The 56,035-nt window shown below is 61.7% G+C and carries 52 protein-coding genes, 4 tRNA genes and 2 pseudogenes (1 of these 58 only partly in view); 34 read left to right on the top strand and 24 right to left on the bottom strand.

Annotated elements, in window-relative coordinates; translation table 11 throughout:
* Positions 1–1,428 carry the 3' portion of an ATP-binding protein gene (locus tag LVS58_RS14450; RefSeq protein ID WP_233691646.1) on the top strand. 180 nt of this gene lie to the left of the window's left edge, so 1,428 of the gene's 1,608 nt are visible here — the last part of the coding sequence; the start codon falls outside the window, past its left edge; it ends in the stop codon at positions 1,426–1,428.
* A gap of 3 nt (positions 1,429–1,431) precedes the next feature.
* On the opposite strand, the gene LVS58_RS14445 is transcribed toward LVS58_RS14450, so the two are convergent.
* Together LVS58_RS14445 and LVS58_RS14440 are read right to left on the bottom strand one after the other, a co-directional pair.
* Positions 1,432–2,133: a 4'-phosphopantetheinyl transferase family protein gene (locus tag LVS58_RS14445; protein ID WP_233691645.1), complete on the bottom strand. Its 702-nt coding sequence runs from the start codon at positions 2,131–2,133 to the stop codon at positions 1,432–1,434.
* A gap of 93 nt (positions 2,134–2,226) precedes the next feature.
* Positions 2,227–3,018, bottom strand: a complete 792-nt coding sequence (locus LVS58_RS14440) for a dienelactone hydrolase family protein (protein WP_233691644.1) — start codon at positions 3,016–3,018, stop codon at positions 2,227–2,229.
* 129 nt (positions 3,019–3,147) lie between these two features.
* Between LVS58_RS14440 and LVS58_RS14435 the strand changes: the two genes are divergently transcribed.
* The 4 genes from LVS58_RS14435 (at position 3,148) to LVS58_RS14420 (ending at position 7,534) form a co-directional block, all read left to right on the top strand.
* On the top strand, positions 3,148–3,753 hold the full coding sequence (locus LVS58_RS14435) for an outer membrane beta-barrel protein (protein ID WP_233691643.1): 606 nt from the start codon (positions 3,148–3,150) through the stop codon (positions 3,751–3,753).
* A gap of 87 nt (positions 3,754–3,840) precedes the next feature.
* Positions 3,841–4,518: a response regulator gene (locus tag LVS58_RS14430; RefSeq protein WP_233691642.1), complete on the top strand. Its 678-nt coding sequence runs from the start codon at positions 3,841–3,843 to the stop codon at positions 4,516–4,518.
* Complete coding sequence (locus tag LVS58_RS14425; RefSeq protein WP_233691641.1) at positions 4,515–5,861, top strand: ATP-binding protein; 1,347 nt, start codon at positions 4,515–4,517, stop codon at positions 5,859–5,861. The genes LVS58_RS14430 and LVS58_RS14425 overlap by 4 nt, the downstream gene beginning before the upstream one ends.
* A gap of 350 nt (positions 5,862–6,211) precedes the next feature.
* On the top strand, positions 6,212–7,534 hold the full coding sequence (locus tag LVS58_RS14420; RefSeq protein ID WP_201207850.1) for a dicarboxylate/amino acid:cation symporter: 1,323 nt from the start codon (positions 6,212–6,214) through the stop codon (positions 7,532–7,534).
* Positions 7,535–7,686: 152 nt separating this feature from the next.
* On the opposite strand, the gene tsaA is transcribed toward LVS58_RS14420, so the two are convergent.
* The 4 genes from tsaA to LVS58_RS14400 form a co-directional block, all read right to left on the bottom strand.
* Entirely contained in the window at positions 7,687–8,379 is a 693-nt protein-coding gene (gene tsaA, locus LVS58_RS14415; protein WP_233691640.1) for a tRNA (N6-threonylcarbamoyladenosine(37)-N6)-methyltransferase TrmO, read from the bottom strand.
* A 6-nt stretch (positions 8,380–8,385) separates the two neighbouring features.
* On the bottom strand, positions 8,386–8,847 hold the full coding sequence (locus LVS58_RS14410; protein WP_233691639.1) for a DUF1456 family protein: 462 nt from the start codon (positions 8,845–8,847) through the stop codon (positions 8,386–8,388).
* A gap of 49 nt (positions 8,848–8,896) precedes the next feature.
* On the bottom strand, positions 8,897–9,607 hold the full coding sequence (locus LVS58_RS14405; protein WP_233691638.1) for an rRNA pseudouridine synthase: 711 nt from the start codon (positions 9,605–9,607) through the stop codon (positions 8,897–8,899).
* Positions 9,608–9,726: 119 nt separating this feature from the next.
* Positions 9,727–10,182, bottom strand: a complete 456-nt coding sequence (locus tag LVS58_RS14400) for a GNAT family N-acetyltransferase (RefSeq protein WP_233691637.1) — start codon at positions 10,180–10,182, stop codon at positions 9,727–9,729.
* Positions 10,183–10,477: 295 nt separating this feature from the next.
* Between LVS58_RS14400 and LVS58_RS14390 the strand changes: the two genes are divergently transcribed.
* The 4 genes from LVS58_RS14390 (at position 10,478) to LVS58_RS14375 (ending at position 14,603) form a co-directional block, all read left to right on the top strand.
* Positions 10,478–11,002, top strand: a complete 525-nt coding sequence (locus LVS58_RS14390; protein ID WP_325175983.1) for a hypothetical protein — start codon at positions 10,478–10,480, stop codon at positions 11,000–11,002.
* Between the two features lie 191 nt (positions 11,003–11,193).
* Positions 11,194–12,039, top strand: coding sequence for a DUF6502 family protein (locus LVS58_RS14385; RefSeq protein WP_233691636.1), 846 nt, complete (start codon positions 11,194–11,196; stop codon positions 12,037–12,039).
* On the top strand, positions 12,036–13,799 hold the full coding sequence (locus tag LVS58_RS14380) for a DUF5666 domain-containing protein (protein ID WP_233691635.1): 1,764 nt from the start codon (positions 12,036–12,038) through the stop codon (positions 13,797–13,799). The genes LVS58_RS14385 and LVS58_RS14380 overlap by 4 nt, the downstream gene beginning before the upstream one ends.
* A gap of 54 nt (positions 13,800–13,853) precedes the next feature.
* Entirely contained in the window at positions 13,854–14,603 is a 750-nt protein-coding gene (locus tag LVS58_RS14375; protein ID WP_233691634.1) for a hypothetical protein, read from the top strand.
* 69 nt (positions 14,604–14,672) lie between these two features.
* Here the strand turns inward: LVS58_RS14375 and rimO are convergent, their stop codons facing one another.
* Positions 14,673–16,004: a 30S ribosomal protein S12 methylthiotransferase RimO gene (gene rimO, locus LVS58_RS14370; protein WP_233691633.1), complete on the bottom strand. Its 1,332-nt coding sequence runs from the start codon at positions 16,002–16,004 to the stop codon at positions 14,673–14,675.
* Positions 16,005–16,239: 235 nt separating this feature from the next.
* Between rimO and LVS58_RS14365 the strand changes: the two genes are divergently transcribed.
* The gene (locus LVS58_RS14365) at positions 16,240–18,150 is read left to right on the top strand and encodes a potassium transporter Kup (RefSeq protein WP_233691632.1); all 1,911 of its coding nucleotides are present in this window, start codon (positions 16,240–16,242) and stop codon (positions 18,148–18,150) included.
* Between the two features lie 48 nt (positions 18,151–18,198).
* On the opposite strand, the gene LVS58_RS14360 is transcribed toward LVS58_RS14365, so the two are convergent.
* The 5 genes from LVS58_RS14360 to LVS58_RS14340 form a co-directional block, all read right to left on the bottom strand.
* Positions 18,199–19,491, bottom strand: coding sequence for a virulence factor family protein (locus LVS58_RS14360; RefSeq protein ID WP_233691631.1), 1,293 nt, complete (start codon positions 19,489–19,491; stop codon positions 18,199–18,201).
* Positions 19,491–22,133, bottom strand: a complete 2,643-nt coding sequence (gene mprF / locus LVS58_RS14355) for a bifunctional lysylphosphatidylglycerol flippase/synthetase MprF (RefSeq protein WP_233691630.1) — start codon at positions 22,131–22,133, stop codon at positions 19,491–19,493. Before mprF ends, LVS58_RS14360 begins: the two co-directional genes overlap by 1 nt.
* Before the next feature lie 261 nt (positions 22,134–22,394).
* Positions 22,395–22,471 (bottom strand) — tRNA-Met (locus LVS58_RS14350).
* 134 nt (positions 22,472–22,605) lie between these two features.
* Positions 22,606–22,682, bottom strand: a tRNA-Met gene (locus LVS58_RS14345).
* 134 nt (positions 22,683–22,816) lie between these two features.
* Positions 22,817–22,893 (bottom strand) — tRNA-Met (locus tag LVS58_RS14340).
* A 221-nt stretch (positions 22,894–23,114) separates the two neighbouring features.
* On the opposite strand from LVS58_RS14340, the gene dinB reads away from it, so the two are divergent.
* Positions 23,115–24,173 carry a DNA polymerase IV gene (gene dinB, locus LVS58_RS14335; protein WP_233691669.1) on the top strand — a complete coding sequence of 353 codons (1,059 nt, stop codon included), beginning with the start codon at positions 23,115–23,117 and terminating at the stop codon, positions 24,171–24,173.
* A 26-nt stretch (positions 24,174–24,199) separates the two neighbouring features.
* Here dinB and LVS58_RS14330 read toward each other — a convergent pair whose 3' ends face one another.
* The 3 genes from LVS58_RS14330 to LVS58_RS14320 all read right to left on the bottom strand — a co-directional run bounded on the left by LVS58_RS14330 (position 24,200) and on the right by LVS58_RS14320 (position 28,315).
* Positions 24,200–25,153 (bottom strand): hypothetical protein, encoded by a 954-nt coding sequence (locus tag LVS58_RS14330; protein WP_233691629.1) that lies wholly within the window; start codon positions 25,151–25,153, stop codon positions 24,200–24,202.
* A gap of 20 nt (positions 25,154–25,173) precedes the next feature.
* Positions 25,174–26,889, bottom strand: coding sequence for a proline--tRNA ligase (locus tag LVS58_RS14325; RefSeq protein ID WP_233691628.1), 1,716 nt, complete (start codon positions 26,887–26,889; stop codon positions 25,174–25,176).
* A 160-nt stretch (positions 26,890–27,049) separates the two neighbouring features.
* A complete protein-coding gene (locus LVS58_RS14320) occupies positions 27,050–28,315 on the bottom strand; it encodes an OprD family porin (protein ID WP_233691627.1) in 1,266 nt (421 codons plus the stop codon).
* Positions 28,316–29,005: 690 nt separating this feature from the next.
* On the opposite strand from LVS58_RS14320, the gene LVS58_RS14315 reads away from it, so the two are divergent.
* Positions 29,006–29,425, top strand: a complete 420-nt coding sequence (locus LVS58_RS14315) for an HIT family protein (RefSeq protein ID WP_233691626.1) — start codon at positions 29,006–29,008, stop codon at positions 29,423–29,425.
* Between the two features lies 1 nt (position 29,426).
* Complete coding sequence (locus LVS58_RS14310; RefSeq protein ID WP_233691625.1) at positions 29,427–29,633, top strand: SlyX family protein; 207 nt, start codon at positions 29,427–29,429, stop codon at positions 29,631–29,633.
* A gap of 122 nt (positions 29,634–29,755) precedes the next feature.
* On the opposite strand, the gene LVS58_RS25125 is transcribed toward LVS58_RS14310, so the two are convergent.
* Entirely contained in the window at positions 29,756–30,352 is a 597-nt protein-coding gene (locus tag LVS58_RS25125) for a cold-shock protein (protein WP_325175982.1), read from the bottom strand.
* 255 nt (positions 30,353–30,607) lie between these two features.
* Positions 30,608–30,705, bottom strand: a pseudogene (locus LVS58_RS14300) (DNA starvation/stationary phase protection protein); the annotation flags it as partial.
* A gap of 129 nt (positions 30,706–30,834) precedes the next feature.
* Between LVS58_RS14300 and LVS58_RS14295 the strand changes: the two are divergent.
* The 17 genes from LVS58_RS14295 (at position 30,835) to LVS58_RS14215 (ending at position 43,860) form a co-directional block, all read left to right on the top strand.
* Positions 30,835–31,164: a ribbon-helix-helix domain-containing protein gene (locus LVS58_RS14295; protein ID WP_233691624.1), complete on the top strand. Its 330-nt coding sequence runs from the start codon at positions 30,835–30,837 to the stop codon at positions 31,162–31,164.
* A 94-nt stretch (positions 31,165–31,258) separates the two neighbouring features.
* Positions 31,259–31,480 carry an FmdB family zinc ribbon protein gene (locus LVS58_RS14290; protein WP_003254776.1) on the top strand — a complete coding sequence of 74 codons (222 nt, stop codon included), beginning with the start codon at positions 31,259–31,261 and terminating at the stop codon, positions 31,478–31,480.
* A 93-nt stretch (positions 31,481–31,573) separates the two neighbouring features.
* Positions 31,574–33,349 (top strand): aspartate--tRNA ligase, encoded by a 1,776-nt coding sequence (gene aspS / locus LVS58_RS14285; protein ID WP_004575741.1) that lies wholly within the window; start codon positions 31,574–31,576, stop codon positions 33,347–33,349.
* A 114-nt stretch (positions 33,350–33,463) separates the two neighbouring features.
* Positions 33,464–34,210, top strand: coding sequence for a YebC/PmpR family DNA-binding transcriptional regulator (locus tag LVS58_RS14280; protein WP_003254770.1), 747 nt, complete (start codon positions 33,464–33,466; stop codon positions 34,208–34,210).
* A 184-nt stretch (positions 34,211–34,394) separates the two neighbouring features.
* Positions 34,395–34,919, top strand: a complete 525-nt coding sequence (gene ruvC, locus LVS58_RS14275; protein ID WP_010952366.1) for a crossover junction endodeoxyribonuclease RuvC — start codon at positions 34,395–34,397, stop codon at positions 34,917–34,919.
* Positions 34,920–35,028: 109 nt separating this feature from the next.
* Positions 35,029–35,646 (top strand): Holliday junction branch migration protein RuvA, encoded by a 618-nt coding sequence (ruvA, locus tag LVS58_RS14270; protein WP_003254768.1) that lies wholly within the window; start codon positions 35,029–35,031, stop codon positions 35,644–35,646.
* Positions 35,643–36,689 carry a Holliday junction branch migration DNA helicase RuvB gene (gene ruvB / locus LVS58_RS14265; RefSeq protein ID WP_233691623.1) on the top strand — a complete coding sequence of 349 codons (1,047 nt, stop codon included), beginning with the start codon at positions 35,643–35,645 and terminating at the stop codon, positions 36,687–36,689. Before ruvA ends, ruvB begins: the two co-directional genes overlap by 4 nt.
* 125 nt (positions 36,690–36,814) lie before the next feature.
* The gene (ybgC, locus tag LVS58_RS14260; RefSeq protein WP_003254764.1) at positions 36,815–37,267 is read left to right on the top strand and encodes a tol-pal system-associated acyl-CoA thioesterase; all 453 of its coding nucleotides are present in this window, start codon (positions 36,815–36,817) and stop codon (positions 37,265–37,267) included.
* Between the two features lie 2 nt (positions 37,268–37,269).
* Entirely contained in the window at positions 37,270–37,965 is a 696-nt protein-coding gene (gene tolQ, locus LVS58_RS14255; protein WP_010952367.1) for a protein TolQ, read from the top strand.
* A 14-nt stretch (positions 37,966–37,979) separates the two neighbouring features.
* Entirely contained in the window at positions 37,980–38,432 is a 453-nt protein-coding gene (tolR, locus tag LVS58_RS14250) for a protein TolR (RefSeq protein ID WP_003254760.1), read from the top strand.
* The gene (gene tolA, locus LVS58_RS14245; protein WP_012051476.1) at positions 38,432–39,550 is read left to right on the top strand and encodes a cell envelope integrity protein TolA; all 1,119 of its coding nucleotides are present in this window, start codon (positions 38,432–38,434) and stop codon (positions 39,548–39,550) included. The genes tolR and tolA overlap by 1 nt, the downstream gene beginning before the upstream one ends.
* Positions 39,551–39,576: 26 nt before the next feature.
* On the top strand, positions 39,577–40,848 hold the full coding sequence (gene tolB, locus LVS58_RS14240) for a Tol-Pal system beta propeller repeat protein TolB (protein WP_012051477.1): 1,272 nt from the start codon (positions 39,577–39,579) through the stop codon (positions 40,846–40,848).
* Positions 40,849–40,902: 54 nt separating this feature from the next.
* The gene (pal, locus tag LVS58_RS14235) at positions 40,903–41,403 is read left to right on the top strand and encodes a peptidoglycan-associated lipoprotein Pal (protein WP_003254755.1); all 501 of its coding nucleotides are present in this window, start codon (positions 40,903–40,905) and stop codon (positions 41,401–41,403) included.
* Positions 41,404–41,409: 6 nt separating this feature from the next.
* Positions 41,410–42,216: a tol-pal system protein YbgF gene (gene ybgF / locus LVS58_RS14230; protein ID WP_003254754.1), complete on the top strand. Its 807-nt coding sequence runs from the start codon at positions 41,410–41,412 to the stop codon at positions 42,214–42,216.
* A 168-nt stretch (positions 42,217–42,384) separates the two neighbouring features.
* Positions 42,385–43,032: a 7-carboxy-7-deazaguanine synthase QueE gene (gene queE / locus LVS58_RS14225; RefSeq protein WP_003254753.1), complete on the top strand. Its 648-nt coding sequence runs from the start codon at positions 42,385–42,387 to the stop codon at positions 43,030–43,032.
* Positions 43,032–43,724, top strand: coding sequence for a 7-cyano-7-deazaguanine synthase QueC (gene queC, locus LVS58_RS14220; RefSeq protein ID WP_325175984.1), 693 nt, complete (start codon positions 43,032–43,034; stop codon positions 43,722–43,724). The genes queE and queC overlap by 1 nt, the downstream gene beginning before the upstream one ends.
* 60 nt (positions 43,725–43,784) lie before the next feature.
* Positions 43,785–43,860: transfer RNA gene (locus LVS58_RS14215), tRNA-Lys, on the top strand.
* Between the two features lie 95 nt (positions 43,861–43,955).
* On the opposite strand, the gene LVS58_RS14210 is transcribed toward LVS58_RS14215, so the two are convergent.
* The 4 genes and pseudogenes from LVS58_RS14210 to LVS58_RS14200 form a co-directional block, all read right to left on the bottom strand.
* Positions 43,956–44,915, bottom strand: a complete 960-nt coding sequence (locus tag LVS58_RS14210) for a cation diffusion facilitator family transporter (RefSeq protein ID WP_233691621.1) — start codon at positions 44,913–44,915, stop codon at positions 43,956–43,958.
* Positions 44,916–45,063: 148 nt separating this feature from the next.
* Positions 45,064–45,819 (bottom strand): methyl-accepting chemotaxis protein, encoded by a 756-nt coding sequence (locus LVS58_RS25305; RefSeq protein WP_442796463.1) that lies wholly within the window; start codon positions 45,817–45,819, stop codon positions 45,064–45,066.
* A 102-nt stretch (positions 45,820–45,921) separates the two neighbouring features.
* Positions 45,922–46,911, bottom strand: a pseudogene (locus LVS58_RS25300) (PDC sensor domain-containing protein); the annotation flags it as partial.
* Between the two features lie 285 nt (positions 46,912–47,196).
* Positions 47,197–48,549: an APC family permease gene (locus LVS58_RS14200; RefSeq protein ID WP_233691619.1), complete on the bottom strand. Its 1,353-nt coding sequence runs from the start codon at positions 48,547–48,549 to the stop codon at positions 47,197–47,199.
* Positions 48,550–48,994: 445 nt separating this feature from the next.
* Here LVS58_RS14200 and LVS58_RS14195 point away from each other — a divergent pair, with 445 nt between their 5' ends.
* Positions 48,995–50,503 (top strand): YdgA family protein, encoded by a 1,509-nt coding sequence (locus LVS58_RS14195; protein WP_233691618.1) that lies wholly within the window; start codon positions 48,995–48,997, stop codon positions 50,501–50,503.
* Between the two features lie 260 nt (positions 50,504–50,763).
* The gene (gene nadA / locus LVS58_RS14190) at positions 50,764–51,822 is read left to right on the top strand and encodes a quinolinate synthase NadA (protein ID WP_112254224.1); all 1,059 of its coding nucleotides are present in this window, start codon (positions 50,764–50,766) and stop codon (positions 51,820–51,822) included.
* A 110-nt stretch (positions 51,823–51,932) separates the two neighbouring features.
* Here the strand turns inward: nadA and LVS58_RS14185 are convergent, their stop codons facing one another.
* Positions 51,933–53,369, bottom strand: a complete 1,437-nt coding sequence (locus LVS58_RS14185) for a M48 family metalloprotease (protein ID WP_014590004.1) — start codon at positions 53,367–53,369, stop codon at positions 51,933–51,935.
* Between the two features lie 122 nt (positions 53,370–53,491).
* Here LVS58_RS14185 and LVS58_RS14180 point away from each other — a divergent pair, with 122 nt between their 5' ends.
* Both LVS58_RS14180 and LVS58_RS14175 read left to right on the top strand, forming a co-directional pair.
* Entirely contained in the window at positions 53,492–53,731 is a 240-nt protein-coding gene (locus LVS58_RS14180; protein ID WP_233691617.1) for a sulfurtransferase TusA family protein, read from the top strand.
* A gap of 20 nt (positions 53,732–53,751) precedes the next feature.
* Positions 53,752–54,822 carry an AI-2E family transporter gene (locus tag LVS58_RS14175; protein ID WP_003254744.1) on the top strand — a complete coding sequence of 357 codons (1,071 nt, stop codon included), beginning with the start codon at positions 53,752–53,754 and terminating at the stop codon, positions 54,820–54,822.
* Between the two features lie 35 nt (positions 54,823–54,857).
* On the opposite strand, the gene LVS58_RS14170 is transcribed toward LVS58_RS14175, so the two are convergent.
* Both LVS58_RS14170 and LVS58_RS14165 read right to left on the bottom strand, forming a co-directional pair.
* A complete protein-coding gene (locus LVS58_RS14170) occupies positions 54,858–55,331 on the bottom strand; it encodes a peroxiredoxin (RefSeq protein ID WP_003254742.1) in 474 nt (157 codons plus the stop codon).
* Positions 55,332–55,342: 11 nt separating this feature from the next.
* Positions 55,343–55,903: a glycine cleavage system protein R gene (locus tag LVS58_RS14165; protein ID WP_003254741.1), complete on the bottom strand. Its 561-nt coding sequence runs from the start codon at positions 55,901–55,903 to the stop codon at positions 55,343–55,345.
* Between the last annotated feature and the right edge of the window lie 132 nt (positions 55,904–56,035).

The following is a 56,035-nucleotide window of genomic DNA, read 5'->3' as shown; positions in this document are numbered from 1 at the left end:
ACCCAACGCAAGCGTTCGCTGCTGATCTGGGAACGCCTGCTTGGCGTGCCGTTGGCGCTACAGCCGATGAGCGCACGCAGCCTTGACGGTGGCCAGCGGGCGCGCCTGTACCGTGGCCTGGTGGTGGTCGAGAAAATTGGCCCGCATGCGGCGCAAGTGCTACGCAAGGTGGGCCAGGAAGACCTGATGCTGGTCGCGCAGATCAAACAGATCAGCGAGCAGTTGGCGCGGGCCACCCTCTATCTATTGGCCGACGAACTGGTGCGCTACCCGGTGACCGAACAGCAGCAGCGCCTGGCACAGATCAAGCAGGAAAAGGGCTTCGGCTTTGGCGTTGCCTTGCAACGTATCGAGCGGGTCAGCCTGGACGATGACCAGCGGCGCCGCGTGGAGGAGGGCGACACGGTGATGGCGCTGGGCAAGGATGGTGACTCGATCCGGGTGTTCGCCGGGCTGACGGGCTCGCCATGGGTACTGGAAATCGGCCCACTGTACCAGCTCAACCCTTACCCGCCGCAGTTGCTGATCCTGATCGCCTTCCTTGGTCTGTGCCTGATCGGCCTGGTGGTCTACCTGCTGGTGCGCCAGCTGGAGCGTCGTGTGTCGGGCCTGGAGATTGCTGCCACGCGCATCGCCCAGGGCAGCCTGGATACCCGCGTGCCGGCCGGCGACGCCGACTCGGTAGGACGCCTGGCTGCAGCCTTCAATGGCATGGCCGAGCACCTGCAGCGTTCGCTGACCATGCAGCGCGAGCTGGTGCGAGCGGTGTCCCACGAGCTGCGCACGCCGGTGGCGCGCCTGCGCTTTGGCCTGGAGATGATTGAAAGCGCCACGACTGAACAGATGCGGGCAAAGCACCTGGCGGGCATGGACGGGGATATCCAGGACCTCGACAAGCTGGTCGACGAGATGCTGACCTACGCCCGCCTGGAGCAGGGCGCACCGGCCTTGAAGTTCCAGCGGGTCGATCTGGATGCCTTGCTCGATCGGGTGATCGAAGAGCTGGCACCTTTGCGTGCCGAGGTGCGGGTGGTGCGTGGCGACTGCCAGGGTGCCGATGCTGAAGGCGCCTGGGTCGAGGCCGAGGCGCGCTACTTGCACCGGGCTTTGCAGAACCTGGTCGGCAATGCCATGCGTCATGCCGAGGGCGAAGTGCGCCTGAGCTATCAGCTGGGCCAGCAACGTTGCCGCATCGATGTGGAGGATGACGGCCCGGGGATCCCCGAGGGCTACTGGGACCGCATCTTCACGCCCTTCACCCGCCTTGACGACAGCCGCACCCGCGCTTCGGGCGGGCATGGCCTGGGCTTGTCGATCGTGCGGCGGATCATCTACTGGCACGCGGGCCGGGCCACGGTGGGCCGCAGCGAGGTGTTGGGTGGCGCTTGCTTCAGCCTGAACTGGCCACGGCAGCAGGCACCGCTGTAAAAATCAGACGCTGACCAGGCTGAGCAAGTGGCCGTCCTGCAGGCAGAACTGGCCTTGCAGCTCTGCGCCTTGCTGCCACTGCGGTGACAGGTCGGTGAGCAGGCGCAGGCGCGCCAGCCCTTGCGCGGACCAGTCGAGCACTTCTGCGTGTTCGAAGTAGAAGCGTTGGCGAGTCAGCGGGTAGAGGGTCTTGAACAAGCTTTCCTTCAGCGAGAACGTCAGGGTGACCGTAAGCCCGAGCTGGCGGCGGTCCAGGCGTTCGAGCTCTGCCGGAACAAGGATTTCGCCCATCAGCCGCTCGGCGCGTTCGTCATCCAGCAAGGCTTCCTGATCCAGGCCCAGGCCTTGGCAGCTACCCTCGGCGGCGACCACCGCGGCGGCCCAGCCCTTGCCGTGTGTGATCGAGCCATGAATACCGGCGGGCCAGATGGGCGAGCGGTCTTCGTGGGTGCCGGGCACGTAGTCGCGGCCGTCCAGGCGCTGAAGGGCGGCACGGGCACATACGCGACCGGCCAGGTACTCGGCCTGGCGCTTGGCCACCGAGCGCAGCAGGCTGGCGCTGGGCACGATACCGGCGCGCTGGAAGTCGTCGGTTGCCAGGTGGGCAGGGTCGAAGGCGCAACTGGCCAGCACCGCGCCCGGCAATGGGCGGGGCAGGGGCCAGTGGTGCCGGAGTGGAGCGCAGCAGGCGGGCAGAGTATTCATGGGGGCTATTGTGCCAGCTGTACAGGCGCTGTTACATCCCAGAGCGGTGGATGGCACGGGCTTCGCCCGTTTCCACATTGGGCTCGGTAACCCTTATTTGAACACCTTCTTGAAGAACGCCTGCATATCCGCCCAGGAACGCTCGTCCGCTGTCTTGTTATAGCCAATGTCCGGCCCCCCGTGTTCACCGTGGCTCAGCCGATCGGCATCGGGGTTGGTGAACCCGTGCTTGGCCCCTTCAATACTGACGAACTGGTAGTTGACCTTGGCCGCATCCATCTCGGCCTTGAACGCCTCCACCTGCTGTGGGGTGACCATGCTGTCCGCCGTACCATGCTCGACCAGGATATCGGCCCGTACCACGCCAGGTTTTGCCGGGGTCTGGGTGGCCAGTGCGCCATGGAAGCTCACCACGCCATCGAGCTTTTCTCCCCGGCGCGCAGCATCGAGCACCACCTTGCCGCCAAAGCAGTAGCCGACAGCGCCCAGTTGATGCTTGTTCACATTCGGCTGCTTTTTCAACAATTCCAGGCCCGCATCGAAGCGCGCTGCTGCCGCGGCCGGGTCCTTCATCGCCTCGGCCATGAATGCCTGGGCATCCTGCGGATGCTCGGTGTGCTTGCCATCGCCGTACATGTCGATGGCCAGTGCCTTGTAACCCAGGGCAGCGAGATCTCTCGCACGGCGCTTGGCGTAGTCGTTCAGGCCCCACCATTCATGTACCACAACGATGCCTGGGCGTTTGCCGTCCAGCGCATCATCGTAGGCGTAGTAGCCGACGAGGCGGTTGCCATCGTTGTCCTGATAAGGAATCTCACGGGTCACTACCGCCGCTTGGGCGAGGGCGGCGCTGCACATCAGGGTCAGGGCCAGCAGGGCTCGCATGTTCACTACTCCTTGTTTTGCCATCGGTTCGTTCAGCCGGGGTTCAGCCAGGGTTCAGTCGCGGTTCAGGGTGCCCTGATTACTCTAGCTTCCAGACCGAAACAGCGCACCCAACTGGAGTACCCAGCCATGAAAACCTTCAATACCCTGCTTGCCGCCATGGCCGTCTGTGCCGCTGGCATTACCACCGCCCAGGCCGCGGACGACAACTTCGCCAGCCTCACCTACGGCCAGACCAGCGACAAAGTCCGCAAGTCCGGCCTGCTGCAACGCAACACCGACCACCTCAATGCCGACGGTATCATCGGCAAGGACGATACCTGGGGCGTGCGTCTGGGCAAGATCAACGACCAGGGCCGCTACTACATGACCTATGACAATGTCTCTGGCGACCACAGTGGCCTGAAGTTGCGCCAGGAAAACCTGCTTGGCAGCTACGACCTGTTCCTGCCGGTGGGCGATACCACCAAGCTGTTCGGTGGTGGCAGCCTGGGTGTGACCAAGCTTACCCAGGACTCGCCAGGCGCCAGCCGGGACACTGACTACGGGTATGCCTACGGCTTGCAGGCCGGTGTGATCCAGGACATCACCGACAAGGCCTCGGTCGAACTGGGCTACCGTTACCTGCGCACCAATGCCGCGACCGAGGTGGGCGCACAGGGCGGGCCGAAGGACGGTACCCTGCGCCTGACCAGCAGCGCGCAGACCTATCTGGCAGCAAGTTACAAGTTCTGACGAACGCGCCGCGTTATCCTGTACCGGGTTCTTCGCGTGCGTGCCCGCGAAGAACCCGGTACAGGCAATACACATAAGGAGCTGCACATGAAACTGCTGGTGGTCGAGGACGAAGCCTTGCTTCGCCATCACCTCTACACCCGCCTGGGCGAAAGCGGCCATGTGGTCGAGGCGGTCGCTGATGCCGAAGAGGCGTTGTACCAGGCTGAGCAGTACCACTTCGACCTTGCCATCATCGACCTGGGCCTGCCCGGTATCAGCGGCCTGGAGCTGATCACGCGCCTGCGCAGCCAGGACAGGACCTTCCCCATTCTCATCCTCACAGCCCGTGGCAACTGGCAAGACAAGGTCGAGGGCCTGGCTGCCGGTGCCGACGACTACCTGGTCAAGCCGTTCCAGTTCGAGGAACTTGAAGCTCGGCTCAATGCCCTGTTGCGCCGCTCCAGTGGTTTCACCCAGTCGACCATCACCGCTGGCCCCTTGGTGCTTGACCTCAACCGCAAGCAGGCCACCCTCGACGAGCAAGCCTTGGCCCTGACTGCCTACGAATACCGCATCCTCGAATACCTCATGCGCCATCACCAGCAGGTGGTGGCCAAGGATCGCCTGATGGAGCAGTTGTACCCAGGTGACGAAGAGCGCGACCCCAATGTCATCGAAGTGCTGGTTGGCCGCCTGCGCCGTAAGCTTGAAGGCGAGCGCGGCTTCAAACCCATCGACACGGTGCGTGGCCTGGGCTACCTGTTCACCGAGCGCTGCCGATGATCCGCTCGCTGCGGGTGCGCCTGATGCTGGCCGCCGCAGTGTTGGCGCTGCTGTTCATGCTGGCGCTGTTGCCGGCCTTGCAGAAGGCCTTCAGCCTGGCTCTGCAGGAATCGATCGAGCAGCGTCTGGCCTCTGATGTGACCACGCTGATTTCCGCTGCGCGTATCGAGCATGGCCAGCTGCAGATGCCGACACTGCTGCCGGACGAGCGCTACAACCTGCCCTACACAGGCCTGCTCGGCTATATCTTTGACCGCGACGGCAAACTGGTCTGGCAGTCGCGTGCCACCGCCGACCGGCACATCAACTACCAGCCTCGCTATGACGGGCGCGGCAACGAGTTCGACCGCATTCACCAGTCCGATGGTGAAGAGTTCTTCGTGTACGACGTCGAGATAAAGCTGCTGGGCGGGCAAAGCGCCGCCTACAGCATTGTCGCTCTGCAGCCCGTGAGCGAGTACAAGGCCACGCTCAATGGCCTGCGCGAAAAGCTCTACCTGGGGTTCGGCGCTGCATTGCTGGCGCTCATGGTGTTGTTGTGGGCAGGCCTGACCTGGGGGCTGCGCTCGTTGCGACGTCTGAGCCACGAACTGGATGAAGTGGAATCAGGTGCGCGTGACGGCCTGAGCGGCGAGCACCCACGCGAGTTGCTGCGCCTGACCCGCTCGCTCAACCGTCTGCTGCGCAGTGAGCGTGAGCAGCGTACGCGCTACCGTGATTCGCTGGACGACCTGGCGCACAGCCTGAAGACGCCGCTGGCGGTGCTGCAGGGTGTGGGTGAAAGCTTGCAGCAGCGCAGCGGCGAGCGCGAGCAGGCGCGGGTGCTGCAAAGCCAGATCGAGCGCATGAGCCAGCAGATCGACTACCAGCTGCAACGCGCGAGCCTGCGCAAGAGTGGCCTGGTACGCCACAGCGTATTGCTGCGGCCGTTGCTCGACAGCCTGTGCAGCACCTTGGCCAAGGTTTACCGGGAAAAACACGTGGACGTGGTGCTGGAGTTGCCGGACGCGGCGCAGGTACCGATGGAGCAGGGCGCGTTGCTGGAAATGCTTGGCAACCTGCTGGAGAACGCCTACCGGCTGAGCCTGGGCCAAGTGCGGGTGAGCCTGATGAAGGCGCCGGGGTATCTGACCTTGTGCATCGAGGACGATGGGCCGGGCGTGCCCGCCGACCAGCGTGAACGCATTCTGGAGCGTGGGGAGCGGCTGGACAGCCAGCACCCGGGGCAGGGCATAGGCTTGGCAGTGGTCAAGGATATCGTAGACAGCTATGACGCCGAGCTGAGCCTTGGCGATTCGCCGCTGGGGGGCGCTGCGTTCAGGATCACCTTCAACCTGGATTGATTCATAGCCTGTGCCAGCCCGTTCGCAGGTCAATCCGCGAATGGGCCGGCACAGCCAATCCACAAAGGGCGGTTTTCCGCCATTGCTCCTTGTACAAATTCCGCCATCGGGCGGAAATCCGCCAATCCGCCCCCGGGATATCGCCCTGTCGTTGGGCATTTATCCCTAGCGAATAAAGGCTTTGCACCCTTCATGGGCATTTTGGCACCACCCTTGCTATTGATCCTCGCAGAGGCCTGCCCAGGCAGCTCGAACACAACGACAAATCCCTCCAAGTGCAGGAGGGTTAGCGATTCAGGTGCCCCATCACCCTGGGAAGGGTGAACCGGCACACTTGAGGATAATTAGCCATGACGACACGTCAGCCGCTGTACAAATCCCTGTATGTCCAGGTGTTGGTCGCCATCACCATCGGCATCCTGCTCGGCCACTTCTACCCGGAAACGGGCGTTGCCCTCAAACCCCTGGGTGACGGCTTCGTCAAACTGATCAAGATGGTCATCGCCCCGATCATCTTCTGTACCGTGGTCAGCGGCATTGCCGGCATGCAGAGCATGAAGTCGGTCGGTAAAACCGGCGGCTACGCGTTGCTGTACTTTGAAATCGTCTCCACCATCGCCCTGATCATCGGCCTCGTCGTCGTCAACGTGGTCAAGCCAGGCGCTGGCATGCACATCGACGTCAGCACCCTGAACGCCAGCAGCGTGGCTGCCTACGCCGCTGCCGGCGCGCAGCAGACTACCGTCGGCTTCCTGCTTAACGTCATCCCCAATACGGTCGTCGGCGCCTTCGCCAACGGCGACATCCTGCAAGTGCTGATGTTCTCGGTGCTGTTCGGCTTTGCCCTGCACCGCCTGGGCAGCTACGGCAAGCCGGTACTGGACATGATCGACCGCTTCGCCCACGTCATGTTCAACATCATCAACATGATCATGAAGCTGGCCCCGATCGGCGCTTTCGGCGCCATGGCATTCACTATCGGCCAGTACGGTGTTGGCTCGCTGGTGCAGTTGGGCTACCTGATGGCCTGCTTCTACATCACCTGCCTGTTGTTCGTGCTGGTGGTGCTGGGTGGTATCTGCCGTGCCCACGGCTTCAGCGTGATCAAGCTGATCCGCTACATCCGTGAAGAACTGCTGATCGTGCTGGGTACTTCGTCCTCGGAATCGGCCCTGCCACGCATGCTGGCCAAGATGGAGCGCCTGGGTGCCAAGAAATCGGTCGTGGGCCTGGTTATCCCGACTGGCTACTCGTTCAACCTGGACGGTACCTCGATCTACCTGACGATGGCTGCTGTGTTCATCGCTCAGGCCACTGACACCACCATGGACATCACTCACCAGATCACCCTGCTGCTGGTGCTGCTGGTGGCTTCCAAGGGTGCTGCTGGCGTTACCGGGTCGGGCTTCATCGTGCTGGCCGCGACCCTCTCGGCTGTTGGCCACCTCCCGGTTGCCGGCCTGGCGCTGATCCTAGGCATCGACCGCTTCATGTCCGAAGCCCGCGCCCTGACCAACCTGGTGGGCAACGCCGTTGCTACCGTGGTAGTGGCCAAGTGGGTCAAGGAAATGGACAACGACAAGCTGGCTTCGGAACTGGCCTCCGGGGGTGCGCCGCTGGTCGATACCCGCCCGACGGACGACCTGGGTGTGGCTGAAGGCCCGGCTCGTTGATAGCTGGCTGAAATGAAAAAGGCGACCAAAGGTCGCCTTTTTCGTGTTTGCGCGGTCCCTTGTGGAAGCGGCCTTGCGTCGCGAATGGGCTGCGCAGCAGCCCCAAGATTTCAGCCATCCAATGTCGCCCCCACAGGGCGGTGCGGTGGCCCTCAGCCCAGTACCACCTCCAACACCCGGATGACGTCCGGCTGTGGGTAATGCCACCTTACTTGCACATCCCAGAACTTCACCCCATACACCCGTTCGGCCGGTGGTATCTGGTAGGCCGGCCGTGGGTCCTGCGCCAGGCATTGCTCAATCAGTTGCACCAGCGGCTCATTCAGACGCAGCGCATGCTCGCGGGCCTGGAGCAGGGCGGTGTCCGCCCACTGCACGGCAATGGCCACGGGCGCTGCGTTGGCCATCTGGTTGCTGGCGCCAGCGATGCTGTCGGCATAGGGCACATACGGCTTGATGTCCAGCACCGGCGTGCCGTCGAGCAGGTCGATCCCGGACAGCAGCAGGCGCCCGGGCTCCACGCCCTCCAGGCGTACCACCGACTGGCCGATGCCGTTGGGCCGGTGGGTGGCACGGGTGGCGAACACCCCCATGCTCTTGTTGCCGCCCAGGCGCGGAGGCCGCACTTTCAGGCGTGGTTTTTCCTCCAGTGCCTGGTGGAACAGGAATAGCAGCCACACATGGCTGACCTGCTCCAGGCCTTCGACCGCCTCACCTTGATCGAACGGCGGCAACAGTTCGAGTACGCCCCGGGCGGCAGGCGCCAGCTGCGGCTGGCGCGGAATGGCGAACTTTTCCTTGAAACAGGAGTGGACGATGCCGACCGGTACAACCGTATGCTGCATGGCCACTCAGCCGCGCACGCGCAGGGTCAGGCCCTTGAGGAAGTTGCGCAGCAACTGGTCGCCACACGGGCGGTAGTTGTCGTGGCCAGCCTTGCGGAACAGTGCGCTGAGCTCAGGTTTGCTGACCGGGAAGTTGACCGACTTGAGAATCGCGTGCAGGTCGTCTTCCTTGAGCTCAAAGGCCACACGCAGCTTCTTGAGGATCAGGTTGTTGGTTACCGGCAGCTCGATCGGTTGTTGCGGGCGGCTATCGTCTTTGCCTCGGCGGTAGACCACCAGGCCATCAAGGAAGTGCGCCATCACCCGTTCCGGGCAGCGCACAAAGCCTTCCTCTTCTTCTTTTTTCAGATAGGTGGCCAGCACCAGAGGATGCACTTCGAGACCAGAAAGCCCAATGATCTCGGCCATCTTGGCGTCGTTCACCTTGAGCATGTAGCGCAGGCTGCGCAGGACGTCGTTGTGGTTCATTGCAGCAGAATCCTGTTCAGGTGCCGCGCGTTCCGGCGCGGCGCATTGCTTAGAAACGTTCGGAGGTAGCCACGTAGCGCCATTGGCCCAAGGGCAGCTTGCCCATCGACACACCACCCAGGCGAATGCGTCGCATGCCTAACAGCTCCAGGCGCAGGTAGGCGCATAGCTCGGAAATCTGCCCTGGTTGTGGGTTTTTCAACACCATGCGCAGGTGGGTCTCGTTCTGCCAGCTGGCCTTGGCCTTAGGCAACTCGCGGTCATTGCGCATGGCCCCACGCGCCAGGCGCTCCAGCGCCTGAGGGGTGGTTTCGCCGCGCACTTCGATGATGAACTCCTGCTCCAGGCGACGCAGGTCGGCCTCGATCTTGCGGGATACCCGCCAGTCCTGGGTAAACACCTGCAGGCCGCTGGCGCCACGCTCCAGCGGTGCCACGCAGGCCTGCCGGGCAAAATGCCCGTGCAGGGCGCGCACGCCTTCGCGGTGAGCTTCGCTGAGGCTGCCCATGTTCATGCTGGCGCGGGCGTCTTCACTGTCCATGCCGGCTGGCTGGTTCAGCAGCAGGGTCACCGGCTCCAGTGTTTCGGCACGGGCGCCCGGCAGCAACTCGACGCGCTGTTGCTCAACCTTGAACTGCGGCTGCTCGACCACCACGCCATCGACCGTTACCCAGCCTCCTTCAATGTACTGCTCGGCCTCGCGGCGGGAGCAGCCGAGCTGCTCGATGAGGCGTTTGGACAGGCGGACGGGTTCGGACATGGGGTAATTCGCAAGGCAGGGAAAGTCCTCCATTGTACCTGCCTGTAAGCGGTAGATGATGGGAATCTGTGTCAGATGCGCCATTTTGGACACACAGCGCGGCACATTCAGGCGCCGCCTCAAGGTAGTGTGCGCATTAGCCTCATGTGCAGCAGAGGATAGGGCTGGCCCAGGCCGTCGGTTTCCGAACGGCCGATGACCTCGAAACCTTCATGCAGGTAGAAGCCCAACGCTTTCGGGTTCTGTTCGTTGACGTCAAGGTACTCGGCATTCAGTTCGCTGATGGCATAGCGCAGCAGGCGCTTGCCTACCCCTTGGCCACGGTAGCCAGGTGCGACGAACAGCATGTCCACCCGCCCGTTGGCGACACCGGCGAAACCACAGATGCGCTGGCGGTCCTTGCAGCAGATCAGCATCACTGCGTCGAGGTAGCGGCGCAGCACATGTTCACGCAGTAGCAGGATATAGCCCTCTGGCAGAAAATCGTGGGTGGCGCGTACTGAATCCTCCCACACTTGTACCAGCTCGCTGTAGTCGCACACGCGCGGGGTTTGCAGCGTCAGTAGCGCGGGCATGCCGGCGTTCCTCTGGGGGCGATAGGGAAAACATAGCAGGCCAACCACCGGTCGGCTTGTTCGCTTAGCGCTTGAGACCTGGGGAGTGACGGTCTATTAATTAAGCGTGGGAAAAAATCCCACGTAAAAATAAGTTCTATCTGAAACAAGCCTACTGACTGATTTGGCGTTCTCGTGGCGAAGACCTGGAGACGGACTATGCAAATCCACCTGCTGTACAAGAAGGCGTTACTCGCGGCTGCTGTAGCTGGCGTGCTGTCGATGTCCATTGCCTTGATCCCTGACTCGATTTCTCATGACTCCAGCGCCTACGCGAAAGATGGTGGCGGTGGCGGTGGCGGCGGCCATGGTGGCGGTGGAAGTGGCGGCGGCGGTGGCCATGGTGGCGGTGGAAGTGGCGGCGGCGGTGGCCATGGTGGCGGTGGAAGTGGCGGCGGCGGTGGCCACGGTGGTGGTGGAAGTGGTGGTGGCGGTGGCCATGGTGGCGGCGGAAGCGGAAGTGGTGGCCACGGCAGCGGCGGTGAGGGTGGTGGCCATGCCGGCAACAGTGGCAGTGGCCACGACGGTAATTCAAACGCTGGGCGCAGCAGCAACCATGCAGAAGCGGGTGACGATCATGGCAATCACGTGGGGGGGGAACCCGGGGATGATCATGGTAATCATGTCGGCGGTGAGCCTGGCGATGATCACGGCAATCATGTTGGTGGTGAACCGGGGGATGATCACGGCAACCATGTGGGTGGCGAACCGGGGGATGACCACGGAGTTCATGCCGGCGGCGAGGCCGGGGATGACAACAGCAGAAGCTGATTGGCGCTAACCCGAAGTGGCCCATACAAAACCCAGCGGAGGGGTTTTGTATGAGCAGGTTCTGGCCTGTCTTGCCTTTGTCACGTCATTTCCAATGAGTGCTGAAAGCTTTTTCCTCGTCCATGCCGGGATATGATTGCGGTTTACGTGGGATTTATTCCCGCGTCTTATACTGGGTGCCTCTGTCAAGGAAAGCCCTCGATGCAATCGCCTGTCTTACCCCCGTCGATGCTAAGTGCGCTGCGGCGTGTGATGCGCCCGTTGGTGCGCCTGATGCTGCGCAAGGGGGTCACCTACACGATGTTCACCGACCTGCTCAAGGAGGTGTTCGTCGATGTGGCCCATCGCGAGTTTCGCCTGAACGACACCGCGCCAACCGATAGCCGCATCAGCCTGCTTACCGGGGTCCATCGTAAAGATGTCCGGCGGCTGCGTAATGAGGGTGACGCTGCAGTTGCGGCCCTGCCGGATAACATCACGCTAGGTGCACAACTGGTCAATGTATGGACCAACACCCCCCCATTCTGCTCGGCACCCGGCCAGGCGAGGGCGCTTGCGCGACTAGCCAGTGTGGGGGGCGATTGCTCCTTCGACGCCCTGGTCGCCAAGGTCAGCACCGATATCCGCGGCCGGGTGGTGCTGGACGAATGGTTGCGCCTGGGCGTCGTGCGGCTCGATGAGCAGGATTGCGTGCACTTGGAAGCCCATGCATTCGTGCCACAGAAGGGCTTTGATGAAAAGGCTGCGTACTTCGGCCATAACCTGCATGACCATGCCTGCGCGGCGGTACACAACCTCAGCGGCGAAGGCCAGCCATTTTTTGAGCGTAGCGTGCACTACGATGCCTTGAGCCCGGCCAGCGTCGAGCATTTGCGCGAGGTGGTAGCCAAGGATGGCATGCAGACACTACTTGCCTTCAGCCGGCTTGCAGCAGCGTTGGAGAGCGCTGATGAGCCCGCTCGCGAACAACGTCAGCGCATCACTGTCGGGCTTTATTTCTACACTGAAGCTACCGATTCCGATCCGTCGAAGACACCCAGCCCATGACACTTCCTGTGCGCTACCTCAGTGCTGTCATGTTTGCCCTGGTTTTCGGGTGGAACCTGATGGCCCCGGCCGAGGTGTCCGCAGCGCCGGTATGTGTCAGCCGTGACGAGATGGGTATGGCCGGTGCCGCAGGCCTGCAGTTTCCCGGCGGCATGGGCGGCACCGGTGTGCGCACTGAAAACGGCGGCGTCGGTGGCACCGGTGCCCCAGTCCGGCAACGCCCTGGTGGTACAGGCGGCACAGGCGCGGTGGCGGACGGTGTGGACGGCACCTACTTTGATCAGCGCCACGGGGGTGTAAAGGGTAGCGGTACGCCGACCCTGCGCCCGGGTGGTACTGGGGGGACGGGCATCGTCGGTACCATAACCGGATTCGCCTCGATCTGCGTCAATGGCATGGAAGTGCACTACGGCAAGGACGTACCGGTGAGTGAGAACGGTGCGCCTGCCAGCAGTGGTCACCTGGCGATCGGGCAGGTGGTGGCGGTGGAGGCATTCGCCACCCAGCGCGGCCTGCAAGCGGGGCGCATTTCGATCCTCAACGTCTTCGAAGGGCCGTTGACGGCGCTGCCCAATGCTTCGGCTCCCCTGCGGGTCATGGGCCAACCTGTGCGGCTGGCCGCTGGTGCGCGGGTAGCTGAAGGGTTGCGCCCAGGTGAGCCTGTGAGGGTCAGTGGCCTGCGCGATGCCCGGGGAGAAGTCGTGGCGACCCGTATCGAACGGGCACCGGGGTTGAGGGAGGCCAGCGCCATCGGCGCGGTTGATCGCACTGGCAGCCTTCAGGGGTTGAAGTTGGGTACCCGTGTGGCGCCTGCACGCGAAGTGCTGGTGCGCGGGCAGTGGACCGGGCGCCAGCTTGAAGTGGCGCAAACCCGTCCAGACCCGAGCCTGCCTTTTGCAGGTCGTGTCCAGCAGGCGGTGGTTGAAGGGCTGGTACAGCGCACACAAGCTCGGCAATTGGTGGTCGCAGGTCTCAATGTGACATTGGGGCAGGGCACCGTAATTGTCGGGCAGCAGCCAGCGGCGTTGGCGCTTGATCAACGTGTGCGCGTGAGCGGCGTGCTCAAGGGTACTCACGAGCTGCGGGCAACCCGCGTGGAACTCCAGGACGACCGTGTCGACAATCCTGACAGAAGCCAGTCGGGGCACGGTGGTGAGCGTGACAGCAGCAGCTCCGGCGGCTCCAGCAGCGGTCATGGCGCAAGCGATGGGACCAACGACCGCGATGAAAACAGCGATGATCACAGTGGGCGCAGTGCTGTTGACGGCGCCAGTGACCATGGCAGCGATGACAAGTCGGGAAGGTCGGCACACCTCGACGCATTGGAGCAATCGGAGCGCAGCAATAGCGGAGGCTCCGATCGTGTTGAGAAGGTCGAGGTCGAAAAAACCGGAAAGGTCGAAAAGGTAGAGAAGGTCGAAAAACCCGAGAAGGTCGAGAAGGTCGAGAAGCCCGAGAAGCCCGAGAAGCCCGAGAAGCCCGAGAAGATCGAGAAGGTCGAAAAAGTCGAAAAAGTCGAAAAAGTCGAAAAAGTCGAAAAAGTCGAAAAAGTCGAAAAAGTCGAAAAGCCTGAACGGGTCGAAAAGGTCGAAAAGGTCGAAAAGGTCGAAAAGGTCGAAAAGGTCGAAAAGGTCGAGAAGGTCGAGAAGGTCGAGAGAGTCGATAAGGTGGAGTTACCAGAGAAAGTCGAAAAGGTAGAGAGGCCGGAAAAGGCAGAGACGGTGGAAAAAGTCGAGCATCCAGAGCGATCCGGGCGTTAGCAAACTAGGCTGGGTAAGTCTGACCATGCTTCCCGAAAGAGTACTGAGTTGCAAATGAGACCCACGCTCCCTCTTTTCGCCTGTTTGCTCTCGTGCACCTGCGTGTCGGCATTGGCCGATACCTTCAGTGCCGCCATTGGCATGGACTATTCAAGTGGCGACTATGGTACCGGCACCACTTCGGAAATCTGGTATTTGCCGGTGGTCGGCAAGTTTGAGAGCGGCCCCATGACCTACAAGGTTACCGTGCCTTGGTTGCGTATCACCAACCCCGAAGTCGGCCCCAACGGTGACCCCTTGCCCGGTGGTTGCCGAGACGTGGAAAGCGGGTTGGGGGACACGGTTGCCAGCGCCGCCTATGCACTGCTCGATGGCCGTGACGGCGGCCTGATGCTGGACCTGATCGGCAAGGTCAAATTCCCTACCGCCGATGAAGACCAGTGTCTGGGCACCGGCCAGTACGACTACACCACCCAGGTCGACATAACCAAGGGCTTTGGCCCGGTCACCGGTTTCGCGACACTGGGTTGGAAGAAGTTCGGAGACCCGCCCGATAGCGACTTCGACGACCCGATGTTTGCCAGTCTCGGTTTTGCCCTGCCGGTGGCGGTCGGTACTTCGGCCGGCGCCTCTTACGATTGGCGGCAGAAAGTGGTCTCGACCGGGGCGCAGATCAAGGAGCTCACCCTGTTCCTCACCCACAAGCTCAACCAGCAGTGGAAAGTCCAACTCTATGCAGTCAAAGGCTTCTCGGATGCCAGCCCGGATGCCGAGGGCGGCCTGATGTTGTTTCACACGTTCTGACAAAAAGCCCCTGCGCCGGTCATTCCCATGGAGAACGCCGGGGCAGGGGCTTTGCAGGCTTCAGCTGTTTTAGACGGGTTCAGCCCACAGATCGTATTCGTCGGCATCCACCACACGGCAACGCACTTTGTCGCCTGGCTTGAAACCATGGTCGCCATCGATGAACACGCTGCCGTCGATTTCCGGTGCATCGAAGAAGCTGCGGCCAACCGAACCTTGTTCCTCGACTTCGTCGATCAGCACGTCGATTTCCTTGCCGATGCGCAATTGCAGGCGGGCCGCACTGATGGCCTGCTGGTGGGCCATGAAGCGGTCCCAGCGCTCTTGCTTGACGTCGTCCGGGACTTCTTCCAGGCCCAGGTCGTTGGCCGGGGCGCCTTCTACCGGCGAGTACTGGAAGCAGCCCACGCGGTCGAGCTGGGCTTCGGTCAGCCAGTCCAGCAGGTACTGGAAGTCTTCCTCGGTCTCGCCCGGGAAGCCGACGATGAAGGTGGAGCGGATCACCAGCTCAGGGCATTGCTCGCGCCAGTTCTTGATGCGTGCCAGGGTGCGGTCTTCGAAGGCAGGGCGCTTCATCGACTTGAGCACTTTCGGGCTGGCGTGCTGGAACGGGATGTCCAGGTACGGCAGGATCTTGCCGGCAGCCATCAGCGGGATCACGTCGTCAACGTTCGGGTAAGGGTACACATAGTGCAGGCGCACCCAGGCGCCCAGGCTGCTCAGTGCTTCGCACAGCTCAAGCATGCGGGTCTTGACCGGGCGGCCGTTCCAGAAGTCGGTCTTGTACTTGACGTCGACGCCGTAGGCGCTGGTGTCCTGGGAAATCACCAGGATTTCCTTGACCCCGGCCTTGACCAGGCGCTCGGCCTCACTCAGCACTTCACCCACCGGGCGGCTGACCAGCTTGCCGCGCATCGACGGAATGATGCAGAAGCTGCAGCTGTGGTTGCAGCCTTCGGAGATCTTCAGGTAGGCATAATGGCGCGGGGTCAGCTTGACGCCCTGTGGCGGCACCAGGTCGATCAGCGGGTTGTGGTCCTGACGCGGCGGGACCACTTCGTGAACGGCGTTGACGACCTGCTCGTACTGCTGCGGGCCAGTGACCGACAGCACGCTTGGGTGCACGTCACGGATGCTGCCTTCTTCGACGCCCATGCAGCCGGTGACGATCACCTTGCCGTTTTCCTTGATCGCTTCGCCGATCACTTCCAGCGATTCGGCCTTGGCGCTGTCGATGAAGCCGCAGGTGTTGACCACCACCACGTCGGCGTCCTCGTAGGTGGGCACGACTTCATAACCCTCCATGCGCAGCTGGGTCAGGATGCGCTCGGAGTCGACCAGGGCTTTCGGGCAACCCAGGCTTACGAAACCTACCTTGGGGGTGGCGGGCGTGGTGGACATGACTAACCTCGGTATTGAATACAGGTCGCCCGGCCGGAATCGGGGGCGAACTTGACGGGCGCTTTTGGCGCCTCTGATCAAAAAGTGCGCAATTCTAGCGAGCGCAAGGGCGCTTGACCAGCAGAAATACGACGAACGCTGCGCTATGCTTCGCGCCGTTGTGCCGCGGTACCTTCAAGGGCCTGGTGGCAGAGTGATTACCAAGGGCCGTAATGGCCGTTTGCGGGAGTGGTCGATGGTTCAGGCAAGTAGTCACGCTGAGGGCGGGCACGAGGGGAAGCAGGGGGTGTCACGGTCGGTGGGCCTGCTCGTGGCGGCGGTCGGGGTGGTTTATGGCGATATCGGCACCAGCCCGTTGTATACCCTCAAGGAAGTCTTTACCGGCGGTTACGGGGTGTCGGTCAACCATGATGGCGTGCTGGGGATCCTGTCGCTGATCCTTTGGTCGCTGCTGTGGGTGGTGTCGTTCAAGTACGTGATGTTCATCTTGCGTGCCGATAACCAGGGGGAGGGCGGCACCATGGCGCTGACCGCACTGGCGCGGCGGGCCACGGCGGCGTACCCGCGGCTGCGCACGCTGATGGTGATCTGTGGCTTGATCGGCGCTTCGCTATTCTATGGTGACAGTATGATCACACCGGCGGTGTCGGTGCTGTCGGCGGTGGAGGGCATGGGCCTGGCCTTCGACGGCATCGACCACTGGGTGGTGCCAATTTCGCTGGTGGTGCTGGTGGCGCTGTTCCTGGTGCAGAAACACGGCACTGAGAAGATCGGCAAGCTGTTTGGTCCGATCATGGTGACCTGGTTCGTGGTGCTGGGCGCGCTGGGTGTGCATGGCATCTCGCAGAGCCCGGAAGTACTCAAGGCTTTCAACCCAGGCTGGGCAGTCAACTTCTTCGTGGTGCACCCCGGTATTGGCGTGGCCATTCTCGGGGCGGTAGTACTCGCGCTGACCGGTGCCGAGGCGCTGTACGCCGACATGGGGCACTTTGGCCGCAAGCCGATTGCACGGGCCTGGTTCATCCTGGTGCTCCCGGCGCTGGTGCTCAATTATTTTGGCCAGGGTGCACTGCTGCTGCAAAACCCGGAGGCCGCGCGCAACCCGTTCTACCTGCTGGCGCCGGGCTGGGCGCTGCTGCCCTTGGTCGGGCTGGCCACCATGGCCACGGTTATCGCCTCGCAGGCGGTGATTTCCGGGGCCTTCTCCCTGACACGTCAGGCCATCCAGCTGGGCTATATCCCACGTATGCAGATTCAGCACACCTCAAGCGACGAGCAGGGGCAGATCTACATTGGTGCAGTGAACTGGACGCTGATGGTGGGCGTGGTGCTGTTGGTGATCGGTTTCGGATCCTCGGGCGCTCTGGCGGCAGCCTACGGGGTGGCGGTCACCGGTACCATGCTGATGACCACCATCCTGGTGTCCGCGGTGATGCTGCTGCTGTGGAAGTGGCCGCCGCTGCTTGCAGTGCCGATTCTGGTCGGCTTCCTGTTTGTCGACGGGCTGTTCTTCGCCGCCAATGTACCGAAAATCGTCCAGGGTGGTGCCTTCCCCGTGTTGGCCGGTGGTGTGCTGTTCCTGTTGATGAGCACCTGGAAGCGCGGCAAGCAGATTCTGGTTGAGCGCATCGATGAAGGGGCGCTGCCATTGCCATTGTTCATCAGCAGCATCCGCATTCAGCCACCGCACCGGGTCGAGGGGACGGCAGTGTTTCTGACTGCGCGCTCCGATGCCGTGCCGCATGCGCTGTTGCACAACATGTTGCACAACCAGGTGTTGCACAGCCAGGTGGTGCTGCTGACTGTGGTCAGCGAAGACCGGCCCCGGGTGCCAGAACAAGAGCGTTTCGAGGTGGAAGCCTATGGCGACGGATTCTTCCGTGTGTTGCTGCACTTTGGGTTCATGGATGAGCCGGACGTGCCTGCCGCGTTGAAGTTGTGTCATCTGGATGACCTGGACTTCACGCCAATGCGCACCACCTACTTCCTCAGCCGCGAGACGGTGATCGCGTCACGGCTGGAGGGGATGTCGCGCTGGCGGGGCAACCTGTTCGCGTTCTTGCTGAAAAATGCCAACGGCAACCTGCGCTTCTTCAACCTGCCGTTGAACCGGGTGATCGAGCTGGGGACGCAGGTCGAGATCTGAATCGGTTTATACAACAGGGTCAGGGCCGCATAGTGGCCCTGACCCTTGTCAGTTCTGCTCAGCTACGCTGGACTTGCCTTGGCGCGTCTCGATCTCGCCAATCAACCGCTTGGCGAGTGCCGGGTAGTTCTCGTCGAAGTGGTGACCACCCGGCAGTTTCAGGCGCTCACCCACTGCCGTCTTTTCCGTGCAACCGCTCTCGTCGGTTTCCTCGACGCCATATACGCACACGACCTTGGACGCTGGCAGCTTGGCCATTTCCGGCCCGGTTGGCGCTTCCTGGCCTTCCTTGCCCAGCCAACCCTCGACTTCGATCTCGAAGCTGCCACTGCGTGCAAAGGCCAGCAGCACCACCGCGTCGATACGCTGCTGGTCCTCGACTGGCAGGCGGTTGTAGATCGCCGGCAGCACGTCGGCGCCGAACGAATAACCGGTCAATACGAAGCGCTTGGTACCCCACTTCTGCCGGTAGTGATGCATCAGCTCGGAAAGGTCGGCGGCGCTTTGTTCCGGGGTTTTGTGCTGCCAGTAGTAGCGTAGCGTATCGATGCCCACCACCGGGTAACCCAGCTTGGCCATTTCCCCGGCCACGTCGCGGTCCAGGTCGCGCCAGCCGCCATCACCAGAGAGGAACAAGGTAACCGTGTCTGTGGTTTGCCCGGCCGGCACTTCGACCACCGGGATGGCCAGTGCGTTACCTTCACGGCCTACCAGGGCTTGGGTCAGTTGCGCCTTGAGCACTTGTGGCAAGTGAATGTCGTAGTCGCTGATGCTGGTTTCGGCGTTGGCCTGGTCGCGCACGAAGGCGGCGCTGGCGTCATCCGGGTTGTCGTTCCAGGCGACGTTCCAGTGGCCATGGGCTGCCGATTTGGGCAGCGGTGCCTGGCAGTCAGGCTGTTCCAGGGTGAAACCCACGGAAATGGCCCGCGCCTTGTCATCGTTCTGGCTGGCCAGCCAGCGCCAGGCCTGGGCGGCACCGGGGCCGATGCCGGCGACCAAGGTCGGTTTTTCCTGCAGTTGGGTCAGCGCCTGGTCCATGGCCTGTTGCTGCTTGCTGCAGTCGCCAGGCGGCAGAATCACCTGCACCAGTTGGGCTTCACCGGCCTGGCTCAAGTCGAGCAGTTGTTTGCCCGTCAGTGCCTGGTCTTGTGGCACGCCGATGGCAACCCGTGCCTTGGGGTGCACGCCAGGGGTAACACGGGTGATGCTGGTGTCATTGATGCTGATTTGCTCCAGGCGCGCCTCGGGGGCCGGGCGCGTCCACAGCCAGAAGGCCAGCGCACCACCCAGGGCGGCCAGCAGCAGGGGAACCAGCAGGTACAGCCAAAAGCGTCGGGTCATCAGCGTTTCACCAATCCAGTCAGGCCGCCTGCAATCAGGGCGGCGGTGTCGGCCAGTGCGACCAGCGGGTCGAGCCCGGCTGGCACGGCCATGTAGCGGGGTTCCCAGTCCGGCTGGAACTTGTCCTTGAAGCGTCGAAGCCCCTGGAAGTTGTAAAGCTGTTCACCACGGCGGAACACCAGCGAACCCAAGCGCTGGGTCAAGGGGGCGCCGCGCCTGGGTTGCAGGCCGGACAGCGGCACCATGCCCAGGCTGAAACGCCCGTAGTCATGGCTTTTGTAATGCAGGATCAAGCCGATCATCATGAACTCCATGGTCAGCTTTGGCGCTTCGGGGTGCGCACGCATCAGGTCGAGGCTGGCCAGCTCGTTCCCGTGGGTCTCCAGCAAGTTGGCGAAGGCTACCGGGCGGCCCTGGAAGCGAATCAGGGCTATGCGGAAGTGCTGCAGGTAGTCTGGGCTGAAGCGCCCCAGCGAGAAGCCTTTCTCGCGCACGTTCTTGCCGCCGAGCCAGGCGTCGGAAATTTCCTTCAGCTCAGCCAGCGGGGCATGGCCGGGTTCATGGATCTCCAGGCTCAGGCCATCGCGTCCGCCGCGGTTCCAGGTGTAGCGCAGGTCTTTCATCTCCTTGCCTTTGGCTTCAAGGTCGAAGCGGCGCAAGTCGACCCGGGCTTCTTCACCGAGCTTCAACGCGGTCAGGCCAATGTCCATGTAGAACGGCAGGTTCTCTGCGCGCACCTGGTAGAACACCGGGCGTGCGTGGTGCAAGTCGCACAGGTCGCGGAACTGCCAGATCATCTCGGCGCGTTCCTGGGCCGGGCCTATCGGGTCGTACAACGCCACGAGGCTGCGGCCGCGCCGGGCGTACATGAGGAACGCGTTGCCACGCGGGTGGAACAGCAACGCCTTGTCCCCCGTCAGCGCCAAGCCGCCGTCTGGCTGGTCGGAGGCCTGCAGGATACGGTTGGCGCGTTGCAGCTCTTCTTCATCGGGCAGGTGGATCACTGGCGGCGCTGTGCGCAGCAGCCACGTCAGTGCCACGGCAGCCAGCAGCAAGGCACTGCCCATGGCGGCGCGCAGGCCTCGTGGCGCATCGGCATCGAGGGTGAATTGCCACCACAGCTGATGGCTGTAAGGCACATCCTGGTAGGCGAACAGCAGAAGCCACACTGATGCGCCCACCGTACAGGCGCTGGCCACCAGGAAAACCGGCGAGAAGGGCAGCTCCAGCAGTCGGCTGGGGCGATAGAACGAGCGGCGGAACAGCGCGAGCAGGGCGGCGGTAAAGGTCAGCAGGCAAGCCTCTTCCCAGTCAAAACCCTTCAACAGCGACAGCAGGGCGCCGACCAGCAACAGCACGGTGGTCAGTAGCCAGGCGGCGGACAGGCGCCGACGCAGGCCTTGGGCCAGCAGCAGGCATAGCACACCGATCAGGCTGGCGCCGAAATGAGAAGCATCGATCAGACGGTGTGGCACCAGGAAGCCCATATGCTCCAGGCGCGTATCTATCTCGGGCGTGGCACCGGAAAAAAGCAGCACTACGCCGGACAGGAACACCAGAATCGACAGGATCGGTGCGGCCAGACCCGAAGCGGCCTTGATGGCCTGTTGCGCAAACAGCAGACGTCGGGCTTCGTTGGCCAGCAGCAACACGCAGGCCAGCAGCAGTGGCAGTACCACGTAGATCAGCCGGTACAGCAGCAAGGCAGCCGCCAGCGGTGCGGCACCGAGCTGGTCGGCAAAGGCTGCCAGCAGGATCGCTTCGAACACCCCGACGCCGCCCGGTACGTGGCTGAGCACGCCCGCAGCCAAGGCCAGCAGGTACACCAGCACGAACGCGCCGAAAGGAGGGGCTTGGGGCAACAACAGGTAGAGCACGGTGGCGGCCGCCGCCACATCCAGCGCGGTAATCAGCAATTGCAGGGCCGCCAGGCGTGCATCCGGCAGGCGAAGTGTGCGCCGCCCCAGTTGAACGAGCAGGTTGTTGGCCGCCGGTTGCTCGGCCAGGCGGCGGCGGTACAAGCCAATTACCAGTAAGGCAGACACCACCAGCACGGCGCTGGCAACAGCTGCCAGCAGGCTGGGCGCCAAGCCGAGCGCTGTCGAGGCCGCCGGCAGGTTGCTCAATGTCGCCAAGGCGGCCAGGGGCGGCAGCGCGCAGCCCAGTGACAGGCTGGCAAACACAGTCATGCGTGCGACTTCGCCAGCACCAAGCCCTTGCCGTGCGTACAGGCGATAGCGAACCGAGCCGCCAGAGAGCATCGACAGGCCGATGGCGTTGCCGATGGCAAAGGCGCTGAAACCGCCCAGTGCCAAGCTGCCTGCTGGCAGTTTCACGCCCGCATAGCGGCTGGCCGACCACTCGTAGCCCAGCAGGATCACAAAGCCGATCACCGTTGCCAGCAAGGCGCCCAGCAATGACGGGGCCGGCACGCTGAGCATGGCATCGTGCAAGGCATAGATGTCCAGCTCGCTCAGCAGGTGGCGGCAGGCAATCAAGGCCATGGTGAACAGTAACAGGGTCACCATCAGGCCTATGGGCTGGCGGTAGCGGCTCAGGCGTTCGAGTAGGGGCAGGCGCTGCACAGCACCGGGTAGCGCCGTAGCGAGTGGCACCGGAGGTTCGGGATTGTGCGAAGTCATGAGTTGCCCCGGGCATGCAGCGCGAGGTGAAGGAAAGGTGCGGCCAAGTGAAAGTCCCTTAGAAAAACGTATCCAATGTTACTCCGGCCTCAGGCGTTTGCAGCGGCTTGGCCGGGTTAAAGATAGTTCATCCTGGGCACGACATCTCAAGCCTGCGGGTTGGCATGAGGAGCGGGGAAATCGAGACGACAAAAATCAGGGAGATATAAAGCAACAAACCCCGCGCTGCTTTTACACAGGCGGGGTTTGTTCTGACGAATATGGTTGCGGGAGCCGGATTTGAACCGACGACCTTCGGGTTATGAGCCCGACGAGCTACCAGGCTGCTCCATCCCGCGTCAGTGGGGCGGATTCTACAGCGTGTGGTGTGCATGTCAAGTGCTAGGCTTTGATTTTTCGATGTTTTTTCGAAAGCGCTTATCAGCAGGCAAAGAAAAAGGCCACTGTGTTAACAGTGGCCTTTTCTTGAATCTGGTTGCGGGAGCCGGATTTGAACCGACGACCTTCGGGTTATGAGCCCGACGAGCTACCAGGCTGCTCCATCCCGCGTCAGTGGGGCGGATTCTACAGCGTGTAGTTTGTATGTCAAGCGCTAGGCGTTGATTTTTCGATATTTTTTCGAAGGCGCTTATCAGCAGGCAAAGAAAAAGGCCACTGCGTTAACAGTGGCCTTTTCTCGAATCTGGTTGCGGGAGCCGGATTTGAACCGACGACCTTCGGGTTATGAGCCCGACGAGCTACCAGGCTGCTCCATCCCGCGCCTGTGAGATCGAATTCTACGGATTTACGCTCCGATGTCAAGCAATTGTTTTGGAAAAACCTTTTTTGTTCAAACCCTTAGCGCTTCATAACAGTGTACAGCTCAGCCACGGCGGGGCTTTCAGGCCGATTATCGTGTAGCAAGGCGGGTGAGCTGTTTCAGAGCAGGGCGCATGCGATACTATCTGTATGAATTTACAGTGCTGACGGTCGTCCATGTCCTTGCGCAAGATCATCCACGTCGACTGCGATTGTTTTTACGCTGCGATCGAGATGCGTGACGACCCGCGCCTGGCCGGTCGCCCCATGGCGGTGGGGGGCTCGCCCGACCATCGCGGGGTAATCGCCACCTGCAACTATGAAGCGCGTGCCTATGGTGTGCGCTCGGCCATGTCATCCCGGCATGCGCTGAAGCTCTGCCCGGATCTGTTGATCGTCAAGCCGCGCTTCGAGGCCTACCGGGAGGCCTCGCGGGAAATCCACACGATCTTTCGCGACTACACGGAGCTCATCGAGCCTTTGTCCCTGGACGAGGCCTATCTGGATGTAAGCGACAGCCAGTGGTATTCGGGCAGCGCCACGCGCATCGCCGAGGATATTCGCCGGCGTGTTGCCCGCACCTTGCATATCACCGTGTCGGCTGGTGTGGCGCCTAACAAGTTTCTGGCCAAGATCGCCAGTGACTGGCGCAAACCCAATGGGCTGTTCGTGATTACCCCAACTGAAGTGGAAACGTTCGTTGCAGCCTTGCCGGTGGCCAGGTTGCATGGGGTGGGTAAGGTGACGGCCGACAAACTGACGCGGCTGGGGATAGAAACCTGCCTGCATTTGCGTGAGTGGTCACGGCTGGCATTGGTGCGCGAGTTTGGCAGTTTTGGCGAGCGGTTGTGGGGGCTGGCGCGGGGGATCGATGAGCGTGCGGTGCATAACGACAGCCGACGCCAGTCGGTTAGCGTGGAAAACACCTACGACACCGACCTGCCAGACCTGGCCAGTTGCCTGGCGCGGCTGCCAGAGCTGCTGGATAGCCTGAACGAACGCATCGCCCGAATGGACAGCAGTTACCGGCCAGACAAACCGTTCGTCAAGGTCAAGTTCCATGACTTCAGCCAGACCACAATGGAACAGGCCGGGGCGGGTCGGGACCTGGAGAGTTATCGGCAATTGCTGGGGCAGGCGTTCGCCCGTGGCGGCAAGCCGGTACGCTTGCTAGGGGTAGGGGTGAGGTTGCGTGACTTGCGGGGCGCGCATGAACAGCTGGAGCTGTTCCCGCCGAAATGAAAGGGGCTGCAATGCAGCCCCTTCTGTTAATGCACGCCTGGATCAGCCACCAATCGGCCAGTGGCCTTGGTCAGCGACTGCAAGAACTCCTGCTGCAGCTCCGGATCGTTGCGGGTCAGCTCGATCAGGCTCTGTTCCATTTCACTGGCTTCCTCTTCAAGGCCCAGCTCGGACAGGCGCTTGACGCGGTGCACCCACTGGCCGACATCATCATCTTCGAGGTCATCGAAGATCAGTTCATGGGCTTCGAGCAGCTTATTGCGCAGGGTAGCGCTGACCAACAGGCTGGCATCGCCTCGTACCGCATTGTCCTCGTCAAGTACTTGCAGGTGCAAAGTGCCGACGTGGTTGAGGTTCTGCTCGGAGAACGGGCTGTCGAGCAGGTTCAGGCGCAGCACGCCGTTGCGGTCGGTGGTCAGCTCGTGGGTCATCTTGCCGGCCCTGACCTCGACCAGGCGCTCGCTCCAGGGCAGGCTGGTGGATTCCTCCCGCTTGCCTTTCTGCACTTCGCTGATCCCGGCCAGGTTCTGCTGGGCGCGGCCGTTGGATGGCACGTTCATGAACGGGTTGAGCCCATCCACGCCATAACTGAGCCAGTCGTGGGTGATACTTTGCGGCAGGTTACCCAGAGCGAAGACGTTGACCACATTGGCGCCGACACCCGCCACCACGGCCACTGCACCCAGCGGGATCTCGTAGATCTCCCGCCAGGGTTGGTAAGGCGTGTAGCGGTCATAGCGACGGGTCACTTCGAATTCGGTGACTTCGAAGCGCTTTTGCTCATGCACGCGCACACGTCGCTGCGGAAGCTCCATCACCTTCGGCTCGCCGACATCGATCTGCAGGGTATGCTCGAGCAATTTGCGCTCGACACGCTCCTCATGGTCGCTGCGCTGGGACATCTGGTTGGCGCAGCCGCTGACGAGCAGGGTGCCGCACAGTGCGGCACTCCCCAGGGTAAAGGTACTTCGCTTGAACATGATCACTCGTGCATTGGTTATCAGCGGCGAACGCGGGCCTGCAGGAAGGTCAGCACTTCATTGAGCGGCAACGCCTGGGCGTCCTGCTCGGTGCGGTGCTTGTACTCCAGGTTGCCTTCGGCCAGGCCGCGATCGCTGACGACGATGCGGTGTGGGATGCCGATCAGCTCCATGTCGGCAAACTTGATGCCTGGGCTGGTTTTCTTGTCGCGGTCGTCCAGCAGCACTTCATAGCCGGCGGCCGTCAGTTCGGCATACAGCTTGTCGGTTGCTTCGCGGACCACGTCGGTTTCGTAGCGCAGCGGTACCAGGGCAATCTGGAATGGCGCCAGGGCGTCGTTCCAGATGATGCCCTTGTCGTCATAGCTCTGCTCGATGGCAGCTGCAACCACGCGGGATACGCCAATGCCGTAGCAACCCATCGACAGCACGACCGGCTTGCCGTTTTCGCCCAGCACCTGGCACTTCAGCGCCTCGCTGTACTTGGTACCCAGCTGGAAGATGTGGCCCACTTCGATGCCGCGCTTGATCACCAGGGTGCCCTTGCCGTCCGGGCTTGGGTCGCCTTCGACCACGTTACGCAGGTCGGCAACCTGTGGCACTGGCAGGTCGCGTTCCCAGTTGACGCCGAAGTAGTGCTTGTCGTCGATGTTGGCGCCAATGCCGAAGTCGCTCATCAGGGCAACCGAGCGGTCGATGATGATTTCCAGTGGCAGATTGAGCGGGCCGAGCGAGCCGGCGCCGGCGCCAATGGCGTCGCGCAGTTCGGCTTCGGTCGCCATGACCAGCGGGTCGGCAACCTGTTCCAGCTTGGTGGCCTTGATTTCGTTCAGTTCGTGGTCGCCACGGACGATCAGGGCAATCAGCTTGCCCTCTTCGGCACCGCGCACGATCAGGGTCTTGACGGTCTTTTCGATCGGCAGGCCGTGGTTTTCCACCAACTGGGCGATGGTCTTGGCGTTCGGGGTGTCGACCAGGCGCAGCTCCTCGGTAGGGGCAGGGCGCACGGTTTCACGCGGGATAGCCTCGGCTTTCTCGATGTTGGCGGCATAGTCGGAGCTGTCGCTGAAGATCACGTCGTCTTCGCCAGACTCGGCCAGCACGTGGAACTCGTGCGAGTAGCTGCCGCCGATCGAGCCGGTATCGGCCTGCACTGGGCGGAAGTCCAGACCCAGCCGGGTGAACACATTGCTGTACGCCTGGTGCATGCGATCATAGGTTTCCTGCAGGGAAGCCTGGTCGGCATGGAACGAGTAGGCGTCCTTCATGATGAACTCGCGGCCACGCATCAGGCCGAAGCGCGGGCGGATCTCGTCACGGAATTTGGTCTGGATCTGGTACAGATTGAGCGGCAGCTGCTTATAGCTGGACAGCTCGTTACGGGCCAGGTCGGTGATCACTTCTTCATGGGTAGGGCCCACGCAGAAGTCGCGCTGGTGGCGGTCTTTCAGGCGCAGCAGCTCAGGGCCGTACTGCTCCCAGCGACCGGACTCCTGCCACAGCTCGGCGGGCTGAATGCTCGGCATCAGCACCTCCAGGGCGCCGGCGGCGTTCATTTCCTCACGCACCACGGCTTCGACCTTGCGCATTACCCGCAAGCCCATCGGCAGCCAGGTGTACAGGCCGGAGGCCAGTTTGCGGATCATGCCGGCACGCAGCATGAGCTGATGGCTGATGACCACTGCGTCGGCAGGGGTTTCTTTCTGGGTGGCGAGCAAATATTGACTGGTGCGCATGGTTAGCCGTGTCGATTGCCTAAGACGTTGAAATAGCCCCGCATTGTACGGGGGGGAAACGAAGGCGTACAGGATGCCCCAGGGCGTGACACTTGTCAGCCAAGAAAAAGCCCGGCGAGTTTGCCGGGCTTTTTCAGGTGCGGGGCACTGCAAGCCAGGCTTACAGGATGCTCAGCGGGTACTCCACGATCAGGCGCAGTTCGTCGATCGATGGGGAATCGTAGTAGACACCATCGGAAGAACGGTAGGTGGCCTGACGCACGCGGAAGCTCAGGTCTTTCGCCGGACCTTCCTGCAGCACGTACTTGATGTCGACGTCGCGTTCCCATTCTTTGCCGTTGGTGGTGCCGGCGACGTTGGCGTCGGAACCGCGTACATAACGGGTCATGAAGGTCAGGCCTGGAATGCCGTATTCGGCAAAGTTCAGGTCGTAGCGAGCCTGCCAGGATTTCTCGTCTTCGGCGTTGAAGTCGGAACGGGCCACGGAGTTGGCCAGGAAGATGGTGCCGCCACCGTCGATACCATAACCATAGTCGCCGTCTCCGGTGACTTTCTGGTAGGCCAGGGTGAAGGTGTGAGCGCCGATGTTGTAGGCGCCCGACAGGCTGAACGCGCGGTTGTCCAGCTTCTCGCCATCGAAGGCGCGGTACTCGGCAGAGCCTTCGCTCTTGGTGTCATAGATGTTGAAGTCGAACACCAGGCCTTGATTGTCGGAGATTGGCAGCGCCCAGTTGACGTTGGCGTAGTATTTGCGCCAGTAGTCTTCAACCTTCGAGTAGTACAGGCTGGTGCTGAGGTTGTCGGTGAAGGCGTAGGTACCACCGACCACGTTGGCTTCCTTCAGGCCGAAGCTGTCGCGGTTGGTTTGTTCCTGGGCAGTCAGGCTGGTGAAATGGCCAGCGTGCAGGGTCAGCCCGTCGATCTCGTTGCTGGTGATCAGGGTGCCCTGGGCGATTTCTGGCAACAGGCGGCTGTCATCGGTGGCGAAGACAGGCAGCGCGGTGAACTGGTCACCCACTTTCAGCACGGTGTTGGAGATGCGGAATTTGACCGCGCCGCCGCCCTTGGAGTAGTCATCCTGCGAACGGCCGTCGGAACCGGTCGGGAACAGGCCGGTACCGGCACGGCCCTTGCCGCTGTCCAGTTTCAGGCCGAGCATGCCGATGGCGTCGACACCCACACCCACGGTGCCTTGGGTGAAGCCGGACTCGAAGGTGCCGACAAAGCCCAGGCCGGTTTCTTCGCGACGGCTCTGACCGCCTTCGTTGTTGCGGAAGTCACGGCTGAAATACAGCATGCGGGTCTTGACGCTCAGCTTGCTGTCTTCGATGAAACCTTTGGACTCGTCCTGTGCCGAGGCCATTGCCAACTGCGAGGTCCCTGCCGAAACGGCCAGGGCGATCATGCTCCACTTCATCACGCGCATCGTGATTTGCTCCTTTGGTTTTTAGGAAGAGTACCGCTGCGTCCAAGTCTTTTAGTTATATGGTGCAGCTCTTTCTTTTTATGTCGGCGAAAATGTATAGCACGCAGACTGTTGTTGGCGATATGGCTATAAGCACTCTTTGCGGAACTTTTTCACCTTGTCGCTTTTAAGTATTTCCATGTCGCAAATCACGCCCCGGTTCAAGGGCCGTATAACCTAAGCGCTGTTCCTGTCACCGTAATGAATCGGTAACTGCCGATTCCGGTTCAGGAAACTCCCTGGTAACCCGTGTCGCTGTGGTTATTTGTCGCGTACAGCTGCCACTGCAGATGCCGTGCCGACTTGGCGTGAAGGGAATGCAACAAGCGTGCTCAAAATTCACAACAGTTCATGAAATTTTCACAAACACCGCTACCGGGGGTCGGAAAGTGCCGTAAATACGGGACGAAGGCTGCTTGAGCGATTTTTGGGATCGAGAATCATTAAATTTTAAAAACCTGCCATTGGAGTCAAGGTGTTACCGCAACTTGTTCATCCAGCGTCGTTTGTGGGGTGGTCAGTGTGGGGAGGGTGGCAGGTGGCCTCATTTTGGTGCGAAAAGTAGCGCTGTGTTACCGGGAGTGTGCAAGGTATCCTTGCTGGCCTGTTTTCCGCCTGAAGCGGGATGGTATTGCCTGAAGGAGATATGCCGTGTTCGTCCTCGATTCGCGTTTGCAGCAGGATTCGCTGGTGTTGGGAGAGTTTCCGCTGTGCCAGTTGCTGCTGAGCAAGGATGCCAATTACCCATGGTTCATTCTGGTGCCCAAGCGCGCTGGCGTCAGTGAGCTGTTCGAGCTGGATGCGGCAGAGCAACAGCAGTTGTGGCAGGAAACCACCTTGTTGGCAGAAGCGCTGAAGGCCAGCTATGGGGCCGACAAGATGAACGTGGCTACCTTGGGCAACGTGGTTAGCCAGTTGCACATGCATGTGATCGTGCGCCAGCGCGATGACGCTGCGTGGCCGGCACCGGTATGGGGCAAGTGTGCGCCTGTGGGCTACACCGATGATCAACTGCAAGCTGTTCGCCAGCGCCTGCGCGGGCTGCAACTTGCTGGCTACCAAGAGGCCTGAGATGACACTGGACATGCGTATGGTCGAACTGGAAACCCGGCAGGCGTTTCAGGATGACGCTATCCAGGCGCTGAATGACGTGGTGGTGGAGCAGTCGCGGGTGATCGAGCGGCTGCAATTGCAGATCGCCGAGCTGATCAAGCGTCATGAAGAGATGGTTGGCCAGTATGGCAGCGAAGGGGAGGAGGCCCCGCCTCCTCATTATTGAGTTGTTCCAGGCCGCTATCGCCGGCAAGCCAGCCCTCGCAGGTTTGATGCTGCCTTCAGGGGCAGCACGGCCCTTGTGGGCGCTGGCTTGCCGTTGATAGCGTCGGCTCGGTCAGCCGTTGGTCAGCGGCGGGTTACTGCAACCACGTCTTCGGCCTGCAGGCCCTTGTCGCGGTGCATCACCGAAAACTCCACGCGCTGGCCTTCGACCAGAATGCGGTGGCCCTCGCCGCGGATGGCTCGAAAGTGCACGAAAATGTCATCACCCGAATCTCGGGAGATAAAACCAAAGCCTTTCGATGTGTTGAACCATTTGACGGTGCCGGTATCACGGTTGCCGGCATCCTGTGCCACGTGTTGTTGACTGCTGCGTGCCTTGCGCGGGCTGCGGGCAAAGCCCACGGCCAGATGCAGGGCGACGGCCAGCGCCGCACACACCAGGGCTGCCAGGTTGCCCATTTCCGGGCGGGCCAGTAGCGTCAGGGTCTGCAGCACGACGGCGACCACCAGCAGGGCGCAGGCCAGGTGCTGCAGTTGTTGCCGCGCGCCGCGATGATACAGTGGCACGACCGGGGCCAGCACCAGGTTGAGCAGGCCGAGCAGGGCCAGGTAGACCGCGTCAGGTTGTTGCAGGAAGGGTGTCGCATCGGTTTTCAGGCTGGGTATGAGCGATAGCAGCAAAGCTGCCACGCCCGTCACCAGATGGACGATCTTGAACATGGGGTTGGCTCACTGTTGATAAGGCCGATCACAGGAAGAGCTGGCAGCACGGTGCGCATGAGAGATAGAGCGCGAACACGTGGCAGGCCAGCCTATGCACCCGGCAATAACAGTCCGCACGGGTGGCACCGTGCCTATTTAACAGTAAAGCCGCAGCCTACTCAAACCGCAGGCCGCCCAGTGGGCAATGTATTGCGCCTGATGTTCGATGAGCAGTACAACGAACTGGCGCTGGCAGTCGTGGTGAACAAACGGTTACTTGTCGTCGAGCAGTACCCGCAGCATCCAGGCGTTTTCTCGTGTATCTGCATGTGCTGAGCCAGCAGGTCGGCGGTTGGCTCGTCACTCACCTCCGCATCGCCTGTTCCCACAGGATCCGACTGGTAACCTGGTATTTGCGAAGGAACATTTTGCCGCTGCTTTAAGCTCGCCCGTCAGCGCTTCATAGGCCACCTGGTACCTGTGACGAGGAAGTGTGGCGTATGACGCAAGCGAGCAAGCGTATGGCTGGCCGGGGCAACTGGCCAGCAAAACAATGCATCGACCCGTTCAAGACGGACTTCGACATGTTGCAGACGCAGCCGGTGTCCCGTTCGGTGCGGCTCAACGGCTTTTCTACCTGTCTGCGCCTGGAGGCTGTCTACTGGGGTATCCTTGAGCGCATCGCCGCTGCCAACCGCTGTTCGGTCAGTGCGGTATTGTCCTACGTGGACCGCGAGGTGCACCTGCGCCAGGGCGGCGTGCGCAATTTCAGCGGGCTGATCCGGGTAATCTGCGTGGCGTGGCTGCAGGACCGGCCAAGCGTGCGCTGATCGCCTGGCGGGCTGCGCAGTGCTTGCTAACCATATATAATCCCGCTTTTTGCTGCCCCCCGGCAGCCAGCGTTATGGTTGACGAGAGACACCCATGCCCCTTTATGACTATCAATGTGCGTCCTGCGAGCACCGCATGGAAGTGCTGCAGAAGATCAGCGCCGCGCCGCTGACCGATTGTCCGGCCTGTCAGGCGCCGGCACTGAAAAAGCTGCTGTCGGTGCCAGGCTTTCGCCTGAGCGGTAACGGTTGGTACGAAACCGACTTCAAGACCGGGGCGAAAAAGAATCTGGCAGGCGGCGACAAGGCCGACTGAGTTGAATGCTGTGACCGGGTCTTGCAGTATTAGCCCTCCGGGCGGCCAAGGCCTCCACCGAATACACGAATCACGAGAAGCGAAACCACCATCATGATGCGCAGCCATTATTGCGGCCAACTGAACGAGAGCCTGGACGGCCAGGAAGTCACCCTTTGCGGCTGGGTCCATCGTCGCCGCGACCACGGCGGGGTGATCTTCCTCGACATCCGTGACCGCGAAGGCATGGCCCAGGTCGTGTTCGACCCGGATCGCGCCGAAACCTTCGCCGCCGCCGACCGTGTGCGCAGCGAATACGTCGTGCAGATCACCGGCAAGGTCCGCAAGCGTCCTGAAGGTGCAGTGAATGCCAACATGGCTTCCGGTGCCATCGAGATCCTCGGCTACCAGCTGAACGTGCTCAACGAAGCTGAAACCCCGCCGTTTCCCCTGAACGAATACTCCGACGTCGGCGAGGAAACCCGCCTGCGTTATCGCTTCATCGATCTGCGTCGCCCGGAAATGGCCGACAAGCTGCGCCTGCGCTCGCGCATCACCAGCAGCATCCGCCGCTTCCTCGACGAAAACGGCTTCCTCGACGTCGAAACCCCGATCCTCACCCGTGCCACCCCGGAAGGCGCGCGCGACTACCTGGTGCCAAGCCGTACCCACGCCGGTAGCTTCTTCGCCCTGCCGCAATCGCCACAGCTGTTCAAGCAGCTGCTGATGGTCGCTGGCTTCGACCGTTACTACCAGATCGCCAAGTGCTTCCGTGACGAAGACCTGCGTGCCGACCGTCAGCCGGAGTTCACCCAGATCGACATCGAGACCAGTTTCCTCGATGAAAGCGAGATCATGGGCCTGACCGAAAGCATGATCCGCAAGCTGTTCAAGGAAGTGCTCGACCTGGAATTCGGCGAATTCCCGCACATGACCTTCGAAGAGGCCATGCGCCGCTACGGCTCCGACAAGCCAGACCTGCGTATTCCGCTGGAACTGGTCGACGTTGCCGACCAGCTGAAGGATGTTGACTTTAAGGTGTTCGCCGGTCCGGCCAACGATCCGAAGTGCCGTGTTACCGCCCTGCGTCTGCCAGGCGGTGCCAGCATGCCGCGCAGCAAAATCGACGAGTACACCAAGTTCGTCGGTATCTACGGCGCCAAGGGGCTGGCCTACATCAAGGTCAACGAGCGCGCCAAGGGCGTCGAAGGCCTGCAGTCGCCGATCGTCAAGAACATCCCTGAGGCCAACCTCAACAATATCCTCGACCGCGTTGGCGCCGTAGACGGCGACATCGTGTTCTTCGGTGCCGACAAGTTCAAGGTAGTCAGCGAGGCCCTGGGTGCGCTGCGTATTCGTCTGGGTCACGACTTCGAACTGCTGACCTGCGAGTGGGCGCCGATGTGGGTCGTCGACTTCCCGATGTTCGAAGAGAACGAAGACGGCAGCTTCACTGCATTGCACCACCCGTTCACCGCGCCGAAGTGCACTCCGGAAGAGCTCGAGGCCAACCCGGCCACTGCCCTGTCCCGTGCCTACGACATGGTTTTGAACGGTACCGAGCTGGGCGGCGGTTCGATCCGTATCCACCGCAAAGAGATGCAACAGGCGGTATTCCGTCTGTTGGGTATCGAGGCAGAAGAACAGGAAGAGAAGTTTGGCTTCCTGCTCGACGCCCTGAAGTTCGGGGCACCGCCTCACGGTGGCCTGGCGTTCGGTCTGGACCGTCTGGTCATGCTGATGACCGGCGCCCAGTCGATCCGTGAAGTGATCGCGTTCCCGAAAACCCAGAGCGCCGCATGCGTCATGACCCAGGCCCCTGGCATGGTCGACGCCAAGGCCCTGCGCGAGCTGCATATCCGACTGCGCGAACAGACCAAGGTCGAGTAAGCAGTCCCCGGGCGCATCCAAATGGATGCGCCTTTGCGTTTCGACGCAGGTTTTTTCCCGTCCCGCCCCGTCATGGGGCGGGGCCGTTTGTGATTCAAAGGATTCGGAGTCGTTATGGCTGGTCATTCCAAGTGGGCGAACATCAAGCACCGCAAAGAGCGCCAGGATGCCAAGAGAGGCAAGGTCTTCACCAAGTGGATCCGCGAACTGACGGTCGCTGCCAAACAGGGCGGCCCTGACCCGGCATCCAACCCGCGCCTTCGCCTGGCGCTGGACAAGGCGTTGGGCGCCAACATGAGCCGCGACATTATCGACCGTGCCGTGGCCCGTGGTGCTGGCACCAATGAAAGCGACAATGTCGAAGAGCTTAGCTACGAAGGTTACGGCCCAGGTGGCGTGGCGATCATGGTCGAAGCCATGACCGACAACCGCAACCGTACCGCCGCGGCCGTGCGTCATGCCTTCACCAAGTGTGGCGGCAACCTGGGTACTGACGGTTCGGTGGCCTACCTGTTCGAGCGCAAAGGCCAGATCAGCTTTGCCCCGGGCGTGGAAGAGGACGCGTTGATGGAAGCGGCAATGGAAGCCGATGCCGACGACGTGGTCGCCAACGACGACGGCTCGTTCGACGTGTTCACCTCGTTCAACAGCTTCTATGCCGTGCGTAACGCCTTGGAAGAGGCTGGCTTCAAGGCCGCTGACGCGGAAATCGTCATGCAGCCGACCACCAGTGCCGAGCTCGACCAGGACGGTGCCGAAAAGGTGCTCAAGCTGATCGACATGCTCGAAGACCTGGACGACGTGCAGAACGTTTACTCCAACGCCCAGATTTCCGATGAGATCATGGAGAACCTGGGCTAGGGTGATTTGGCATTTGTGCCAACGCTGAGCGTTTGATAGCGCTTGTGCCGGCCCTTTCGCGGGTAAACCCGCTCCTACAGGTATTGCGCCCATTTCAAATGGGGTGCAGTACCTGAAGGAGCGGGTTTACCCGCGAAAGGGCCGGTGCAGTTTGTAGAGATGCATCATTTTTTCGACGGGCTTTATGACTCTGATTCTAGGTATCGACCCCGGCTCGCGCATCACCGGCTATGGCGTAGTACGCCAGACCGCCCGAGGTTGCGAGTACGTGGCGTCGGGCTGCATCCGCACCGGCAGCGGTGAGCTGCACGAGCGGCTGCAGATTGTTTTTCGTGGTGTCAGTGAAATCATTGCCCAGCACGGCCCGGTGACCATGGGCATCGAACGGGTGTTCATGGCCCGCAACGCCGATTCGGCGCTCAAGCTTGGCCAGGCACGTGGCGCGGCTATCGTCGCCGCCGCCGAAGCCGGCCTGGAGATCGCCGAGTACAGCGCCACCCAGGTCAAGCAGGCCGTGGCCGGCACGGGTGGGGCCAACAAGGAGCAGGTGATGATGATGGTCATGCACCTGCTGAAATTGACGCAAAAACCGCAGATCGACGCTTCCGACGCCCTGGCTATCGCTCTGTGTCACGCCCACACCCGCTCCAGCCTGGTGCCGCATGGCTTGACCACAGCGCGGCGTCGCGGCGGGCGCTTGCGTCTGTAAGCGCTTCATGCGCTGATACACATTTTGTTCGGGTGATGCATTCACCCGCTGCATTTGCTGATAGGGTTGAGCGGTCTTTGACCGGCTCCCCGAGAGGAAGGATCGGAACGTGATTGGACGTTTGCGCGGCACCCTGGCGGAAAAACAACCGCCCCACCTGATTATCGACGTCAACGGCGTGGGTTACGAACTGGAAGTTCCCATGACCACGCTGTACCGTCTGCCCAAAGTGGGTGAAACCGTCACGGTGCATACCCACCTGGTCGTGCGCGAAGATGCCCACTTGCTCTACGGCTTTGCCGAAAAACGCGAGCGCGAGCTGTTCCGCGAGCTGATCCGCCTGAACGGCGTAGGGCCTAAGCTGGCCCTGGCGCTGATGTCCGGGCTGGAAGTGGATGAACTGGTGCGCTGCGTGCAGGCCCAGGACACCTCGGCCCTGGTGCGCGTGCCGGGCGTCGGCAAGAAAACCGCCGAGCGCTTGCTGGTCGAGCTCAAGGACCGTTTCAAGGCCTGGGAAACCTCGCCGGCCATGTTCACCCTGGTGTCCGATGGGCCTTTACCGGTCGCCAGCGAGTCCAGTGCCGAGGCCGATGCAGTCAGTGCCTTGGTCTCGCTCGGCTACAAGCCGCAGGAAGCCAGCAAGGCAATTGCCGCGATCAAGGACAAGGCCGGCCTGAGCAGTGAAGAGCTGATCCGCCGCAGCCTGAAAGGGATGATTTCCAAGTGATCGAAGCCGACCGCCTGATCGCCGCCAGTGGCCGCGACCGCGAAGAAGTCCAGGACCGTGCGATTCGCCCGCTGAGCCTGGACGAGTACATCGGCCAACCAGTGGTGCGCGAGCAGATGGCGCTGTTCATCCAGGCCGCCCGCGGCCGCAGCGAGTCGCTTGACCACACGCTGATCTTCGGCCCGCCCGGCCTGGGCAAGACCACCCTGGCCAACATCATCGCCCATGAAATGGGCGTGTCGGTAAAGAGCACTTCGGGGCCGATTCTCGAGCGCCCCGGCGACCTGGCAGCCATGCTGACCAACCTCGAACCGCACGACGTGCTGTTCATCGACGAAATCCACCGGCTGTCGCCTGTTGTCGAAGAGGTGCTGTACCCGGCCATGGAGGACTTCCAGCTCGACATCATGATCGGCGAAGGCCCGGCAGCCCGTTCTATCAAGCTCGATCTGCCACCCTTTACCCTGGTGGGAGCTACTACCCGTGCCGGCATGCTGACCAACCCGCTGCGTGACCGCTTCGGTATCGTCCAGCGCCTGGAGTTCTACAGCGACAAGGACCTGAGCACCATCGTCAGCCGCTCGGCCAACATCCTTGGCCTGGCCATCGAAGACGAAGGTGCCTACGAGATTGCTCGCCGTGCCCGTGGCACGCCGCGTATCGCCAACCGCCTGCTGCGCCGCGTGCGTGACTACGCCGAGGTGCGCGGCAAGGGCCAGATCACCAAAGCCGTGGCTGACATGGCGCTGAACCTGCTGGATGTCGACGAGCGTGGTTTCGACCATTCGGACCGTCGCCTGCTGCTGACCATGATCGAGAAATTCGACGGGGGGCCGGTGGGCGTGGACAACCTGGCTGCCGCCATCAGCGAAGAGCGTCATACCATCGAGGATGTGCTTGAGCCGTACCTGATTCAGCAGGGCTACATCATGCGCACGCCACGCGGCCGCGTGGTTACCCGGCATGCCTACCTGCACTTTGGGCTGAATATTCCCGGGCGCCTGGGGGAGGGGGGCGATATTTCCGAGCCAGGCGATGAATGACAGATCAAAAGCGACTTTTCGTGGTCCTACCGCTGGCATGCCCTTGGTGCGCTGGCAATAAGACATTAATGAAGAAAAAACAGTTGCCACAGCGGATTGGCAAGCTGAGGAGTAAGCACTAGAGTATGCGCGCGCAAAATCAGCTCGAACCGTTCGCACACCGGTGTCGCGTCTATTACGAAGATACCGATGCGGGCGGCGTGGTGTATTACGTCAACTACCTGAAATTCATGGAGCGCGCGCGCACCGAACGCCTGCGGCACCTGGGCTTTTCCCAGTCGCAGCTGGCTGAAGACAACCTGCTGTTCGTGGTCCATTCCAGCGAAGCGCGCTATCACGCGCCGGCGCGGCTGGATGACGAATTGCGGGTGACCGCGCAAGTACTTGAACTCAATCGCGCCAGCTTGCGTTTCGTACAGCAGGTCTGGCGGGAAAAGGATGAAACGCTGCTTTGCGAAGGGCAGTTCCTGGTGGCTGCCGTGCGCGCCGACACTTTCAAACCCCGAGCCCTACCCCCCCAGCTGCGCGACGCCTTTGCGGCGGACGGCTCGGGTAATCAATCGAATGCAGGAGAATAAGCGTGGAAGCTAACGTCGTCGACCATACCTCCATGTGGAGTCTGGTCAGCAATGCCAGCGTGGTGGTACAGCTGGTAATGCTGACCCTGGTGGCCGCCTCGGTCACCTCATGGATCATGATCTTCCAGCGCAGCACCATGCTGCGCGCCGGTCGTCGTGCGCTGGATGCCTTCGAAGAGCGCTTCTGGTCAGGCATCGACCTGTCCAAGCTGTACCGCCAGGCAGGCAGCAACCCAGACCCGGACTCCGGCGTGGAGCAGGTGTTCCGTGCCGGTTTCAAGGAGTTCTCGCGCCTGCGCCAGCAGCCGGGCGTTGACCCGGACGCTGTCATGGAAGGTGTTGGCCGTGCCATGCGTGTGGCCATCTCGCGCGAGGAAGAAAAACTCGAGCAGAGCTTGCCGTTCCTGGCCACTGTTGGTTCGACCAGCCCGTACATCGGCCTGTTCGGCACCGTGTGGGGCATCATGAACTCCTTCCGCGGCCTGGCCAGCGCACAGCAGGCCACCCTGGCTACCGTTGCACCGGGCATTGCCGAAGCACTGATCGCAACCGCTATCGGCCTGTTCGCGGCAATCCCGGCGGTCATTGCCTACAACCGTTTCGCCGCGCGCAGTGAAGTACTGATCGGCCGTTACTACACCTTCGCCGACGAGTTCCAGGCGATCCTGCACCGCAAAGTGCACACCAGCGAAGAGTAATCAGGTAGAAGCCCATGGCCCGAGTTCGCCACAAACGCAAGCCCGTCGCCGAGATGAACGTGGTGCCCTACATCGACGTGATGCTGGTGCTGCTGGTCATCTTCATGGTGACGGCGCCCATGCTCAACCAGGGCGTGAAGGTCGACCTGCCCAAGGTTTCCAGCGAAGCCTTGCCGCAGGACAACAACGTCCAGATTCTCACCATCTCCATCAAGGCCGATAAAACCTATTACTGGAACCTCGGCAGTGAGGTCGATACCGACAAACAGATGGACAAGGCCATGACCTTGCCGGCCATGACCGACGCCGTCACCAAGATCATTGCTGCCGGCCGTGACCAGGGCAAGCAGACCCAGGTGTTCATTCGTGGCGACAAGGCTGTCGACTATGGCGCGGTCATGGGTGCCATGGGCGGGTTGCAGAAGGCCGGTGTCGGTAACGTTGGCCTGATTACCGAGGCGCCCTGATGCAACAGCGAGAGCCATCCGCCTCGGAAAGCTACTTCTGGCCCAGTGTCTGGGCCATCGGCCTGCATGTGCTGGTGTTCGCCCTGCTATTCGTCAGTTTTGCCATGACGCCTGAGCTGCCGCCTTCCAAGCCGATCGTTCAGGCTACCCTGTACCAGCTCAAATCCAAGAGCCAGGCAACCACCCAGACCAATCAGAAGATTGCCGGGGAGGCGAAGAAAACCGCTTCGCGCCAGACCGAAGTCGAGCAGCTGGAACAGAAGAAGGTCGAGCAGGAGGCCGTGAAGGCCGCGGAACAAAAGAAAGCTGACGCCGCTCAAAAGGCCGAAGAGGCCCGCGAAGCAGCCGAGGCGAAAAAAGCCGAGGATGCTGCCAAGGCCGCCGAAGCTGCCAAGGCTGCCGAGGCCAAGAAAGCCGCCGAAGCCAAGAAAGCCGACGAGGCGAAGAAAGCCGCCGAGAAACAGCAGGCCGACATCGCCAAGAAAAAGGCTGAGGACGAAGCCAAGAAAAAAGCCGAAGAAGAGGCCAAGAAAGAGGCCGCTGAAGAGGCGAAGAAGCAAGCCGCCGAGGAAGCCAAGAAAAAGGCAGCCGAAGAGGCCAAGAAGAAAGCAGCCGAGGACGCCAAGAAGAAAGCGGCGGCCGAGGACGCGAAGAAGAAGGCAGCTGAAGAGGCCAAGAAAAAGGCCGCTGCAGATGCCCAGAAGAAAAAGGCACAGGAAGCGGCCCGCAAGGCGGCAGAAGACAAGAAAGCCCAGGCACTGGCCGAGCTGTTGTCCGATACCACCGAGCGGCAGCAGGCGCTGGCCGACGAGCAGGGTGACCAAGTGGCCGGCGACTTCGACGACCTGATCAGGATGCGCGCGGCCGAGGGCTGGGCACGTCCGCCTTCCGCGCGCAAGGGCATGACGGTGGTCCTGCAGATCAACATGTTGCCGGACGGTACCATCACCAGTGTCAGCGTGGCCCGTTCCAGTGGTGACGGCCCTTATGACAGTTCGGCGGTGGCAGCGGTAAAGAACATTGGTCGTTTGACCGAGATGCAGGGTATGAAGCCGAGCGATTTCAACCAATATCGTTCGTTCAAGATGACATTTACACCTGAGGATCTAGCGTTGTGATTAAACGTCTGAGAGGACTGCTGGTCATGCTCTGCTGCGTGGCAGGCATGGCCGTGGCAGAGGAAAAGAACATCCTGGTCACCAGCGGTAGCGACCGGGCTACACCCATCGCGGTAGTGCCGTTCGGTCTGCAGGGCGGCAGCGTGCTGCCCGAAGACATCGCCGACATCATCGGCAATGACCTGCGCAACTCTGGCTACTACTCGCCAATTCCGCGGCAGAACATGATCAGCCAGCCGTCGCAGGCCAGCGAAGTGATCTTTCGTGACTGGAAAGCGCTGGGTGCACAGTACGTGATGGTCGGCAGCATCGTACCGTCGGGCGGTCGCCTGCAGGTGCAGTACGCGCTGTTCAACGTCGCCACCGAGCAGCAAGTGCTGACCGGCAGCGTGGCGGGCAGCACCGACCAGCTGCGCGACATGGCGCACTACATTGCCGACCAGTCGTTCGAGAAACTCACCGGTATCAAGGGCGCGTTCTCTACGCGCATGTTGTACGTGACGGCTGAGCGTTTCTCCACCAACAACACCCGCTACACCCTCCAGCGTTCGGACTACGACGGTGCGCGTGCGGTGACCCTGCTGCAATCGCGTGAGCCAATCCTGTCGCCGCGCTTCGCGCCAGATGGCAAACGGATCGCCTACGTTTCGTTCGAGCAGAAGCGCCCACGTATCTTCGTGCAGAACATCGATACTGGCCGCCGCGAGCAGGTGACCAACTTCGAGGGCCTCAATGGCGCGCCAGCCTGGTCGCCGGACGGTTCGCGCCTGGCGTTCGTGCTGTCCAAGGACGGCAACCCGGACATCTACGTGATGAATGTGGCCTCGCGCCAGATCAGCCGCGTTACTGCAGGCCCGGGTATCAATACCGAGCCGTTCTGGGGCAAGGATGGCAACACCCTTTACTTCACGTCCGACCGTGGCGGCAAACCGCAGATCTATAAGCAGTCGGTCAGTGGTGGTGGTGCCGAGCGCGTAACGTTCGTAGGTAACTACAACGCCAACCCGAAACTTTCGGCGGACGAAAAGACCCTGGTAATGATCCATCGCCAACAGGGCTTTACCAACTTTAAAGTGGCGGCACAGGACTTGCAGCGCGGAAGTGTAAAGATTCTGTCTGAAACAAGTCTTGATGAGTCTCCCACTGTTGCGCCAAACGGCACCATGCTAATCTACGCCACCCGCCAGCAGGGCCGGGGAGTCTTGATGCTCGTGTCGCTTAATGGCCGCGTGAGGCTCCCACTTCCTACCGCTCAAGGCGAAGTCAGAGAACCGTCCTGGTCCCCTTACCTGAACTGATTGCGGCGTAATACATTTTGCTTAACACACTGGGGTTTCATTAGGAGTTTCACGATGGAAATGCTGAAGTTTGGTAAATTTGCTGCGCTGGCCCTGGCCATGGCCGTAGCTGTAGGTTGCTCCTCGAAGGGCGGTGATAACGCAGGCGAAGGCGCTGCTGTAGACCCTAACGCTGGCTACGGTGCCAACACTGGCGCTGTCGACGGCTCCCTGAGCGAAGAAGCCGCCCTGCGCGCAATCACCACCTTCTACTTCGAATACGACAGCTCGGACCTGAAGCCAGAAGCCATGCGCGCTCTGGACGTTCACGCCAAGGACCTGAAAGCCAACGGCAACCGTGTTGTTCTGGAAGGTAACACCGACGAGCGCGGCACCCGCGAGTACAACATGGCTCTGGGTGAGCGTCGTGCGAAAGCCGTTCAGCGCTACCTGGTTCTGCAGGGCGTTTCCCCTGCTCAGCTGGAACTGGTTTCCTACGGCGAAGAGCGTCCAGTTGCCACCGGCAACGACGAGCAGTCCTGGGCTCAGAACCGTCGCGTAGAACTGCGTAAGTAAGTTCTTATGCGTATGTGCCGCCGTGTAGTAACCGTCCTCGCACTCAGCCTGCCGCTTGCGGCCTGGGCTGAGGTCCCTGTAGTAGATGACAACGCAGGCAGCTATCCGCCTGCGGGTTATGGCACGAGCGGCGCCTATGCCGGGTCAGGGGCTTCGGCCCCTGCCTCTGCACAGGGCCAGCTGTTCATGCAGCTGCAACAGATGCAGGATCAGCTTTCCCGCCAGCAAGGCATCATCGAAGAGCTGCAAAACGATGTGTCCCGCATGAAGCAGGAAAACCTGGAGCGTTACCAGGACCTGGACCGTCGCATCAACAGTGGCGCTGCGCCTGCCGCAACCCCTGACAATTCCTCCGGTGGTGGTGCGTCCAATGCCGCCCCCGATGCCGCAGCAGGTGCTGCTGCGCAACAACCGGCCGGCAGTAGCCAGCCCGGTGATCCGGCGAAAGAGAAGCTCTATTACGACGCAGCTTTCGACCTGATCAAACAGAAAGACTTCGACAAGGCCAGCCAGGCGTTCAACGCCTTCCTGCGCAAGTACCCCAACAGCCAGTACGCCGGTAATGCCCAATACTGGTTGGGTGAAGTGAACCTGGCCAAGGGTGACCTGCAAGGCGCCAGCCAGGCCTTTGCCCAGGTCAGCCAAAAGTATCCGAAGCACAGCAAGGTGCCCGATTCGCTGTACAAACTGGCTGATGTCGAGCGCCGTATGGGCCATACCGACAAGGTAAAAGGCATTCTCCAGCAGGTCGTCACCCAGTACCCCGGCACCTCTGCCGCTCAACTGGCCCAGCGTGACCTGCAGAAGCTCTAGGCGTTGTCGCTGTACCGCTCGAAAGAAACCCGCGCCAGTCGCGGGTTTTTTCGTTAGAATCACTGCCCTTTTTTCGTAAACACGCTGCTGCGGATAACGCTATGTCGAGTCCGCGACAGTGCCTGACGGAGGCGGACAGCCTGTTTAGCTGTCACGCCCGTGGCGAGCATGCAAGACACATTACGCATCACCGAAGTCTTTTACTCTTTGCAGGGTGAGACGCGAACGGCCGGGCTGCCTACGGTATTTGTGCGCCTCACCGGTTGCCCCCTGCGTTGCCAGTACTGCGACAGTGCCTATGCCTTCAGTGGCGGTACCGTACGCACCCTCGATTCGATTCTTGAGCAAGTGGCCGGCTTCAAGCCGCGCTACGTCTGTGTCACCGGTGGCGAACCGCTGGCCCAGCCCAACGCCTTACCGTTGCTGCAGCGGCTGTGTGACGCCGGTTACGAGGTGTCGCTGGAGACCAGCGGCGCGCTGGATATTGCCGGCACCGACACCCGCGTCAGCCGTGTGGTCGACCTGAAAACCCCGGGTTCCGAAGAGTCGCACCGTAACCGCTACGAGAATATCGAGCAGCTGACACGCAACGACCAGGTCAAGTTCGTCATCTGTTCCCGTGAGGATTATGACTGGGCGGTATCCAAGCTGATCCAGTACAACTTGGCAGAGCGTGCCGGTGAGGTGTTGTTCTCACCCAGCCATCATCAGGTGAACGCCAGTGACCTGGCGGATTGGATCGTTGCCGACAACCTGCCCGTACGCTTCCAACTGCAGCTGCACAAGCTGCTGTGGAACGACGAGCCCGGACGTTGATTGAGGAGCACGTACACATGACAGAAAAACGCGCAGTAATCCTGTTGTCCGGCGGCCTGGACTCGGCCACCGTGGTTGCCATGGCCAAGGCCGAAGGCTACAGCTGCTACACCATGAGCTTCGACTACGGCCAGCGTCATCGTGCCGAGCTGAACGCCGCTGCCCGCGTTGCCCGCGACCTGGGTGTGGTCGAGCACAAGGTAATTGGGCTGAACCTCGACGGCATCGGCGGTTCGGCATTGACGGACAGCAGCATCGACGTGCCGGAAGCCCCGGGTGAAGGCATCCCGGTCACTTATGTGCCGGCGCGCAACACCGTGTTCCTTTCGCTGGCTCTGGGTTGGGCAGAAGTGCTGGAAGCGCGCGACATCTTCATTGGTGTCAACGCCGTCGATTACTCGGGCTACCCGGATTGCCGTCCCGAGTTCGTCGAGGCCTTCGAGCGCATGGCCAACCTGGCGACCAAGGCCGGCGTAGAAGGGCAGGGCTTCCGCATCCAGGCGCCGCTGCAGAACATGAGCAAGGCGCAGATCGTGCAGGCGGGTATGGCCCGTGGTGTGGATTACAGCCTGACCGTTTCCTGCTACCAGGCCGACGATGACGGCAGCGCCTGTGGCAAATGCGACAGCTGCCGCCTGCGCGCCGATGGTTTCAAGGCAGCCGGTATCGAAGACCCCACTCGGTATTTTTGAAAAAATCTTGATGGGGTGTTGAATTCTCGTTAGAAATCAGTATTATACGCGCCATCAAATGGGTCGTTAGCTCAGTTGGTAGAGCAGTTGGCTTTTAACCAATTGGTCGTAGGTTCGAATCCTACACGACCCACCATACGCAGTACGTGAGAGCCCGCTACCAGAAATGGTCGCGGGCTTTTTCGTTTGCGCTACGGTTTTTCGGAAAAAAGGGCGCAGCGCGCCCACCCATTACTCGGCCCATTCCGGGTCGCCAGTGAACACCACGGTCAGCCAGCGGTCCGGCCCTTCGCCGCCTACCGCGTCGCCAATCTCGTTGCGCCAGGCATCCCATTCATCGATGGTCTTCGCCGCCATGGTTTTGGGCACGATGAAATACAGTTCGATCTCCCGCGAACGCCCGACCTTGGCGACATAGGCGCGGTAAGACTGCAGGCCGTGGCGGGCGACGAAGGCCTTGGCAACCTCATCTACGTGCAGCTTGAGGTCACCTGGGGTGACCAGGAAGATTTCTGACAGCGCCTGACGCACCACCGACATGGGCAACGGCACGATCACCAGGCACACCAGCGCCAGTACCGCCGGGTCAATGTAGGGGGAAACCCATTCCAGCGAAGTGCCCTGCACGGCATAGCCAAAGCAGAAGGCGATCAGCAGCGCGGCCGTGATGCTGGCCGACATCACCCAGCCCTTGACGTCCATGCGCACGAAGTCTGACTTCAGTGTGCGGTTGGCGCGGGCCTCGATGACGGCGATGGTCACGCAGGTGATCACCGTCAGCGCCGCGTAGACCATGGCAATGCCGAACTCCAGGTGGCGCCCGCCTTGCAGCAGGCTGCTGATGGCATTGATCAGCGCGTAGACGGCCACGCCGCCGAGCAGAATGCCGTTGAGCGCCAGTACCATGGGCTCCAGGTGCCAGAAACCCATGGTGAAGCGCTCGCGCAACTTGCGTGACATCTGCACGCTGGTGGTGTGCGAAGTGATCAGCTTGACCACCACAAGCGACAGCCCGCTCATACTGGCATCGACCAGCGAGTACACGCCGTCGAAGACGATGGAGAACGAGCCGGAGGCAAGGCCGAAGGCGATGCCGATGCTGGCGATGAACAGGGTGGCGGCGATCGAGGTGCGTAAAAGCCCTTGTTCGCTGGTGATGTCGAAGAAAGTGGGTCGGGTTGCGGTTTGCATGAGTAGTGCTCAGTAAAAACGATGCTGCTGTTGTGGCTGTACTGGCCTCTTCGCGGGTAAGCCCGCTCCTACAGGGGCTGGCGCCGCCTTCAAGAGCAGTGCAAATCCCGTGTAGGAGCGGGTTTACCCGCGAAGAAGCCCTCACAGGCTAGACGCGAAACTGCTCCATCAGCGCCTGTTGCTGGTTGGCCAGCCGGTTCAGGGCTTGGCTGATGCGTGCCGATTCATCGGCCTGCCCGGCCAGCGATTCTGTCACGTCTCGAATGCCGGCCACGTTACGGTTCACTTCCTCGGCCACCGCGCTCTGCTCTTCCGCCGCCGAGGCAATCTGCAAGTTCATGTCGCTGATCACCGCCACAGCCTCGCCAATACGCTGCAGTGCTGGCAATGCCTGCTCCATGCGTGCGGCGCTGTCCTGGGCCTGGCGCTGGCCTGCATGCATGGCCCCCACCACGTCCTGGGTGCCTTGCTGAAGGCCTTCGATGACCTGGCGAATTTCCTCCACCGAAACCTGCGTGCGCTGGGCCAGGCCGCGCACCTCATCGGCAACCACGGCGAAGCCACGCCCGGCCTCGCCTGCGCGGGCCGCTTCGATGGCGGCGTTGAGTGCCAGCAGGTTGGTTTGTTCGGCAATGGTGCGGATCACTTCAAGCACCGAGCCGATTTGCCCGCTGCGGTCTTCCAGTGCACGCGCCTCGTCCATGGCAGTGTTCATGCCTGCTGCCAGGCGGTCGATGCCCTGGCGCGTGCTGTCGACCAGTTGCAAGCCTTCCTGGCTGGCCTGATCTGCGGCGCGCGCGGCCTGGGCCGCCTGCGAGGCGTTGTGGGCGACATCCTGGGCTGTGGCGCTCATTTCATTGGCCGCTGTGGCCACCTGTTCGATCTCGCGGTGCTGTTGCTGCATGCCGTTGCTGGTCTGGCTGGCGATGGCAGCCGATTGGTCGGCGGTGTCGCGGGCCTGCTGCAGCGACCCTTTGACCTGGGCAATGACCGGTTGCAACTTGTCGAGGAAGCGGTTGAACCAGGCAGTGAGCTGGCCCAGTTCATCCTGGCGGGCGTAGTCCAGGCGACGGGTGAGGTCACCTTCGCCACTGGCAATGTCTTCCAGGCGTGCTGCCACGGCCAGGATTGGCCGGCTAACGCCGCGAGCGGTCAGCCACACCAGCAGAAGACCCACGATTGCCGTGCCAAGGCCTATCAACAGGCTGGTGAGGTTGGCATTCTGGTTGTGGGTATCAAGGCGCTGGTTGAGGGCTACGGCAGGGGCCTGCAGCACGCTTTCCGGCACGTCCAGCCATACCTGCCACGGGGCTGTGTCAGGGATGGGCGTGAAGGGGTGGGCCACGCGCAGCAGACCGTCGGCTACTGTGTTTGCCATGGGTTTGCCGAGCGTGCTGTCGTCACGACTGTTGCCGGCCAGCAGGCCGGCGGCGGTGGCGATACTCACCTGGCCCTGGCCGTCGAACACATCGCGGCGGCCGTCCACACTCAGTTGCTGCAGGTTGGCCAGGCCGATGTCCAGGCCGACCACGCCGACTACCTTGCCGTGTTCCAGCAATGGCAGAGCGATGCTGGTCATCAGCACCTGACGGCCGTTGACCTCGTCGAGGTACGGTTCGAGCATGCAGGTCCTGGCGGTGTCCTGCGGGCAGGTCAGCCAACGGTTCTTCGCCGCGCCGTTGCTGCCGATGCTGGTGTCGCCGAGCATCGTTTCCGGCATGGCCTCAAGTGCCAGGTTGCCAGGGCTTGGTTGAGACCAGTACAGCGAGAAACGCCCATGCTCATTGCTGCCCATGGCGTCCTGCCCCAGGTAGTGGCTGTCCTGCTGGTCCAGGGCATTGGGCAGGAACACCAGGTACAGGCCAATCACATCCGGGTTGCCGGCCAGGCTGGCACGCGCCTGGCGGGTCAGTTCGGCGCGCAGGTCGCTACCACCACGGGCCTTCAGCGCTTGTACCAGGCGGGCAAAGCCATTGCCGTACTGGTAGGCGTCCATGAAGTAGCGCTGGATACGCAAGGCCTGGGTTTCGGCGTAGGCCTGCAGGCGTTGGCGGGCGCTTTCTTCGAGCATGGCGGTGTTGGCCTGGTTGACCAGGGCGGCGCTGCGATGTGCTTGGGTCAGCGAGGTGGCTACCAGCAAGGCGACAATGGCCAGCAGGCACAGGCCGGCGAGCAGGGTGATCTTCCATTGGATGGAGAGGCGACGCAGCGGCATGGGGGCTTTCCTTATCGATCAAGTACAACGCCCGCAGTCAGGCGCGGGCGTTGTCGGCAGCATGGCTCATTCGGCGACATAGTTGGGCGGTGCCGACCGGAAGGCTTTGGTCAGCCAGCCCAGGTAGATCAATCCGAGCGCAGCCCAGATGCCGCCAAACATCAGCGAATGTGCGTTCAGGTCCAGCCACAGCGAGACGATGATGCAGAAGCCGATGGTAGGCAGTACCAGGTACTTCAACTGGTTGCTCAAGCCTTTGCGATTGCCTTCGCGCAGGTAGCAGTGGTTGATGACCGACAGGTTGACGAAGCTGAACGCGACCAGGGCGCCGAAGTTGATGATGGAAGTGGCGGTGACCAGGTCGAAGAAGATCGCCGACAGCGAAATCAGGCCGACTACTGCAATGTTCAGCACGGGGGTCTTGTAGCGCGAATGCAGGCGGGCGAAGACGCTGGCCGGAATCACGTTGTCACGGCCCATTACATACAGCAGGCGTGACACGCTGGTTTGCGAGGCCAGGCCCGAGGCGATGGTGTTGATCACGGTGCAGGCGATGAAGATCGACTGGAACAGCTTGCCGCCGACGTACAGGGCAATTTCCGGCAGGGCTGCTTCCTGGTCGTGGAAGCGGGCCATCGTCGGGAAGTAAGCCTGGATGAAGTACGACACGGTGATGAACACTACACCGCCGATCAATGCGGTGAGGAAGATCGCCCGGGGAATGGTCTTGGCTGGATCGCGGGTTTCCTCGGACAGGCAGGTGACCGCGTCAAAGCCCAGAAACGAGAAGCACAGGATGGTCGCACCGGCGGCCAGGGCGCTGAACTGGGTCTGGCTGTCGGCGAACGGTATCAGGCTCCAGGTGGTACCCAGCCCTTCACCCTGATCCAGGCCGCGCACGCACAGGTAGATGAACACGGCGATGATCGCCACCTGTACACCCACGAACAGCAGGTTGAAGTGGGCCACCAGGTTCACGCTGCGCATGTTGATCAGGCTGATCAGGCTGACGAAGCCGGCGACCCACATCCACTCCGGTACTTCCGGGAACATGGCCGAAAGGTACAGCTTGGCCAGTAGTGCGTTGACCATTGGCAGCAGCAGGTAGTCCAGCAGTGAGGACCAGCCCACCAGGAAGCCAACGTGCGGGTTGATCGCGCGCTGGGTGTAGGTGTAGGCCGAGCCCGACTGCGGGAAGCGTTTTACCAGGGTGCCATAGCTCACTGCAGTAAACAGGATGCCGGCCAATGCCAGGATGTAGGCGCTGGGTACATGGCCGGCGGTAATCCCGCTGACGATGCCGAAGGTGTCGAACACGGTCATCGGCGTCAAGTAGGCCAGACCGATGATGATCACGTGCCAGAGGCGCAGGGTTTTGCGGAGTTGGCCGTTGCCGGAAGCGCTGTGGTCAGGCTGCATGCTGGCATGGCTCCTGCTGCTGGACGTAAACGACGGGCACGGGGTATTGCGCATGCGGCACGGGCGAGCGGGTGGGCTCCATATTGTTCACCTTTTATGTTGGAGCGGCGGAAGGCGCGGTGGGACGCGCAAAGTGGTGAAAATAAAAAACGATGGGTAGGTGGGTGTCAAGTTAAACATGACAAGATGTTGCGGTATTGAAATATTTATCGATTAAATACGGGTTTTGTTCGTTTTTTGCGCGTTTTTATGCGATTTTGATCAATTCGAGTGTTCGTAAAAATTAACGAAACTTTTGCTTGGCACCTTGCTGTCGGATGTGTCCGAAAAAATGGCATTTCTCGAGCAGGGCCAGCACTCGGCCCAATCGGGGGTGGTACTCTTCGCTTTCTGCGTGGCCTCTGGCCGCCTTCGAAGCCCTTACGGACAGCAATCGGTTCCATTCATGAAGAAATCAGTTGGCATCCTTTCCGGCCTGGCTATCGCCATTGCCGTCGCAACTACCGCAGGCGCCTGGTACACCGGCAAGCAGCTGCCGGCGGAGCTGGACAACGCCCTTGCACGCAGCAACGCCGAACTCACAAAGGCCCTGGTCAGTACCGGTGGTAGCATGAGCATCGAGCGTGTGTCGCTGGAGCAGCATCTCTTCAGCAGTACTGCCCAGTACCGGCTCAAGGCTCGCGACATCAACGTGGGGCAGGGCGAGGTGATCAATTTTGACGTGGGCGTGACCGACCAGATCGAGCACGGCCCGTTTCCCTGGTCGAGGGTCAGGGCACTGAAGCTGATGCCGGTAATGGCGGTCAGCAACAGCACGCTGCAGAAGGATGAAGCCGTCGCGCCATTGTTCGCCGCTGCCGGTGAAAAGGCCCCGGTCAGCGCGCAGACCAGCCTGGGTTATGGCGGCAGTGTGGTCAGCCAGGTTCAACTGGCGCCCCTCAAGTTTGACGAGGCGGATGGCAGCAGCCTTGACTTCTCGGGCATGCAGTTCGAAGTCAGTGGGGACAAGGAGGGCAAGGCCTCGAAGTTCCATGGCCAGGCCGACAGGCTGGTGATGAAACGGGTGCATGACGACCAGCCGCCGGCCTCGTTCGAGCTCAAAGGGCTGACGTTTGGCGGTAACCTCGCAGCCACCGCGCACGATGCCATTTATGTCGGCAACGTCGACCTGGCGTTGGCCGAAACCAAGGTCACACTTGGGCCGAAACAGCAGGTGCTGTTGATCAAGGGCCTGGAACAGAACGCCTTGCAAACCCTCGACGGCCCGGACACCGTAGGTGGTCGCGCGGAGTACAAGGTCGGCGACATCAGCTGGGATGGCCGCGCGGTAGGCAAGGCGCAGATGGCGGTGAGCGTGACCTCGGTCAACGCCCCGGCGCTGCAAGCCTTGTCGAACTGGTACCGGTCGCACTTGCCTGAGTTCGAGGCCGCCAGTGCGGCTGGCCAGCCGGTGCCGCAGATCCAGATGGACGACGCCGAAAAAGCCCGCTTCCAGGGTGACCTGCAGAAATTGCTGGCCGCCAAGCCCAGGCTGGCGGTGGAAAACCTGTCGTTCAAGACCGCCAATGGCGAGAGCCGCTTCAACCTGTCGATGGACCTCGCCGCGCCGGCCAGCTTCGACCTGCCGCCGGACCAGCTGAGCAAGCAGATTATCACTGAGGTGAAAGGCAAGCTGTCGCTGTCCAAGCCGATGATCGGTGATCTGGCGACCTTGCAGGCGTTGCTGGATGGCCAGACCGACACCCAGGCGATTGCCATGCAGTCGAGCCAGGCGGGGGAGATGGTCGGCATGATGGCGCTGCAGAGCGGCATGGCCACCGCGCAGGGTGATGATGTGGTCAGCAGCCTGCACTATGCCGATGGTATGGTCGATTTCAATGGCCGAAAAATGACCGTGGAAGAATTTGCCATGTTCATGGCGGCGCACCTGGCGGCCTTGTCACCGCAGGGCTGATCCATGGATCCCGTATTGGCCTCTTAGAGGGTAGCACCGTACCTGTAGGAGCGGGTTCACCCGCGAAGAGGCCAGTGCAGGCAACACAAAAAACCACTTTAGAATTCGCTGGATTGTCTGTAGCCTTCGGCCTCCGATAATAATCCGCGCCCGCAGAGGGCCGTGGCGGTCAGTGTGCCGTCCGGCACCCTTAGCCGATCTGCCAGGGCCGGGTGATACACTCGATTTGACGCGCACGCGCGCCTGCAGGTCCAGCGATCATGACCCAGATTTCCGAACGCCTTTTGGTTCAGGCCCACCTCGACGCCAAGCAGCCCAACCCGCTGACAGCCGAGCAGGAGGCCGAATACCGTGCGGCCATCGCTGCCGAGCTCAAGGCCCAGAATGCCGTGCTGGTTGCCCATTATTACTGCGACCCGGTCATCCAGGCGCTGGCTGAAGAAACCGGCGGCTGTGTGTCCGACTCGTTGGAAATGGCTCGTTTCGGCAAGAACCACCCGGCCGAAACGGTCATCGTGGCCGGTGTGCGCTTCATGGGCGAGACGGCAAAAATCCTCACCCCGGAAAAGCGCGTGTTAATGCCGACACTGGAGGCCACCTGCTCGCTCGACCTGGGCTGCCCGGTAGACGAGTTCTCGGCCTTCTGCGACCAGCACCCTGAACGCACCGTGGTGGTCTACGCCAACACGTCCGCAGCGGTGAAGGCACGCGCCGACTGGGTGGTGACTTCGAGCTGTGCGCTGGAAATTGTCGAAAGCCTGATGGACAACGGCGAAACCATCATCTGGGGCCCGGACCAGCACCTGGGCCGTTACATCCAGAAGCAGACCGGTGCCGACATGCTGCTGTGGGACGGTGCCTGCATCGTTCACGAAGAGTTCAAGTCGCGCCAGTTGGCCGACATGAAGGCGCTGTACCCGGATGCTGCGATCCTGGTGCACCCCGAGTCGCCGGAAGCGGTGATCGAGTTGGCCGACGCGGTGGGTTCCACCAGCCAGCTGATCAAGGCTGCCCAGACCCTGCCGAACAAAACCTTCATCGTCGCCACTGACCGAGGCATCTTCTACAAGATGCAGCAGCTGTGCCCGGACAAGGAATTCGTCGAAGCCCCCACCGCCGGCAACGGCGCGGCATGCCGCAGCTGTGCGCACTGCCCGTGGATGGCGATGAACACCCTGGAGCGGGTACTGGATTGCCTGCGTAACGGCACCAACGAGATTTTCGTTGACCCGGCGCTGGTGCCCAAGGCGATCAAGCCGCTTAACCGCATGCTGGACTTTACCCAGGCGGCGCGGCTGAAGCTTTCCGGTAACGCTTGAGGTTGCCGGGGCCGCGTTGCGGCCCAATCGCGACACAATGATCGGCATATGCAGGGCTATGTAGGAGCGGCCTTGCGTCGCGATTGGGGCGCAAAGCGCCCCCAAAATCCTTAACGGCCCATCATCTCCTGAACCATGCGCCGCTGCTCCATGATCTCGCGCTGGCGCTGGTCAATCTGTGAGGCCAGCGGGAAATTCCCACCCGCCCGGCGCTTGGCGTAATCCAGCTGCTGGATTGCCTGATCAAAGTCGCCGACCAGCGTGAAGTACTCGGCACGCGCCCGGTGCAGGCCAATGGTATTGCCCGACAAGCCACGCACCTCGGCCATGTCGTACCACACATCCGGGTCATCCGGCCGACTCTTCACCAGCTCGTTCAGCACCTTTTCGGCCTCAGCCGGTTTGTTCTGTTTCACCAACAGGTCGGCACGCACCTGTTTCAACGGATAGTTGCCCGGGTATAGCCCCTGCATCCGTTCGGCGCGCTGCTGGGCATCGGCAAGACGGTTGTTGGTGATGTCCAGGTCGATCTGCGCCAGGTTGTAGGTGATGTCGTTGGGCGCCTTGGCCAGCAGCGGCTTGAGCATTTCACGGGCCTCGTTCAATTGCCCGCCCTTGATCTGTGCCAAGGCCAGGCCATAACGTGCGGCATCCAGTTTTGGGTCTTCGTCCAGTTGGGCGCGGAAGCGCTTGGCGGCAAGCCCCGGTGTGCCTTCGTAGGTCAGTGCCACCCGGGCGCGGATCAGCTGGTAGCGCATGCTGTCTTCAATACCACCCTTGGGCGCCTGGTCGGCGCGGTTACGGGTGTCGGCAATACGTGATTCGGTCACCGGGTGGGTCAGCAGGAACTCCGGCGGCTTGGCGTCATAGCGATACTGGCGCGCCAGGCGCTCGAACATGGTCGGCATGTTGCGCGGATCGTAGCCGGCCTTTTCCAGGTTCTGGATACCGATGCGGTCGGCTTCCTGTTCGTTCTGGCGCGAGAAGCGCCGTTGCTCCTGAATGGCGGCTGCCTGGGTGCCGGCAATCATGCCGATGCCTGCATCGCCGGCGCCACCTGCGGCCAGCACGATGCCGGCCAGCAGCGCCGCCATCATCGGTAACTGCATGCGCTGCTGGGCCTCGACACCACGCGCGAAGTGGCGTTGTGACAAGTGCGCCAGTTCGTGGGCCAGTACCGAGGCATATTCGCCCTCGGTCTGGGCGTTGAGGAACAGCCCGCCGTTGACCCCGACAATGCCACCCGGCGCGGCAAAGGCGTTCAACTCGCGGCTGTCGATCAGGATGAACTCCAGGCGCCGGTCCTGCAGCTGACTGGTTTCGGCCAGCTTGTACACGCTGGTTTCAACGTAGTCCTTGAGCTGTGGGTCGTTGAGCTGATTGACCTGGCCGCGCAGCAGGCTGAGCCAGGCACGGCCCAGTTGGTGCTCCTGTTGCGGCGAGACGATCGCAGAACTGGCATCACCCAGTGATGGCAGGTCGTCAGCATGGCCGGGTAGGGCCATCAGGCAGGCCAGCGTCAGCAGGGTAGGGCGCAGTAGATTCATGCATGAAGCTCGCGTCGGATCAAAGATACCTACTGTAGCGGGCTCACACGTTGGCGACCAGTGGCGCTATCCTAGCCAGCCATGCCAAGAAGCACCCTGGCGATGCCTTTGGAGACCCTGCGATGAGTAACACCCTGACCTGCGACGCCGAACTGGACGCCCGCGGGCTGAATTGCCCTTTGCCACTGCTCAAGGCCAAGCTGGAACTCAATCGCCTGGCCAGTGGCGCGGTGCTCAAGGTAATCGCCACGGACGCAGGATCCCAGCGCGACTTCCGCACTTTCGCCCAGTTGGCCGGTCATACCCTGCTGCAAGAGACGGCCGAGGCCGGTACCTACACTTACTGGCTGCGCAAGGCCTGAGTCTTTTCCAAGGATCGTCAATGTTCAAAGTGCTTCGCGACTGGGTGCAGCGCTACTTCTCCGATGAGGAAGCGGTGGTGCTGGCGGTCCTGTTGTTCCTGGCTTTTACCGCCGTGCTCACCCTGGGCGGCATGCTCGCGCCGGTGCTGGCGGGCATGGTGCTGGCGTTTCTCATGCAGGGGCTGGTCAACGCCTTGGAGCGCGTGCGGGTACCTACACGGCTGGCGGTGATGCTGGTGTTCGCCCTGTTCATGGGCGCACTGGCGGTGTTCATGCTGGTGCTGGTGCCGCTGCTGTGGCACCAGTTGATCACGCTGTTCAACGAGCTGCCGGGCATGCTCGGCAAGTGGCAGTCGTTGTTGTTGCTGCTGCCCGAGCGCTATCCGCACCTGGTGTCGGACGAGCAGGTATTGCATGCCATCGAATCGGTGCGCGGTGAAATTGGCAAGTTTGGTCAATGGGCGCTGACGTTCTCGCTGTCCAGCCTGCCACTGCTGGTCAATGCCATGATCTATCTGGTGCTGGTGCCGATTCTGGTGTTCTTCTTCCTGAAGGATCGTGAACTCATTGGCCGCTGGGTCAGCGGCTACCTGCCGCGCCAGCGCACCTTGCTGAACCGGGTGGGCAGCGAGATGAACCGGCAGATCGCCAACTACATCCGCGGCAAGGGTATCGAGATCTTGATCTGCGGCATTGCCACTTACATCGCCTTCATCAGCCTGGGGCTCAATTACGCCGCGCTATTGGCGTTGCTGGTGGGGCTGTCGGTGGTGGTGCCTTACGTGGGCGCGGTAGTCGTGACCGTGCCGGTGACCCTGATTGCGCTGTTCCAGTGGGGCTGGGGCGACCAGTTCATCTACCTGATGACGGTGTACGCGATCATCCAGGCGCTGGATGGCAACGTGCTGGTACCGCTGCTGTTCTCCGAGGCGGTGAGCCTGCACCCGGTGGCGATTATCTGCGCGGTGCTGCTGTTTGGCGGGCTATGGGGGTTCTGGGGGATATTCTTCGCCATCCCGCTGGCGACGCTGATCAAGGCCGTGCTGGATGCCTGGCCCAAGCAGGAGCCTAGCGTTTCACCGATGCTTTGAATGTAATTGGGGCTGCAAGGCAGCCCCATTCAATTTCAAGCCTTGTTCAAGGCTTGGGCGGCCGCCAATACGGCATCCACATGCCCGGGCACCTTCACGCCACGCCATTCCTGGCGCAGTACGCCGTCCTTGTCGATCAGGAAGGTGCTGCGGTCAACGCCCATGTACTCCTTGCCATATAGCTTCTTCAGCTTGATCACGTCGAACAGCTGGCAAAGGGCCTCGTCCTTGTCGCTGATCAGCTCGAACGGGAAGCCTTGTTTGGCCTTGAAGTTCTCGTGCGACTTGATGCCATCACGCGACACACCGAATACCACGGTGTTGGCCGCGGCGAAGGCGTCATGCTGGTCGCGGAAGCCCTGGCCCTCGGTGGTGCAGCCTGGGGTGCTGTCCTTGGGGTAGAAGTACACCACCACCTGCTGGCCCTTGAGTTCGGCAAGGCTGACGGTTTGCCCGCTGGTGGCCTGGGCCTGGAAGTCGGCAACAGGTTGGTCGAGTGCTACAGCCATGATCGGTTTCCTTACATTGGGTTCTGAGGACGCCATGGCTCGATCAGTGCGTCGAGGTTCAAGGCGTCGGCAAAGTCCAGGAACTGGTCGCGTAGCCAGCTGATCTGCGTGCCGGCCGGCAGAATCACGGTGAACTGGGCGTTGAGCATGCTGCTACCGGTTTGCGGCGCCAGGTAGGTGTCGCAGGTCATGGCTTCCAGCTCGACGCGGTGGTCGAGGAAGAACTGGCACAGCTCGTTGATGATGTCCGGGCGGTAGGCAGCGCTGACATAGGCCACATACGGAAGGGCCTGCGGGCGCACTTCCTGGTCGGCGCTGCGGACCACGTCGAGGGTCAGGCCGTGCTTCTTGCCCAGGCCTGGGAGGGTGGATTCGAGACGTGCCAAGGCGTCCCAGCTGCCACCCACCTGCAGCACCAGGGCGCTGGTCTCGCCGTGGCGGCTCAGGCGCGAGGTGACCACCGCGCAGCGGTTTTCGAAGGCAGCGCGGCTGAGGACGTTGGCCAGCTCCATGGGGTTCGGGCCCAAGGCACTGATGACAAGGAATTGTTCGCGGACGGTGGGGGTGGACATGCAGCATTCCTAAAGCGATGAGCGGTCGGCACAGGACGGGCAAAAGCCTCCTGTCGGCAGGGCCCGGGGCTCGCATGCGAGGTCTTGGACGCTGGCGGGGAGCAAGGTCGACGGCCCGGCGGGCCGCGCTGC

The organism is Pseudomonas sp. JR33AA (genome assembly GCF_021378985.1).
GTDB lineage: Bacteria > Pseudomonadota > Gammaproteobacteria > Pseudomonadales > Pseudomonadaceae > Aquipseudomonas > Aquipseudomonas alloputida.
This window is presented reverse-complemented; position numbering and strand designations above follow the sequence as displayed.

Bases quoted from the DNA above. Each gene is read 5' to 3' on its own strand.
- LVS58_RS14445 (WP_233691645.1), bottom strand. From the start codon at position 2,133: ATGAATACTCTGCCCGCCTGCTGCGCTCCACTCCGGCACCACTGGCCC.
- LVS58_RS14440 (WP_233691644.1), bottom strand. From the start codon at position 3,018: ATGCGAGCCCTGCTGGCCCTGACCCTGATGTGCAGCGCCGCCCTCGCC.
- LVS58_RS14435 (WP_233691643.1), top strand. From the start codon at position 3,148: ATGAAAACCTTCAATACCCTGCTTGCCGCCATGGCCGTCTGTGCCGCT.
- LVS58_RS14430 (WP_233691642.1), top strand. From the start codon at position 3,841: ATGAAACTGCTGGTGGTCGAGGACGAAGCCTTGCTTCGCCATCACCTC.
- LVS58_RS14425 (WP_233691641.1), top strand. From the start codon at position 4,515: ATGATCCGCTCGCTGCGGGTGCGCCTGATGCTGGCCGCCGCAGTGTTG.
- LVS58_RS14420 (WP_201207850.1), top strand. From the start codon at position 6,212: ATGACGACACGTCAGCCGCTGTACAAATCCCTGTATGTCCAGGTGTTG.
- tsaA (WP_233691640.1), bottom strand. From the start codon at position 8,379: ATGCAGCATACGGTTGTACCGGTCGGCATCGTCCACTCCTGTTTCAAG.
- LVS58_RS14410 (WP_233691639.1), bottom strand. From the start codon at position 8,847: ATGAACCACAACGACGTCCTGCGCAGCCTGCGCTACATGCTCAAGGTG.
- LVS58_RS14405 (WP_233691638.1), bottom strand. From the start codon at position 9,607: ATGTCCGAACCCGTCCGCCTGTCCAAACGCCTCATCGAGCAGCTCGGC.
- LVS58_RS14400 (WP_233691637.1), bottom strand. From the start codon at position 10,182: ATGCCCGCGCTACTGACGCTGCAAACCCCGCGCGTGTGCGACTACAGC.
- LVS58_RS14390 (WP_325175983.1), top strand. From the start codon at position 10,478: ATGACTCCAGCGCCTACGCGAAAGATGGTGGCGGTGGCGGTGGCGGCG.
- LVS58_RS14385 (WP_233691636.1), top strand. From the start codon at position 11,194: ATGCAATCGCCTGTCTTACCCCCGTCGATGCTAAGTGCGCTGCGGCGT.
- LVS58_RS14380 (WP_233691635.1), top strand. From the start codon at position 12,036: ATGACACTTCCTGTGCGCTACCTCAGTGCTGTCATGTTTGCCCTGGTT.
- LVS58_RS14375 (WP_233691634.1), top strand. From the start codon at position 13,854: ATGAGACCCACGCTCCCTCTTTTCGCCTGTTTGCTCTCGTGCACCTGC.
- rimO (WP_233691633.1), bottom strand. From the start codon at position 16,004: ATGTCCACCACGCCCGCCACCCCCAAGGTAGGTTTCGTAAGCCTGGGT.
- LVS58_RS14365 (WP_233691632.1), top strand. From the start codon at position 16,240: ATGGTTCAGGCAAGTAGTCACGCTGAGGGCGGGCACGAGGGGAAGCAG.
- LVS58_RS14360 (WP_233691631.1), bottom strand. From the start codon at position 19,491: ATGACCCGACGCTTTTGGCTGTACCTGCTGGTTCCCCTGCTGCTGGCC.
- mprF (WP_233691630.1), bottom strand. From the start codon at position 22,133: ATGACTTCGCACAATCCCGAACCTCCGGTGCCACTCGCTACGGCGCTA.
- LVS58_RS14330 (WP_233691629.1), bottom strand. From the start codon at position 25,153: ATGTTCAAGCGAAGTACCTTTACCCTGGGGAGTGCCGCACTGTGCGGC.
- LVS58_RS14325 (WP_233691628.1), bottom strand. From the start codon at position 26,889: ATGCGCACCAGTCAATATTTGCTCGCCACCCAGAAAGAAACCCCTGCC.
- LVS58_RS14320 (WP_233691627.1), bottom strand. From the start codon at position 28,315: ATGCGCGTGATGAAGTGGAGCATGATCGCCCTGGCCGTTTCGGCAGGG.
- LVS58_RS14310 (WP_233691625.1), top strand. From the start codon at position 29,427: ATGACACTGGACATGCGTATGGTCGAACTGGAAACCCGGCAGGCGTTT.
- LVS58_RS25125 (WP_325175982.1), bottom strand. From the start codon at position 30,352: ATGTTCAAGATCGTCCATCTGGTGACGGGCGTGGCAGCTTTGCTGCTA.
- LVS58_RS14295 (WP_233691624.1), top strand. From the start codon at position 30,835: ATGACGCAAGCGAGCAAGCGTATGGCTGGCCGGGGCAACTGGCCAGCA.
- LVS58_RS14290 (WP_003254776.1), top strand. From the start codon at position 31,259: ATGCCCCTTTATGACTATCAATGTGCGTCCTGCGAGCACCGCATGGAA.
- aspS (WP_004575741.1), top strand. From the start codon at position 31,574: ATGATGCGCAGCCATTATTGCGGCCAACTGAACGAGAGCCTGGACGGC.
- LVS58_RS14280 (WP_003254770.1), top strand. From the start codon at position 33,464: ATGGCTGGTCATTCCAAGTGGGCGAACATCAAGCACCGCAAAGAGCGC.
- ruvC (WP_010952366.1), top strand. From the start codon at position 34,395: ATGACTCTGATTCTAGGTATCGACCCCGGCTCGCGCATCACCGGCTAT.
- ybgC (WP_003254764.1), top strand. From the start codon at position 36,815: ATGCGCGCGCAAAATCAGCTCGAACCGTTCGCACACCGGTGTCGCGTC.
- tolR (WP_003254760.1), top strand. From the start codon at position 37,980: ATGGCCCGAGTTCGCCACAAACGCAAGCCCGTCGCCGAGATGAACGTG.
- tolA (WP_012051476.1), top strand. From the start codon at position 38,432: ATGCAACAGCGAGAGCCATCCGCCTCGGAAAGCTACTTCTGGCCCAGT.
- tolB (WP_012051477.1), top strand. From the start codon at position 39,577: ATGCTCTGCTGCGTGGCAGGCATGGCCGTGGCAGAGGAAAAGAACATC.
- pal (WP_003254755.1), top strand. From the start codon at position 40,903: ATGGAAATGCTGAAGTTTGGTAAATTTGCTGCGCTGGCCCTGGCCATG.
- ybgF (WP_003254754.1), top strand. From the start codon at position 41,410: ATGCGTATGTGCCGCCGTGTAGTAACCGTCCTCGCACTCAGCCTGCCG.
- queE (WP_003254753.1), top strand. From the start codon at position 42,385: ATGCAAGACACATTACGCATCACCGAAGTCTTTTACTCTTTGCAGGGT.
- LVS58_RS14210 (WP_233691621.1), bottom strand. From the start codon at position 44,915: ATGCAAACCGCAACCCGACCCACTTTCTTCGACATCACCAGCGAACAA.
- LVS58_RS25305 (WP_442796463.1), bottom strand. From the start codon at position 45,819: ATGCAGCAACAGCACCGCGAGATCGAACAGGTGGCCACAGCGGCCAAT.
- LVS58_RS14200 (WP_233691619.1), bottom strand. From the start codon at position 48,549: ATGCAGCCTGACCACAGCGCTTCCGGCAACGGCCAACTCCGCAAAACC.
- LVS58_RS14195 (WP_233691618.1), top strand. From the start codon at position 48,995: ATGAAGAAATCAGTTGGCATCCTTTCCGGCCTGGCTATCGCCATTGCC.
- nadA (WP_112254224.1), top strand. From the start codon at position 50,764: ATGACCCAGATTTCCGAACGCCTTTTGGTTCAGGCCCACCTCGACGCC.
- LVS58_RS14185 (WP_014590004.1), bottom strand. From the start codon at position 53,369: ATGAATCTACTGCGCCCTACCCTGCTGACGCTGGCCTGCCTGATGGCC.
- LVS58_RS14180 (WP_233691617.1), top strand. From the start codon at position 53,492: ATGAGTAACACCCTGACCTGCGACGCCGAACTGGACGCCCGCGGGCTG.
- LVS58_RS14175 (WP_003254744.1), top strand. From the start codon at position 53,752: ATGTTCAAAGTGCTTCGCGACTGGGTGCAGCGCTACTTCTCCGATGAG.
- LVS58_RS14170 (WP_003254742.1), bottom strand. From the start codon at position 55,331: ATGGCTGTAGCACTCGACCAACCTGTTGCCGACTTCCAGGCCCAGGCC.
- LVS58_RS14165 (WP_003254741.1), bottom strand. From the start codon at position 55,903: ATGTCCACCCCCACCGTCCGCGAACAATTCCTTGTCATCAGTGCCTTG.